The sequence below is a fragment of the Reyranella sp. genome (assembly GCF_030651995.1).
GTDB lineage: Bacteria > Pseudomonadota > Alphaproteobacteria > Reyranellales > Reyranellaceae > Reyranella.
In genome coordinates this window covers 57,672-113,188 of sequence record NZ_JAUSBN010000038.1, presented here as the reverse complement: position 1 = coordinate 113,188, position 55,517 = coordinate 57,672, and the positions used below count along the sequence as shown (strand labels likewise).

The window sequence follows — 55,517 nt, the reverse complement described above, 5'->3', positions numbered from 1 at the left end:
CAGGGCGCGAAGGCGGCCGTCCCTGACCAGCGGCACGGCGGTGATGGGCGTATCGAAGAACACCATCACTTCCCCACTCATCAGCGCCTGCTGGGCGGCCGGCGCACTGCGATAGGGGACCTGCGTCAGCTCGATGCCGGTCCTTGAACGGAACAGCTCAGCACCGAGATGCGCCAGGCTGCCGGCGCCGACCGAGGCGAAGGTGACGCGGTCCTTCTTCGCCAGCGCGATCAGCTCCTGCACGTTCTTCACGGGCAACGATGGGGGCACCAGCAGCACCAGCGACACGGTTGTGAGCGTCGTGATGCCCGTGAAGTCGCGCAACGTGTCGTACGGAAGCTGCTTCTTCAGCGTCGGGTTCACCGGATGGCTGGGATAGACCATGAGCAGCGTGTATCCGTCCGGCGCCGCGCGGGCCGCCACCTCGGTACCGATAATGCCGCTCGCCCCGGGCCGATTGTCGATCATTACCGGCTGCCCCAACCGCTCGGAGAGGCGGGCGCCCACGATGCGGGCGACGATGTCGGTGATGCCGCCCGCTCCTGTCGGAACGACGATGCGGATCGGTTTGGACGGATAGACCTGTGCCCGTGCCGCCGACGAAACGAAACCGGAAGCGAAAACAGACAGGATCGCCGCGCCTGCGGCGCGTCTCGACATCATCATCCGACGTTCCCTTCCCTCTTCTTTGTCCGGCGAGGCTAGGAAGCGGATCGGAGCACGGCAAGGCGACCCTTCTGCACCGTGGTGCGGCCTTGCCATCAAGCGAGTGGCTCGTCACATTTCCCCTCGCTTCGAGGAACGGGCTTCGTGGGCAGCCATGGACAAGGAACAGCTGGAACGGGTGAACCGGGCGCTTGCCCCATGGATGCCTGCGCGCCGGATGCACCGTCATCTCGTGATGGCCCTCATCGGGCTCGGCATGATCCCGTTCCTTCGCCCGGACATGCACATGGAGTTCCTGCTCCTGGCCTGGTTGGCGCTGCCGTTCACCTCGCCCCGGGTCAGGGCCACTGTTGCCGGCTGGTTCCGCCGGTAGCTACCTCAGGTCCATCTCCCCGTAGCCGTCCGTGGCGACCTCGTCGCAGCGGGCGCGATAGGCGGGCGCGCTGCCGCTGTAGCGCGAGATGCGCCGGGTCTGCTTGCCCTCGACATTCGTATTCACGCCGGTGAACCACGAGTTGACGTCGTTGGACAGGAGGCCGACGGACGCCTCGCGGACTGTCTTCATCCAGTCCTTCACCCCGTCGGGCCGAGCGTCGATGCGGGTCAGGCCGCGATCTCGCATGAAGCGCAGCAGATCGGTCACCCATTCGACATTGTATTCGATGCTGCGCGGGATATTGCCCAGCGCCGTGTGCGGCCCGAGCAGCATCAGCATGTTGGGAAAGCCCTCGACCGACATGCCGACGAAGGTCTCCGCGCCCTCCGCCCACTTGTCCTTCAGCGTCTCACCGTGCACGCCGCGGATGTCGATGCGGTCGAAGGCGCCGGTCAGAGCATCGAACCCCGTGGCATAGATGATCATGTCGAAGTCATGGTCGCCCGCACTGGTGCGGATGCCGGTCGGCGTCACCCTCTCGATCGGCGTCTCGGTGAGATCGACCAGCTCGACGTTGGGCTGGTTGTAGACTTCGTAGTACCGGGTCTCGAGCGGCACCCGGCGGGTGCCGAAGCCGTGATTCTTCGGAATGAGCTTTTCAGCGACCCTGGGGTCCCTCACCCGGCTCCTGATCTTGCGGGCGACGAAATCGGAGATCAGCGCGTTGGCATCCTTGTTGGTCAGGATGTCGTTGAAATTACCGACCCAGATTCCGAACCCCGGCTCGCCATAGAGCTTCTCGAAGAAAGCCTCGCGCTCCTCCGGCGTCACGTCGAAGGTGCCGCGCGGATCGGCGGTGTGCAGGAAGCAGGCGAAGGTCTCCTGACATCGCCGGAAGATCTCGGGATAGTCGGCGCGGATGCGCGCCATCTCGGCGGCATCGATCCTGCCGTTGTGCAGCGGTGCGCACCAGTTGGGCGTGCGCTGGAATACAGTCAGGTGCTTCGCGGTCTTCGCGACTTCCTGGATGGTCTGCACCCCGGTCGCGCCCGTGCCGATCACCGCCACGCGCTTGCCCTCGAAACTCACCGGCTCGTGCGGCCAACGGGCGGTATGGCAGCTCTGGCCCTTGAACGAGTCAACGCCCTCGATCCGCGGCATCGTGAAGGCCGACAGCGGCCCGATCGCGGTGATCAGGAAGCGCGCGGTGTGCTGGCCGCCATCCTCCAGCGTGACGTGCCAATTCCGGCTTTCCTCGTGCCAGTGGGCAGACACAACCTTGCTGCGGAACTGGATGTCGCGGCGCAGATCGAACCTGTCGGCGACATGGTTGAGATAGCGCAGCGTCTCGGGCTGGGGCGAGAAATGCTCGGTCCAGTCCCACTCGTCCAGAAGTTCCTGGGAAAAGGAGTAACCGTAGGAATAGCTCTCCGAGTCGAAGCGCGCCCCCGGATACCGGTTCCAGTACCAGGTGCCGCCGACACCCGTTCCAGACTCGAACACTCGGACTTTCAGGCCGAGCTCGCGAAGCCGGTAGAGCTGGAAGAGGCCGGACATGCCGGCGCCGATGATGATGGCGTCGAAATCGGGGAGCTGATCGGAAGACATGCCCCACCCTAGCGGCGAGTGTGGCCCGACTGCAACGCATCGCCCCCGCACAGCGGCCCAGGTGCCTCGGACGCAACCGTTTCTCACCGCTCCCGTTGCGGGGCATCTACTGCAGGCAAAGGAGCCGCCATGATCAAGTCTATCGTTCTCGCAACGCTTGTCGGCACCGTCGTCGCGGGCTGCTCGGTCCGCACCGAACGTGTCGTGGAGGTTCCCGCCTCGACGACGACCCAGCGCACAACGACCGTCTCGTCCGATCCCTATACCCCGACGACGACAACCACGACCTATACGACGCCCACTCGCTAGCTTTGGCTGGCGACGGCGCGGCTTAACGGATCGCCGCGAGCCGCGCCTTCACTCTTTCCAGGTAGCGTTCGCGCGACCTCTGGCTCGAATGGTCCATGTCGTAGTGGGCCAGCCAGAAGGTCGACACGCGCCTGGCACACATCGGCTGAAGCCCACGCCTGAAGACCTTTCGCCCCGGATCGCCGGCGTAGAGCCGGACGACCCACCATGGCGTACCGAAGGTGGTTACGACCCCCAGCAGCCTGATGTTGTGGAGGTTCGGCTCGAGGTGGCTGCCCGTGGAGTCGTAGACGAAGGCCGTGCCCGGCCCCCAGACACGATCGACATAGCCTTTCAGCATGGCCGGCATCGAAAACCACCAGTGGGGAAAGCAGAAGACGACGCCGTCGACGCTGGTCAGTGTCTCGACGTACCGGGCGACGGCCGAGTCGTCGTAGCCGTTTCCCGTGTAGGTCCGGCGCTCGGCTTCGGTCATCGCGGGCTGGAAGCCCTCGCGATAGAGATCGGTTGCCACCACGTCGTGGCCGTTGTTCCGCAACGTCTCCACGATTATGCGGAAAAGCGCGTGGTTGAAGCTGTCTTCAAGCGGATGGCAGTGAATGACCTGGATACGCATGATGACGTTCTCCCGGCCTACCGCCCCGGACAGGTCCCGGCATAGTAGGCATCGGCGGCGCAAGAGTTGCCATTCGGAAGCGTGCAGGTGCCCAGCTCCGGGATTGCGCCGGGTGCCGACACGACCGAATAGCGACCGCCGGTGATGGCGCAGTAACGCCCCGCCGGGGTAGCGAAGCCGGTCACGCGCAGGCCGGTCTTGGGACACTCTCCTCGAAACAGCGCCCACTCCTCGCACTGGTAATTGTCCGTGAAGGTGCAGACCCCGAACTGGCCGCCATCGGGCCGCCGCTCGAGCGTCAGGGTCCCGCCCTGCTGCGTGCAATTGACCGAGGCCGGGTTCGCGAGTTGCGGCTGCGCCTCCGCGCCCGCCGCCCACAGGAGAACGATTACTGAAACGAAGTTCCGGTACATGCTGACCTCCTGCCGGAACCTATACGAAGCGGTGCATTGCGTCCGCCACCGGTCCGGGGCCAGACTGCGGATGAATTCGACATGAGCGCGCCTTCGCCCCCTCTCCCCGACGACAGAATCAAGCGCCTGCTGCCCTGGCTGGTGGCCGTGGCGTTCTTCATGCAGTCGCTCGACACGACCATCCTGAACACCGCGGTGCCGGCCATCGCCCTGGCGATGGACGTGACGCCCCTCAACGTGAAGTCGGTGCTGGCGAGCTATACGCTGAGCCTCGCGGTCTTCATTCCGGTGAGCGGATGGCTGGCCGACCGCTTCGGTACGCGGCGGGTCTTCGTGGCGGCAATTGCCGTCTTCTGCCTTGGATCGCTGCTGTGCGGCGTCTCGACCAGCATCGAGATGCTGGTGGCCTGCCGCGTCCTCCAGGGCGTGGGCGGCGCCATGATGATGCCGGTGGGCCGCATGACGCTCGCCCGCACCTACGGCAAGGCCGATCTGGTCCGGGCCATGAGTTTCGTCGCCATTCCCAGCCTGATCGGCCCGATGATCGGTCCCGTGGCGGGCGGCGCGATCGTCCACTGGCTGCACTGGAGCGTCGTCTTCTTCGTCAACATTCCGGTGGGACTCGTCGGCCTCTACTTCGTCGGCCGCTACCTGCCCGACTATCGCGAGGAGAAGACCCATCCGCTCGACGTGCTGGGGCTGGTTCTGTTCGGCGGCGGCATTGCCCTGCTGTCCTATGTCCTCGAGGTGTTCGGCGACAACACCCTTTCAGGCGAGGAGATCGTCGTCCTTCTGGCTGTCTCGGCCGTGATGCTCGCGGGCTATGGCGTTCGCGCCATGCTGACGGCCTTCCCCCTGCTCAATCTCGGCCTGTTCCGGATTCGCACCTTCCGGGCGGCCGTGAACGGCGGCTTCTTCACCCGGCTGGGCCTGGGCGGCATCCCGTTCCTGTTTCCCCTGCTCTACCAGATCGGGCTCGGCTTCTCGCCGATCCAGTCGGGCCTACTGGTCCTGCCGCAGGCCGTTGCCTCGATCGGGCTCAAGAGCTTCATGCCGGCGATCCTGGCCCGCTTCGGCTATCGCAACGTGCTGGTCTTCAACACGATCGTCGTCGGCCTGCTCATCATGTCCTTTGCCACGGTGGGCGCGGAGACCCCGATCTGGCGCATCGTGGTGCAGGCCTTCGTGCTCGGCCTGTTCACGTCGATGCAGTACACCAGCATGAACACGCTGGTTTACGCCGACGTTTCCGGACCGCAGACGAGCGGCGCCAGTACGATCGCTTCCACCGGTCAGCAGCTTTCGATCAGTTTCGGCGTGGCCGGCGCTTCCCTGATCGCCGCGATGTTCGTCCCGGCCGAGATGCACTCGCATGCCGGCGCGATGATCTACGGCGTTCAGCAGGCCTTTCTGATCCTGGGCGTCATGACGGTCGCATCATCCATCGTCTTCATGGAGCTGAGGGCCGATGACGGCGGCGACATCAGCAAGCACGAAACGCCGGCCGACCATCCGCACGAGCATTAGTTGAGGCGCCAGATTGAGATGTTCAGGATCGTCGCGAAGGCGATCCAGGCCAGATACGGCACCAGCAGCATCGCCGCGAGACCGTCGATTCGCCGAAACATGAGCGCCGTCGCGAGTACCAGCAGGTCGAGCACGAGGATCACCGCCACGGCGAGACCGGGGTCGCGGAGCCCGAAGAAGGCGACGCTCCAGCCCAGGTTGAGCGCAAGCTGCAAGGCAAAGAACGCCAGGGGGCCACGGGCGGTGTCCCGGTCGGCCGCGCGCCAGACCCGCCAGGCCGCGACGCCCATCATGACGTAGAGAGCGGTCCAGACCGGGCCGAATATCCAGTTGGGTGGATTGAACGATGGCTTGGCGAGCGTCGAATACCAGGTCGTCACGCTGGTGTTGGTCACCGCGCCGCCCAGTCCACCGATGCCGAGGCAGATGCCGACGAAGAGCACGAGCGCAAGGATGTCCTTGCCGGTGCGGAGATCACTACGCTTGCTGCTCATGACAGGAGGCTCGCTCCGACGTTGATTGTGAGGGCGAGGATCGCCGTATTGAATACGAAGGAAACGATACCGTGGACGAGTGTCACGCGCCGCATCGCGGGCGAAACCGTGCCGACGTCCCCGGTCTGTGCCGCGCAGCCGATCACGAACGCGTAGTAGAGGAAGTCGCCATAGTCCGGCGGGCGGTCGCCCGGAAATTCCAGGCCGCCCGGCCCGTCATCGTCCGGCCGATAGTAGATGTTTGCGTAGTGCAGGGTGAACACGAGGTGCGTGAACGTCCAGGAGAGGGCTACGGTTGCGCCGGTGAGCACGAGGGCATGCCACAGTGGACCGTGCGGCGACTTGAGGACGGCAAGTTCCGAGAAGATCGTGGCAAAGCTTGCGCTGGCGCTCACGATCACCACCAGGAGAATTACCCAGTCGCCTTCGTCGTAGTACGCCGCCCTTGCGTAGCAGGTTTCCACTGTCGACCTGGCGATCATGCTCAGCGTCATGACGATGTAGGCCAGGGCCGTCAGGTCCCAGGCAAGCAGGATTTTCGTGGCCATCCGCATGTCCTGCGGCAGCACGAGGAAGAGGACGAGACCGGCCGCCAGCGCGATCAGCAGCCGCGTGCGGGCGTGGACGAAGCGACGAAAGCCGCGGGGTGGGACGGTCGACTCGGTCATGCTGCTTCCATACCGCACTCTGGCATCTCGGCGGCGGACGGCAATCGCTGTAAAGTGCCGACATGTTCTTCGATGCGATGGATCTGGCCGCCACCTTCGTATTCGCCATCAGTGGCGCCACGCGGGGCGTGCGCAAGCAGCTCGATCTGTTCGGGGTGCTGGTTGTCGCCTGGCTGGCAGGGGTCGCCGGCGGTCTGGCGCGCGACCTGCTGATCGGGGCCGTACCGCCGGCGGCCATCGTGGACTGGCGCTATCTCGCGGCGACAGCAGCAGCAGGGTTGCTGGGATTCTTCGCGTCGGACATGATCGACAGGTTGCGCACGCCGGTTCTCCTCTTCGATGCTGCCGGCCTCTGCCTCTTCGCCGTCACCGGCACCGAGAAGGCCCTGCTCTACGGGCTCAGCCCCCTGATGGCGGCTATGCTGGGCACGGTGACCTGCATCGGCGGCGGGGTCGCGCGCGACCTGCTCACCCTGCAGGTCCCGACCGTCCTGCGCTCCGAACTCTACGCCGTGGCAGCCCTCGCGGGTGCGGGCACGATCTCCCTGGGTTTCTGGGCGGGCTGGCCCATGCTCCCGACGGCTCTGGCCGGCGCCGGCATCTGCCTGTTCCTTCGGTTGATGTCTATCTACCGGGGGTGGCGCTTGCCCGTCGCGGTCACACGAAATAAGTTTCATCCGGAAACTGACTAAAATTCCGCCTTCTTCTCGCCAGAATGCCCGCCACGCCCTTGCCGGTCCGGTGCATGGACGCTAAACACACGGCCGTCATTTTGTCGCAAGCGGCGTGGGGGAAAAAGCAGCATGGCGACGAAGAAGAAGGCCAAGTCGACTGAAACTGCGCCCGCAGCCAAGGCCGCCAAGAAGTTGACCGAAAAGGCGAATTCGGACCGCGCCAGCGGCACCCCGGAAGCGCGCGACACCGCCCGTCTCCTTCTGGAGATCGAGGCCATCCATTGCCGCCCGGAGAACCCGTACATCTTCACGTCGGGCCGGGCGAGCCCGGTCTACATCGACTGCCGCAAGATCATCTCGTTCCCCGAAGCCCGGGCCAAGATCATGGCCCACGCCCACAAGATGATCGAGAAGACCATCGGCTGGAACAAGATCGATGTGGTGGCCGGCGGCGAGACCGCGGGCATCCCGTTTGCCGCCTTCCTGGCGGCCCTTTCCAAGAAGCCGATGATCTACGTGCGCAAGCAGCCCAAGGGCTTCGGGCGCATGGCGCAGATCGAGGGCGAGCTGAAGCCCGGCAAGCGTGTCCTGCTGGTCGAGGACCTCGCGACCGACGGCGGCAGCAAGCTGGTGTTCATCGAGGCCCTGAAGAAGGCCGAGGCGAAGGTCACGGACTGTTTCGTGGTCTTCCACTACGGCATCTTCCCGCAGAGCATCGAGATGCTGGCCGCGGCCGGGGTGAAGTTGCATGCGCTGGCGACCTGGTGGGACGCGCTGGAAGCGGCCGAAAAGCACAAGTACTTCGACGAGATGGGCCTGACCGAGACGCGCGCCTTCCTCGAGGCGCCGGAGAAGTGGTCGGCCAGCCACGGCGGTCGGGCGCCCTCGCGCGCGCTGGGCCGCTAGCCGGCTCTTTGCTACGGTGCGGCGGACATGATCCGCCGCTTCCTCTCGACCGTCCTGGCGCTTGGCGCCCTCGCCTCTCCTGCCGCCGTCATGGCGCAGGCCAAGGACGAACTCGTCGTCGCCATGACGCAGATGCCGGGTACCTGGAACCCCATCATCAGTTCCATGCTGGCCAAGTCGCTGATTGCCAACATGACGGCGCGGCCGGTGACGGCCTACGACGCCGACTGGAAGCTGGTCTGCCTGGTCTGCACCGAGCTGCCGACGATCGAGAACGGAAAGGCCCGGGTGATCGATCTTGCCGATGGCAAGAAAGGCATGGAGATCGACGTCGAACTGCGCGACATGCGCTGGGGGGACGGCACGCCGGTCTCAGCGAAAGACGTGGCCTTCACCCTGGAAGTCGGGCAGCACCCGCTCTCGGGAGTTGCTTCGTCAGAGAGTTATAAGCGAATCATCAAGCTCGACGTGAAGGACGACCGTCGTTTCACCATGACGATCGACCGCGTCACCTTCGACTACAACAGCATCGGCCTGCAGTTGCTGCCGGCCCATATCGAAAAGCCGATCTTCGACGCCAATCCGGCCGAGTATCGCAACAAGACCGCCTACGACACCCAGTCGACCAATCCCGGCCTCGCCTTCGGCCCCTTCCGCCTCACCGAGATCGTGCCCGGCAGCCGGGTCGTGCTGGAGCAGAACCCTACCTGGACGGGCCAGAAGCCGCACTTCAAGCGCATCACCGTGCGCATCATCGAGAACACCGCGGCGCTGGAAGCCAACCTTCTGTCGGGCAGTGTCGACTATGTGCTGGGCGAACTCGGCCTGTCGCTCGACCAGGCCATCGCCTTCGAGAAGCGCCACAAGGACAAGTACAACGTCGTCTACAAGCCGGCGCTGATCTGGGAACATATCGACGTCAATCTCGACAACAAGCTGCTGGCAGACCGGCGCGTCCGGCAGGCCATGTTGCTGGCCATCGACCGCAAGGCGATCTCGGAGAAACTCTTCGACGGCAAGCAGCCGATCGCCCATGGCGGCATCAGCGACCTCGATCCGATGTTCAGCCCCTCCGCCCGCCAGTACGGCTACGATCCCGCGGCCGCCCGCAAGCTGCTCGACGAGGCGGGCTTTGCGACCCTGCGTAACAACGTCCGCCACAATGCAGCCGGCGAGAAGCTGTCGATCGAGCTGGGCACCACCGCCGGCAATCGCGTGCGCGAGCTGGTGGCCCAGGTGATCCAGAGCCAGCTCCGGCAAGTCGGCATCGAGGTGCGTCTAAAGGCCGAACCGCCGCGCATCTTCTTTGATGCGATGGGCAAGCGCACCTATAGCGGCCTCGGCATGTATGCCTGGGTGCAGCGGCCGGAAGGCGTGCCGCGCTCGTCGCTTCATTCCAAGGAGATCCCTTCGGCCGCCAACGGCTGGAGCGGGCAGAACTATCCGGGCTACGCCAATCCCGAGATGGACAAGGCGCTGGATGCCGCCGAGCGCGAACTTGACGTCGTCAAGCGACGTGCCCTGTTCGCCGAGATCCAGAAGCTGGCCGCCGACGACCTGCCCTCCCTGCCGCTGTTCTTCCGCGTCGATCCCTTCGTGATCCCCAAGCCGCTCAAGGGCGTGACGCCGACCGGCACGCTCAACAGCTCGACCTTGTGGGTCGAACAGTGGCGCTGGGAAAACTAGATGACGGCAAGATCTCCGGGATGAGGGCATGAGCCGCTATTTCGTGGCGCGCGGCGTCCAGACCGCGGTCACCCTCCTGCTGATGAGCCTCGTCGTCTATCTGCTGATCGGCCTGATGCCGGGCGATCCGATCGACATGATGATCTCGGGCGATCCGACCATGACCAGCCAGGACGCCGCCCGCCTGCGTGCCGCCTACGGTCTCGACAAGCCCCTGCTCGAGCGATACCTCGCCTGGCTGCTTCAGGCCCTGCAGGGCAATTTCGGCTACTCGCGCTCCTTCGGCCAGCCGGTGCTGACGGTGCTGTGGCCGCGCCTTCTCAATACCCTGCTGCTGGCCGGTCTCGCCTTCGTCATCTCGGTAGCGATCGCCCTGCCGCTCGGCATGTGGGCGGCCGCCCATCCGCGCAGCCGGGCCGACTACCTGATCAACCTCCTGTGCTTCGGCGGGATCTCCGCACCGCCCTTCTGGCTGGCGCTGCTGCTGATCACCCTGTTCGCGGTGAAGCTGGGCTGGCTGCCGGCCGGCGGCATGGCCGACATACGGGCCGGCACGCCGTGGACGACCGCCCTGGTCGAGCAGGTGCGCCATCTCGCCCTGCCGGTCCTGACGCTGACCCTCGTCCAGCTCGGGGGGTACACCCGGTTCATGCGCGGTGCGATGATCGAGGCGCTGCGCCAGGACTATGTGCGGACGGCCCGCGCCAAGGGGGCCCCCGAGCGCACCGTCCTGTGGCGGCACGCGTTCGCCAATGCGCTGTCCCCGGTCCTCACGATCCTTGCCTTGTCGTTCGGCGGCCTCGTCTCGGGGGCGCTGATCACCGAGACGATGTTCGCCTGGCCCGGCATGGGCAAGGCGATCTACCAGGCGATTCTCGAGAACGACTACAATTTGGCGCTCGTCGGCCTGCTGGTGGCCACCGCCGCCACCATCGGCGGCAACCTGCTGGCCGACCTCGCCTATGCCTGGGTCGACCCGCGCGTCTCCCTGGCGGAGGCCAGGTCATGACGGCGGCGACCCTCCAGCCGACCGCCTGGCGTCGCATGTTGCGCCACAGGCTCGCCTGGCTCTCCCTGGCCTTCCTCTCGATCCTGCTGGTGCTGGCCGTAGCCGCGCCCCTGATCGCCGAACTGCGCGGCATCGATCCCACGGAGACCGATCTCTTCCGCCGCTTCGAAGGCCCCTCCGCCAGGCACTGGCTGGGCACCGACGACCTCGGGCGCGATCTCTTCCAGCGCCTGCTCGATGGCGGCCGCGTCTCGCTGCTGGTGGGAATCTCGGGTGCGGTCCTGTCGGCGATCCTCGGCGCCTTCATCGGCGTCCTCGCCGGCTATCTCGGCGGGCGCCTCGACGCCTTCCTGATGCGCCTCACCGACGGCGTGATCTCGCTGCCGCTGCTACCGCTCCTGATCGTGCTGGCCGCCGTCGATCCCCGGAAGCTGGGCGTTCCGGCGGAGATCGCGCAATCAGAGATGTTCTCGCTCTATCGAATCGTGGTGATCGTGGCGCTGACCGGCTGGACGACCGTGGCCCGTCTGGTGCGCGCCGAGACCCTGTCGCTCAAGGCGCGGGATTTCACCCGCGCGGCCGTGGCGTTGGGCGCCCGCCCGCAGCGAATCATGTTCCGCCACATCCTGCCCAACACGGCCGGCACGCTGGTCGTCGCCACCACCATGTCGGTCGGCACGCTGATCCTGTTCGAATCGACCTTGTCCTTCCTCGGCCTCGGCATCCAGCCGCCGGCCGCGAGTTGGGGCAACATGCTGACCGGCGCCCAGGAACTGCTGCAGGAGGCCCCCGTGCTGGCCCTGTGGCCGGGCCTGCTGATCTTCCTGACCGTGATCGCCTTCAACTTCCTGGGCGATGGACTGCAGGATGCCCTCGATCCCAGAAGCGAGAGACGATGATGACCGACGCAACGTTGAAGTCCACCGAGTTCACCGCGATGAGCCGTCTCACGCCGGACATCGACCTCAACGCCGACGGCAAGGCCACGGGCTTCGTGCGCGTGCCCCACTCGGTGCACCGCTCGGCCTATGGCTGGATCCCCATCCCCATCGTGCGCATCAAGAACGGCGACGGACCGAACGTGCTGATGCAAGCCGGCAACCATGGCGACGAATGGGAGGGCCAGATCGGGCTGGGCAACCTGATCCGCGCGATCGAGCCGAAGGACATCAAGGGCCGGCTGGTCATCCTCCCCTCGGCCAACTTTCCGGCCGCGATGGAAGGCCGCCGCACCTCACCGATCGACGAGGGTAACCTGAACCGCTCCTTCCCCGGCGACGCCGAGGGCACGATCACGCAGCAGATCGCCTACTGGATCGAGCATGCGCTGCTGCCGGGCTTCGACTACGCCTTCGACTTCCATTCCGGCGGCAGCTCGCTGACCTACATCCCGAGCGCCCTCGCGCCACGCCATCAAGATGCCGCCCGGATGGAGAAGGTCATGGGCCTGCTCAAGGCCTTTGGCGCCCCGGTCAGCTACATCTCGGCCGCGCCGCAGGGCGGTGGTCGCACCTTTACTTCGGCGTCGTACCGCCAGGGCGTGGTCGGCATGGGCACCGAGCTGGGCGGCGGCGGTCTCGTCACCCCCGGCTCGCTCAAGGTGGCCGAGGACGGCATGCGCCGCGTGCTGGCCCATGTCGGCCTGCTGCAAGGTCCGGTGCCGGCGCCGACAAAGACCCGCTTCACCGAGATCGGCGGCGACGACTATTACGTCTACGCTTCCGACGGCGGCCTGTTCGAGCCGCTGGTCGAGCTCGGCGACGAGGTGACGGCCGACCAGCCGGCCGGCCGCATCCACTTCCACCATACGCCGTGGCTAGAGCCCGAGGTGGTGAAGTTCAAGCGCGCCGGCCTCGTCCTCTGCAAGCGCGTCCCGGCCCGCTGCGAACGCGGCGACTGCCTGTTCCATCTGGCGACGGATCTGTCGGTGTAGTGCCGGGCGATTAAGAAATACGGTCGTCTCGACCAAAGCCGAGCGCAGCGAGGCGAAGCGGAGAGACCTTCGTTCCACCAAAAGCCGTCAAATAGTGGAGAGGAGGTTTCTCCACTCCGCACCTTCGGTGCTCTGGTCGGGACGACGGGATATTGGTAGTCCCGCTCTACGTCCCACGACAGCTATTGCACGACAGCTTCGGCGCTGTCCGCCGTCCGTCCTTGCGCGGGCGGGCCTCGGCGTGGCCGCAGACGTTGCAGCCGTCGATCTCGAAGTCGATCCAGTGGGTGGGATCGCCGCAGGTCTCGCAGGGCAGGCCGCGGCGCGACTGGATGCGACCGAATCCCGGCGCGTGGCATTTCGGGCAGAGACATTGGAGCCGTTTGGCGAGCTGCCAGCCTGCCGCGCGCAACACCTTCATGCGGGTCGGATTGCGATGCGCCCGCATGTCCGAATAGAGGACCGCCAGCCCCTCCGTGGAACGCTCGGCCTCGCGGTCCATGGTCGCGATCACCTCTTCCTCGGTGGCGAGGCCCTTCACCGGGTGGTCCATGTCGCTGCTGCAGGCGACGAAAATGCCATAGCGCGGGAAGCCCATGGCCCGCAGCACGGCGAGGCGCGCGGGATCGCCGGCGCGGAACCGCGACAGCCTCCAGCTCGTATGGTGCGTCGGAAAGGTGTCGATCAGCCGGATACCGCGTTTCCGGTCGATGAAGGCCAGGATCTCGACGCCGCTCGAGATCAGCGGCACCCGGTCGATCGGCCCGTAGCTGCCCTCGCTCGCCACCGCACAGTCGACGTCCAAAGTCCGGAAGGCAAGCTCGGCCTTGAGCAGCGAGGTCTCGACCAGCGCATCGGGCCGCGGCACCTCGCCGGAGAAGGTGCCGAGCGTGTCGGTGTCGAGTTCCGGCACGGCAACTATTTCCGCCCCGAGCACGCGCCGGAAGGCGGGCCCCAACGCCCGCTCCTTCTCGTGCATCGTCGCCAGCCCGATGCGTGCGCTGGCGTAGGGGTGCGTGCCTGACACGACCGTGCCGCGGATTGGAGCCTCGCGTTACTCCGCTGCCTGGGACAGGGCCTCGCGGGCGAGCTGCTGCTCGACCAGGGTCGCCCAGTAGGAGGCGCCGAGCGGCAAGATCTCGTCGTTGAAGTCGTAGCCGGGGTTGTGGACCATGCAGCTGCCGACGCCGTCGCCATTGCCGACCCAGATGTAGCAGCCCGGCTTCTTCAGCAGCATCCAGGCGAAGTCCTCGGAGCCCATGGCCGGCGTCGGATTGCGGTTCACGTTCTCCAGTCCGACCAGCGAGGCCGCGGCCTGGGCCGCATATTCGGTCTCCTGCTCGCTGTTCACGGTCGCGGGATAGCGCTTCTCGTAGCGCCACTTCACGACTTCGGCACCGAATCCGGCCGCGACATTACGCGAGATCTTCTCGATGTTCTTCTCGATCAGGTCCTGCACCGGCTTCTTGAAGGTGCGGACGGTGCCGCGCAGCACGCATTCCTGCGGGATCACGTTCCAGGCGTCGCCGGCATGGATCTGCGTCGTCGAGACAACGGCAGTGTCCATCGGATCGACGTTGCGCGCGACGATCGACTGCAGCGCCGTCACGATGTGGGCCCCGACCACCACCGGGTCGATCGTGTATTGCGGCATGGCGCCGTGTCCGCCGACGCCCTTCAGCACGACCTCGAAGATGTCGTAGGCGGCCATCATCGGGCCGGGCCGGACGGCGAACTTGCCGACCGGGATGCCCGGAATGTTGTGCATGCCGTAGACGCCCTCGACCGGGAACTTCTCGAACAGCCCCTCCTCCACCATCACGCGCCCGCCGCCCTCGTTCTCCTCGGCCGGCTGGAAGATGAAGTAGACGGTGCCGTCGAAGTTCTTGGTCTCGGCGAGATACTTGGCGGCGCCCAGCAGCATCACCGTATGACCGTCATGGCCGCAGGCGTGCATCTTGCCGGGAATCGTCGACTTGTGATCGAACTGGTTGGTCTCGTGGACGTCGAGCGCATCCATGTCGGCGCGCAGGCCGATCGCCCGATTGGACGTGCCCGCGCGCAGCACGCCCACGACGCCGGTCTTGGCCAGGCCGCGATGGACCTCGATCCCGAAGCTTTCCAGCTTCTCGGCGACCACATCGGCCGTCCGCACCTCCTCGAACGCCGTCTCCGGATGGCTGTGAATGTCATGGCGCCACGCGGTCATGTCCTTGTGGAACGAGGCAATGCGGTTGATGACCGGCATCCTGAAATCTCCATTGAAATTGTTGCGCCGGATCGTAAGCGAGCCCCGCCATAGATCAAGCACGCTCGGCGTCTGCCGACGCACATCAGGTCTGATGGCGGAACAGCGACCCGCAGGCGCCTTCAGGTATTGAGCGCGTAGGTCCGGTCCTCGACCGGCAACCGCCCCTCCTCGATCGCGTGGCACGCCACGGTGCCGCCCTCGATCGGCAGCGCCTTGGGCCGCTCGGCCTTGCAGCGGTCGTTGGCGAAGGGGCAGCGCGGATGGAACGAGCAGCCCGAGGGTGGATTGATCGGGCTTGGTACCTCGCCGCCGACCGGGCTCCGCTGGCGGCCCGTCATCTCGAGGTCGGGGATCGTGTCGAGCAGCATCCGCGTATAGGGGTGCTTGGGCCGCCGGAACAGCGTGTCAGTCGGTGCCACCTCGACCAGGCGCCCGAGGTACATCACGCCCACCCGCGTGGAGATGTGATAGACGACCGCGAGATTGTGGCTGATGAAAAGGTAGGTGAGCTGCAAGCGCCGCTGCAGGTCGACCATCAGGTTCAGGATCTGCGCCTGCACCGAGACGTCGAGCGCCGAGGTCGGCTCGTCGCACACCAGGAACTCCGGCTCGCTGGCGAGCGCGCGGGCGATCGAGATGCGCTGGCGCTGGCCGCCCGAGAACTCATGAGGATACTTGCGGCCGTCCGCCGGGTTCAGCTTCACCTGCCGCAGCAGGGCGGCGACGCGGGCCTCGAGGTCAGCCTTGCCGGTCGAGAGGCCGAACGCACGGATCGGCTCGGCGATGATGTCGAACACGCGCCAGCGCGGATTGAGGCTGGCGAACGGGTCCTGGAAAATCATCTGCATGCGCCGCCGCAGCGCCGCCATGTCGGACCGGCTGTGGCGGCCCGCCATGTCGTTGCCGTCGAACTCGATGCGGCCGGCCGTCGGCGGATAGAGCCCGACCACGAGACGGGCGACCGTCGACTTGCCGCAACCCGACTCGCCCACCAGGGAGAAGGTCTCGCCCTTGGCGATCTCGATATCGATCCCGTCGACTGCCTGCACGACCTGGCGCGGCCGCCCTTCGAGCTTGCGCACCAACCAGGGCGCGGAGACATCGAAGTAACGCTTCAGCCCTTCGATGCGGACAAAATCGGCGCCGCCATCAGGCATCGATCGTCTCCTTGAGGATGGGCGCACCGACGCCGCCGCTGTCGTGCAGCCAGCAGGCAGCGCGTGTGGCGCCGGCCGGCATAAGGTTCGGGCGCTCGACCAGACAGCGCTGCCCCTTGGAGGTGCAGCGTGGGTTGAAGGCGCAGCCCGGCGGAATTTCCGTGAGACGCGGCATGGCGCCGTCGATCTGCGTCAGCCGCTCGGTGCGCACGCCGAGGCTCGGGATCGAACCCATGAGGCCTTTGGTATAGGGATGCTTGGCGTGCTTCACGACCTCGCGCACCGGGCCGATCTCAGCGACGCGGCCGGCATACATCACGGCGACGCGGTCCGCGGTTTCGGCGATCACGCCCATGTCGTGCGTCACCAGCATCACCGCCGTGCCGTGTTCGCGGCACAGCCGCTTCAGGAGCGCGATGATCTGGGCCTGGATCGAGACGTCGAGCGCGGTCGTCGGCTCGTCGGCCACGATCAGCCGCGGCCCTGCGCAGAGAGCGAGCGCGATCACGACCCTCTGACGCATGCCGCCGGAGAACTGGTGCGGATAGTGATCGATGCGCATTTCGGCGCCGGGGATACCCACCTCCTGCAGGAGTTCGATCGCCCGCGCCTTGGCCTGGCTGGCCGACAGCGGCAGATGGGTCTGGATCGTCTCGACCAGCTGGCGGCCCACCGAATAGAGCGGATTGAGGCTGGTCAGCGGATCCTGAAAAATCGCGCCGATCTGCGCGCCGCGGATCTTGCGCATCTCCTCGTAGGGCAGGTTGTCGATGCGCCTTCCCTCGAGTCGAATCTCGCCGGCAGCGATGCGGCCCGGCGGCTCCAGCAGCCCGATGATGGCGTTTCCGGTCAGCGACTTGCCGGCGCCGGACTCTCCCACCACGCCCAGGACTTCGCCAGGGGCGATGTCGAAGGAGACGTCGTCGACGGCGAGCAGCGTGCCCCGGCGCGTCGGAAACTCGATCCGCAGATTGCGGACTTCGAGGAGCGGCTGGTTGTTCGATGCGGCGGCCATCTGTCGTGACTATCGCAGTTTCGGATTGAGGGCGTCGCGCAGCCAGTCACCGAGCAGGTTGACGGCCAGGACCAGCGCCGCGAGCGTGACCCCCGGAAAGACCGTGATCCACCAGTCGCCTGACTGCAGCACCTCGTTGCCGAGGCGGATGAGCGTGCCGAGCGAAGGTTCGGTCGACGGCAAGCCGACGCCGAGAAACGACAAGGTTGCCTCTGTGATGATGGCGAGACCCAGGTTGAGGGTGGCGATCACCAGCACCGGCCCGGTGACGTTGGGCAGAACGTGGCGCACCATGATCAGCAGCGGCGGCAGGCCGATCACCCGCGCCGCCTGGACATATTCCTTGTTCTTCTCGACCATCACCGAGCCGCGCACGGTGCGGGCGTAGCTCACCCAGAAGGAAAGGCCGATCGCGCCGACGACGACGAAGATGGCGATCTCGTCATGACGCTTCACCGAGATGAGGCCACGCACCACGCCGTCGATCAGAAGCGCCACGAGGATCGCCGGAAAGGTGAGTTGGACGTCGGCCACGCGCATGATCACGGCGTCGATTGCGCCGCCGAAGTAGCCGCTGATCAGACCGAGCGATATGCCCAGCACCATCGCCACCGCCACGGCGGCGAGGCTCACGATCAGGGACAGTCGCGTGCCGTACATGATCGAAGACAGCACGTCGCGGCCCTGGTCGTCGGTACCGAGCGGGAAGGCCCAGTCTCCATCGGGAGACACCAGGACGGGCGGCTTCAGTCCGTCGCTGAGGCTGAGCGTAGCCGGATCGAACGGTGTGTGCGGCGCCAGGACCGGCGACAGGAAGGCCACGGCGATGATCAGGAAGGTGGCAACCGCCGCCGCCACCGTCATCGGCGAGGACTTGAAGCTCCACCAGATGTCGCTGTCGGACACACGGTACAGCCAGCCCGAAAGGCCCGATCTCGATGCCGCCGCCATGTCAGTGCCCCCCCACGCGCGCGCCGCCACCCTGGCTGCGCAAGCGAGGATCGACGGCGAAATAGAGGAGATCGACGATGAGATTGACCAGGACGAAGAACAGGCCGATCAGCAGCAGATAGGCCGCCATCACCGGGATGTCGGAGAACTGCACCGACTGGATGAAGAGCTGGCCGACTCCCGGCCACGCGAACACCGTCTCGGTTACGACGGCGAAGGCGATCAGACTGCCGAGTTGCAGGCCGGCTACGGTGATCACCGGGACCAGCGTGTTCTTGAGCGCGTGGCCGAAGTTGATCGCCCGGTTGGTCAGGCCGCGGGCCCGCGCGAACTTGATGTATTCGGTGCGCATCACTTCCAGCATCTCCGAACGCACCAGGCGCATGATGAGAGTGAGCTGGAACAGGCCGAGCGTGATGGCCGGCAGGATCAGTGCCTTGAGTCCCGACACGGTCAGGAAATTGGTGACCCACCAGCCGACCTTGACGGTGTCGCCGCGACCGAACGACGGTAGCCAGTGCAGCGTGACGGCGAACACCAGGATCAGGAGAATGCCGATCAGGAAGGTGGGCAGCGAGATGCCGATCAGGGACACAGCCTGCAGCAGCCGGCTCGACCAGTGCCTGGGGTAGAGACCGGTATAAACGCCCATCGGCACGCCGACGAACAGCACGAACACGGCGGCGCAGAAGGAAAGCTCGAGGGTCGCCGGCACCCGCTCCAGGATCAGGCGGCCAACCGGCTCAGACGTGCGGTAGGACAGTCCGAAATTGCCGCGCGCCGCATTGGCGATGAAATGGAAGAACTGCACCGGCGCCGGGTCGTTGAGGCCGAGCTTCTCGCGCAGCGCGTCGCGCTCCTCCATCGTGGTGTCCTGGCCGACCATCGCGTTGACCGGATCGCCGACGTAGCGGAACAGCGAAAACGCAACCAGACCGACCGCAAGAAGTACGGCGCTCGATTGCAGGATACGTCGGAGGATGAAGGCGAGCATCTGTGTTGGCGTGATCCAGTGGCGGGCCTAGCAGGAAAGGCACCAGAACGGAACCGGCCCCGGGTGCAGGTCCTGCAACCGGGGCCGATTTGCGTTTGTTGTGGCGCCGCTACTTCACGGTGACGAAGCGCAGCGGGAAGCTGTTGTCGGCGGGCTGCACCAGGTCGACGTTCTTGCGCGCCGCCCACACCACCGCCTGCTGATGCAGCGGAACGTAGGCGAAATCGTCGACGTAGAGCTTGGTCGCTTCCTTGATCATGGCGTCGCGCTTCGCCTTGTCGGTTTCCTGCTCCATGGCGTCGGCCAGCTTGTCGAGCGCCGGGTTCGAATAGCCGCCGGCATTGAACTGGCCCTTCTTGGTCGTCTTGTTCGGCGTCTGGATCAGCGCCTCGAAGACATTGTGGACGTCATAGGTCTGCGCCGGCGACCAGCCCAGCATGTAGAAGCTGGTGTCGCCGGGAGACAGGTCGGCTTTGCGCAGGATCTTGGCAAAGTAGAGGTTACGGGTCTGGGCCCGCAGGTTCACCTTGATGCCGATCTTGGCCAGCATCGCCACCACGGCCTGGCAGATCTTCTCGTCGTTGACGTAGCGGTCGTTGGGGCAGTCCATCCCGGTCTCGAAGCCGTTGGGATAGCCCGCGTCGGCCAGCATCTTCTTGGCCTCTTCGGGCTTGAGCAGCGCCGGCCGCTTGTCGAGGTCCTTCATGTAGCCGTTGATGCCCGGTGCCACCATCAGGTTGGTCGGGAACGACTGGCCGCGCATCACGGTGCGCTTGATCGCGTCGACGTCGATCGAGCGATGGATGGCCTCGCGCACCTTCTTGTCCTTGAACGGGTTCTTGCCCTTGACGTTCGACTCGAGCAGCTCCGGGCGCTCCTGGTCGAAACCGAGGAAGACGACGCGGGTCTCGGGGCCTTCCAGCACCTTGATGTTGGCGTCCCGCTTGAGGCTCTCGGTGTCGGCCGGCGGTACCTCGTAGGTCATGTCGATGTCGCCCGCCTTGAGCGCGGCGACGCGGGTAGCGGGGTTGGCCACCGGCGTGAAGATCACCTCGGTGAGGTTGTGGACCGGCTTGTCCCACCAATTCGGATTGGCAACGAGAATGGTCTTCTCGCCGGCGCGCCGCTCCTTGAGCATGAACGGGCCGGTTCCCATGGCATTGCGGGTGGCGAAATTCTCCTCGTTCTTGGTCATGTCGGCCGAATTGAGCGCGTTGTTCTTCTCGGCCCACGCCTTCGACATCATGCCGAGCGCCGCCCACTTGTCGGCGAGCAGCGGATCGGGATACTTGGTCGTCACCTCGACGCGCAGGTCGCCGACCTTCTTGATCTCCTTCACGGAGACGAAGTTGCTGCCCATGTTCGAGCCGGGACCGTTGGCACGATTGAGCGAGAAGACGACGTCGTCGGCCGTGAGCGGCGTGCCGTCGTGGAACTTCACGCCCGGACGGATGTCGAAGAACCATGTCGTGGGGTCGGTCTGGCCCCACTTGGTCGCCAGCGCCGGCTCAAGCTTGAGGTCCTTGTCGCGACGGATCAGCGGATCGTAGATGTTCGAATTGAAGGTCAGGAGGAACGTTTCCTGCCGGGCGTAGGGATCCATTGAGCTGACGTCGCCCGAGTTGGCCCACTTGAACGTCTTGGCGTCGGCCGACGAAATGAAACCGAAACCGGCGCAGGCGAGCGCCGCCAGCGCCACTGAATGCCGCAGTGAGAAGTGCATGAAAGTACCCCTTCGATGATCCCCGTTCGTCTGCACGTGGGGGCCTCCCCGGCCGCCGTCCCCGTGTCAGCGATATTTCACACAAATTGCACCCCGGCCCGAAGGCCGTCAATTGCACAAAAAATTTGCATGGACAGGCACAGTGTACTTCGGGCTCGGGCGGGCTATCGTGCGCGCTTCCACTGTCCAGGGGTACCGGCATGAACGACGTCTCTCGCAGCTTCCGCGGCAATTCCAACGCCTCGCGGGACATTGCCCACCATCTCCACCCCTACACCAACTTCAAGAAGCACGAGGCGACCGGCCCCCTGACGATCGTGCGCGGCCGCGGCGTCTACGTGATGGACGACGACGGTAAGGAATACATCGAAGGCATGGCCGGTCTCTGGTCGGCGGCCCTGGGCTTCAGCAACGAGCGGCTGGCGACGGTCGCCTACGAGCAGATGAAGCAGCTGCCCTTCTATCACGCCTTCAACCAGCGCAGCCACGAGCCCGCGATCAACCTCGCGGAGAAGCTGAAGTCGATGGCGCCCGTAGATATGTCGAAGGTGTTCTTCGCCAACTCCGGCTCCGAGGCCAACGACACCGTCGTGAAGATGGTGTGGTACATGAACAATGCGCTGGGCCGTCCGCAGAAGAAGAAGATCGTCTCGCGCATCAAGGGCTATCACGGCGTCACCGTCGCCTCCGCCAGCCTGACCGGCCTGCCGACCAACCACCGTTCGTTCGACCTGCCGATCCAGGGCGTGCTGCACACGACCTGTCCGCACTTCTACCGCTTCGGCGTCGAAGGAGAGACCGAGGAGCAGTTCGCCACGCGCTGCGCCGAGGAACTCGAGGCACTCATCATCAAGGAAGGCGGCGCCGAGCAGGTGGCCGCGATGATCTGCGAGCCCGTGATGGGCGCCGGCGGCGTCATCGTGCCGCCCAAGGGCTACTACGAGAAGATCCAGGCCGTCTGCACCAAGTACGACATGCTGTTCGTCGCCGACGAGGTGATCTGCGGCTTCGGTCGTACCGGCAACGTCTGGGGCAGCCAGACGATGAACATCAAGCCCGACATCCTGACCTGCGCCAAGGCGCTGTCGGCGTCGTTCCTGCCGATTTCGGCGGTGATGGTGAGCGAGAAGGTCTACCAGGCGCTGATGAGCGAGAGCGACAAGATCGGCACCTGGGGCCACGGCTTCACCTACTCCGGCCATCCGGTTGCCGCCGCGGTCGCGCTCGAGGCGCAGAAGATCTACGACGAGACCGACCTGTTCGGTCACGCCAAGCGCATGAGCCCGGTCTTCTCCAAGCACGTGCAGTCGTTCGCCGATCACCCGCTGGTCGGCGAGGCGATGAGCATCGGCATGATGGGCGCGCTCGAAATCGTGGCCGACAAGAAGACCAAGACGCCGTTCGACCTCGTCGCGGTCGGCGCCGGCCTGCGCGTCTACAACCACGCCGTGGCGCGCGGCCTGTTCATCCGCAACATGGGCGACCGCGTCGCCATCTGCCCGCCGCTGGTCATCAACGAAACCGAGCTCGGCGACCTGTTCGGCCGTCTGCGGCAGGCTTTCGACGCCACGCTGGCCGACCTCGTGTCGGAAGGCCTGTTCAAGGGCTGACCGTGGACGCTGGTTCCGAAGGCGGCGGCGGCGCGACGACCGTTCGCACGCCGCCCTTCGGGACGGGCCGGCGCATCCGCACCCGCGCGATCTGGGCGGTGTCGCTGTTCACCGCCGCGATCCCGCCGGCCGTCGTGGGCCTCGGCATCGCGACCGCCACCGATGACCAGGTGAACGTCGCGATGCCCCTCGCCCTGCTGTTCTGGGTCCTGGGGTTTTTGTTTGCTCTGTGGGCTGCCGTACCGACGCTGCGGTACTGGGACGGTCTGCCGGCACAGACGCGCTGGCTGGGCTCCCTCCCCCTCCTTTCGGTCTCGCTTTTCCTCAGCATCGCGCTCCTCGTTCCGCTGCTCCGCTGACGCCTTTCTGCGAGTCGTTCTTAGTTGACGCCGCATCACCGCGACCAATTGTGGCTGCGGGCAAAAGCGCCTTGCGCCTGGACTGACCGCGCGGGAGACACCAGCCCATGGACTACGAAGCCTTCTTCAACGGCCATCTTTGCCGCCTTCGCGACGAGGGCCGCTACCGCGTCTTCGCCGAACTGGAGCGCATCGTCGGTGCTTTCCCGCGCGCCCGCCTCCATCGCGAGGGCGAGGCGCCGCGCGATGTCACGGTGTGGTGCAGCAACGACTATCTCGCCATGGGTCAGCATCCCGCGGTTGTCGAGGCCATGCAGGCCGCAATTAGCGCGCAGGGCTCGGGCGCCGGCGGCACGCGCAACATCTCGGGCACCAACACGCTGCATGCCGCGCTGGAGCGCGAGCTGGCCGCCCTTCACGGCAAGGAAGCCGCCCTCGTCTTCACCTCGGGCTATGTCGCCAACGAGACGACCTTGCAGACGCTGGGCGCGCTGCTGCCGGGCTGCGAACTCTATTCCGACGCCTTCAATCACGCCTCGATGATCGCCGGAATCCGTCACTCGGGGGCGACGCGCCGCATCTTCCGGCACAACGATCCGCGCCATCTCGAGGAGCTTCTCAGCGCCGCCGATCCCGCGACGCCGAAGATCGTGGCCTTCGAGTCGGTCTATTCGATGGACGGCGACGTCTCGCCGATCGGCGAGATCTGCGACGTCGCGCATCGCCACGGCGCCCTCACCTATCTCGACGAGGTCCATGCCGTCGGCATGTATGGCCCGCGCGGAGCCGGCGTGGCCGAGCGCGACGGCGTGCTCGACAAGGTCGACATCGTCCAGGCGACGCTCGCCAAGGCGTTCGGCGTGGTCGGCGGCTACATCGCCTCGACCGTGGCCACCGTCGATTTCGTGCGCTCCTGCGGCTCGGGCTTCATCTTCACCACCTCGCTGCCGCCCGCGATTGCCGCCGCTGCGCTGGCCAGCGTCCGCCTGGTCAGCGGCCAGCCCGAGCTGCGCGTCCGCCACCAGGAACGCGCCGCCACCCTGAAGCGCCGCCTCGCCGCCGCCGGCCTGCCGGTGATGCCCTCGACCACGCACATCGTGCCGGTCTTCGTGGGCGATGCCGCCCTGTGCAAGCAGGCGAGCGACCTGCTGCTCGACCGTCACGCGATCTACGTCCAGCCGATCAACTACCCTACCGTGCCGCGCGGCACCGAGCGCCTGCGCCTCACGCCGACGCCCCTGCACGGCGACGACGACATGACCCGCCTCGTCGCGGCCCTGCAGGATGTGTGGCACACGCTGGGTCTTGGCTCCCGGGCGGCGGCCGAATAGGTCGCTACTCCACCGTCCGCATCGACCACAGGCGCGAGCGCAGCAGGACGATCGCGATCATCAGCAGCATCGCCAGTGCCGGGATCAGCAGTGCGGCCTTGAGGCCCCAGATCGAGCAGATCGTGCCGGTGAGGAAGGCGCCGATCGGGCCGCCGCCGCTCAAGCCCAGCTGAAACAGCGACATCAGCCGCGCGCGGTGGGTGGCGGGTGCCACGATCTGCACCACTGTCCGGCTCTGCGTCATGGTGATGCCGGCGCCCAGTCCCCAGACGAAGATCAGGGCGAGGAACACCGGGAACGGCGGCAGCGTCGCGAGCAACAGCAGGACCACCGCGCCCGTCAGCACCGCGCCCCCGATCAGACGGCCGCGTAGCGTCAGCCGTCGCGCGAGGCCGACCAGCGCCATGCTGGCCACGATGGTCGCGGCCCAGAAGGCCAGGTTCATGTAGGAGAGCTCGGCCGCACCGCCGGCATAGTGGTCGCGGATCGCCAGCGGCAGCACCGCCATGAACGGGCCGACATAGAAGATGCCGACTCCGAAGTTGAGCAGCAGCACGGGCCAGATCTGGTCCGACTTCGCGGCGGCTGACACGCCCTCGCCGATGCTGCGCCAGAAGCCGGGGTGTTCGGTCTTCGGATGCGGCGGCGGGTCGGGCAGCCGGCGCACGAAGATGCAGCCCGCCAGCACCATGCCGGAATGCAGCAGCAGGAGCGGCAGGGCGCCGAACCGATCGGCGGTCGAGGCGCAGGCGATGCCCAGCAGCTGGCCGCCGAACTGCAGCGCCGTCGCCAGCGCCACTGCCTTGGGCAGGCCGCCCTTGGGCGCCACGACGGGCAGGAGGGCATCGCGCGTCGGGATGGCGAAGGCGCCGATGGCGCCGGCGGCGATGCCGTAGGCGATCAGCAGCGGGTAGCTCAGCCCGTCGGACCACAGGACCAACGCCAGGGCGAGCGGCGGCAGGGCGTACATCAGATGGTAGCGCAGCAGCAGCCGGCGGGCATTGCCCCGGTCGGCGACCAGGCCGCCGAGCGGCAGGAAGAGCAGCGACGGCGCCATGACGGCCGCCTGCGCGACGCCCACGGCGAAGGCATCCATGTGCAGGACCACGGCGACCAGCCACGGGAACAGCACCATCTGGATGCCGAGCGGCACGAACCAGGTGGCGAGACCCGCAAGGTAAACCGGGAAAGCGTTGGCGGGGGGCTTGCCTTGATCCAAGGCACTTCCATCTATATGTTGTAGGCACTTAGTGCCCGTTGCTCACGCGATAGTCAAAGGCGCCGAACGCAAGTGTCCACCTTCAATCGCAACACTCTGGTCAAGGTCCTCGAGATCCTCGACAGCAGCCACGCCCAGGAGGCGCTGGCAGCTGCCAAGCTCGCCTCGGCCATGGTGCGGGAAGCAGGCCTCACCTGGGACCAGGTGATCGACGACGCCATCCTGCCGCGCGCCGCCGTTCCCTCCTCCCCCGCACAGGAGCCGGCCCACGGCCGCACACCCGGCGCTGGACCTTTCGGCTACCGCCGCGAACGCGAACTCTCGCCGCACGAGCAGTTCTTCATGGTTTTGCTGAGCCCGCGTACGCCGGTCGACATCAAGCGCAAGCTGCGCGCCTGGGAAGGCCGCGTCCTCGACGGCGAGATCACGCCGCAGGAAAGCGCCGACCTCCAGTTCATGTACCAGAGTTTCGTCGTCGGCTGATCCTCACCTCTTGAGGAGGAACTGGATGGGCACGACGATCTCGAGGCTTTCGCCCGGCTGGTCCTGGGGCAGCGGCGGCAGCGGCTGCGCCCGCTGCAGCAGGTCGAGTCCCTCCTGGTCGAGCGCGGCATGCCCCGACGGCCGCTCGATGCGCGCGGCGAGGATGCGGCCGTCGCGGCTCATCGTGAACCGCACATAGGTCACGCCCTCGTGCCGCGACCGTTGCGCGTCCGATGGGTAGCGCTTGTGGCGCTCCAGGTGCCGCAGCAGCAGACCCTTCCAGGTCGGCAGCGTGTTGGACGGCGGCTCGACCGAGGCGCCCGGCATCGGCGCAGCGGCCGTCCGCGCCGGCTCCGGTGCCGCCTGCGGTGCCGAGACCCTGGGCTGTGGCGGCTTCTTCTCCACCTTCTTCTCGATCGGCTTCGGCTTGGGCGGCGGCGGCTTGAGGTCGAGCGGCGGCGGCGGCTCGGGATCAGGCAAGGTCACCTCCGCCAGCACCGGCGGCGGCATCTCCACCGGCGGCGGCTCCTCGGGCTCGGGGATCACCTCGCTCAGTTCCGGCCCCGGCGGCGCCTCGTTGGGCAGGGCTTCCGGCGCCGCCGGCAACGGCGCCAGCTCCAGCATGATCGCCGCCGGCGGTGGCGAATACGGCACCTCGCCGTGCACCCAGCCCAGCGCCAGCCGGATCGCGCCCGCGTGCAGGGCCAGCACGAAGATGAACGCCCCGATCCAGCGCAGCCCCTCCCTCATTGCTCCAGCCCGACCAGCGCCACCTTCAGGTAGCCCGCCGTCCGCAGCACGTTCATCGCCTGCATCAGCTCGCCATAGGGCACCGCCTTGTCGGCCCGCAGGAAGATCCGCTCGTCCTTCCTGGCCCCCGTCGCCTCGTCCAGCGCCTTCGCCAGAGCCTCACGGCTCACCGGCGTGTCCTTCAGCGTGAACGACAGGTCCTCCTTCAGGGTCAGGTACAGCGGCGTGTCCGGCTTCGGCTGCCGCTCCGCCGTCGACACCGGCAGGTCGACCGGCACGTCGACCGTCGCCAGAGGTGCGGCCACCATGAAGATGATCAGCAGCACCAACATCACGTCGATGAACGGCGTGACGTTGATCTCGTGGTTCTCCGCCAGCTCGTCGTCGCCATGGTCCAGCTTCACCGACATCGGCTACCTCCGTCCCAGGTCGCGCGAGACCAGCCGCAGCACCGCCGCCGAGGTGTCGCCGACCAGCGCCCGGTAGGCCGTCACGCGGCGCGAGAAGTGGTTGTAGATCACCACCGCCGGAATGGCCGCCGCCAGCCCCAGCGCCGTCGCCAGCAGCGCCTCGGCGATGCCGGGCGCCACCACCGCGAGGTTGGTGGTCTGCGAGCGCGAGATGCCGATGAAGGAGTTCATGATCCCCCACACCGTGCCGAACAGGCCCACGAACGGCGCCGTCGAGCCGATCGTCGCCAGCACGCCCGTCCCCTTCAGCATCCGCCGGCCCGTCGCCGCCTCCAGCCGCTCCAGCCGCGACGCCACGCGTTCCTTCAGCCCGTCGCGATCGTCGACCGTGTCGGCGCTCAGCCTCTGCTCGGCCTGCGCCGCCGCCACCAGGTCGCTGGCCGGCGCCTTGTCGAGCGAGGCCGCCGAATCAAGCCCCGCCAGCAGGCGCCGCTGCCGCCGCACTGCCATCGCCAGTTCCAGGCTCTTGGCCACGAACACCGTCCAGGTCAGCACCGAGGCCAGCACCAGGCCCACCATCACCGCCTGAACCACCCAGTCCGCCGCCATGAACATGCCCCAGACCGACAGGTCCTTCGGCAGAACCGCCTGCGCCGGCGCCGCAACCGGCGGCTCGGTGGGTGAAGCGACAGATGCCGCCGCGGGCGCCGCGGCATCGGTGGGCGCGGCCGCGGGCGCTGGAACAGCCGGCGGTGCCGAGTCCGTCGTGGCCGGGACTTGCGCGAACCCCAGCGACGGCAGCAGCAGAAGAACGACCAGCAGACGACCAACGAACTTCATGATTCCACGGCTCTTCGGGCAAGACGTTGACAGACCAGGGCGAGCGGCCGGAGCCAGTACGGCCGCCATGTCAGCGTGCAGACGACGGCAAACGAACCGACCGTCAGCGTCGTACCCCACACCAGCGAACCAAAGCCCGCCCCATCTCGGAAGAGCGCCAGCCCTAGCCCCACGATCAACAACGCATAGCCCGCAATGCGCAGGCTGCGGGCGATCCGCGGCGGGCAATGGCGCTCGCCGCTGAAATGAAGCCAGTGCCGATCCTGGCTGAGCGCGAGAAACGCAAAGCCCAAGTACGAGACGGCCAGCACGGCAGCGATCAGGACCGCCTGCATCAGTGCGGCTTCGCCGGCGCAGGCGCCGGCAACGACTCGATCCCCTGAGGCTGCACGACCGTCAGGGTGGTCACGTAGTTCGCGAAATCGTAGGCCTGTTCGCTACGCTTGCCGGCGGTATTGTCATCGTGGTGCACCTCGAAGACATACGGGCCGCGCCACGGCAGCTTGACCTCGAACTCCCCATCGGTCCCGGTGCGCTCCTCACGTCCCCAGCCCGACGGCGTGACGATTGCGACCTTGGCCTTGGCCAGCGGCTTGCCTTTGAAGACGACCTGGAACTTGTCGTCACCCCTGGGAACGATATCGAGCGTCAGCACCGCAGCCCGCGGCGCGCGGTCCGGCACGAAGCGTGCCGCGGGCATGTAGATGCCGGTCTTGTTGTCGCGTTTGCGCTCGAACGAGGGCCAGCGGATGTCCTCGGCCACGATGCTGTCGCCGTCGTCGATCTTGCCGGTGGCAACGTAGGCGTTGGCCGACTTCTGGACGGTCAACGGTCGCTCGCCGCCCCATGAGACCACCTTGGCCTGCGGCTGCAGCTTGTCGAGCGCCCCCGGCGAGGCTTCGCGCAGGTTTTCGCCGAACTCGCCGAAGTAGATCTTCCCGCCCTGACCGTCGACTTCGAGCCAGATGTGGTGCGCCGAAGCCGGCACGGCGAACGACAGAGAGAGTGCCGCCAGGGCGGCGATGCCGAAGATGGGTTTCATGACGATTGGCCCTCCAGATGATGATGTCGGAATTGCTTGGGTGCCGTTCCCTGCCGGCGGCGCTGCAGGCGCCACGCCGTGACGGCCGCAGCAAACCCGCCGGCCAGCAGCACGAGGTCCATGCCGGCGACTGCCAGTTTGCCGTCGGTCCAGGCCCGCAGGACGTGATCGCCGGTCGTGGCACCGTTCAAAGCCACGGCAAGGATGCAGAGCCCGGCCACCAGCCGGCACTGGTCGATCCAGGCAGCCCCGCATCGCATCCAACCGTGCGCGAAGCTCAGCACCCAGACGGCAAGAAAGACCCAGATCTCGAGTTCGTAGCGGGCCACGCCCCTGAAAGTCGCACCCGAGGGCAACACACGATTGGCGACGAAGAAGGCGAGCGTCGCCAGGACCATGCCGCCGGTGCCGCCGATCGTCAGACCTTCGACGAAGCCGACGCCCTTCCAATCGGCCGCCGCATGCGCCTTGCGCCGCGATTCGATCCAGAACAGCAAGCCGGTCACGATGAGGACGCAGCCCAGCAGGCCCAGCGCGAAATAGAGCCAGCGTAAAGTCCAGTGCCGGAACTGCGCGAAATGCAGGCCGGTCAGGAACTGCTGCACTTGCGTCGTCTCCCGGATGGAGGTGCGGTAAAGCACGGCGCCCGTCGCGGCGTCGAAGAAGAAGGGGTCGGTGCGCATCGCCACCTCGGCCTCGATCGACGGTCTCACCTCGACATAGGAATTCCGGTCACCGTGATGGAACACACGCACCAGGCCGGGATTGAGACCTCCCCAGGCTTCGCGGGCCGTCGCGGCCATCGCATCGAGCGAGCCGAGAGGCGGCCCCGGCTGATTGAGGTGCGGGCGGCTGAAGACGTCGTAGGTGTCGCGCACATAGCCCGAGCGGCCGCCCTCGAACGCCACCCATACGCCCGACGGATAGTAGACCGACGCCAGGATGGTCACGCCCGAGAACGACATGACGAAGTAGAAAATTAAGCCCAGTGTTCCGGTTGTGTTGTGCAGGTCGAGCAGCAGGCGTTGAGGCTGGCGCGAGCGCCGCAATGTGAAGAAGTCGACGAAGATCTTGCGATGGATGATCACACCCGAGATACAGAGGGCCATCATCGCCACGCCAGCCAGGCCGGTGAGCCAGGTGCCGAGATGCCAGATCCTGAGATGCAGCGTGTGATGGAACGGGAAGAAGAACCGCGTCCCCGCCCAGCTCTCGGCCGGCGCGACGGTCTTGAACGTCAGCGGATCGAAGAGCGTGCGTTCGAAGCCCCCTCTTCCGCGATAGCCGATCGAGAGCACCGGCTCGCGCGGTGTCGGCAAGACGATCGCCCACGGCGCGGTGCGCGGCGAAAGCCGGCCCGCCTCTTCCCGCAAACCGTCGATCGCGATCGGCTCTCCTGAATAGACCAGCCGGGTCGAGGGATTCATCCAGCGGTCGATCTCGCGGTCGAAGACGCAGAGCGTGCCGGTCCAGAAGACTGCGAACAGCAGCAGGCCGATCACCAGACCGGCCCAGGTATGCAGCCACCCCATCGATTCCCGGAAGCTGGCGCCCATCTCAGGCCCCGCCGATCAGGGTGGGAAGCAAGCCGATCCCGGTTCCCGCCGCCGTGACCAGCAGGAGGGTGCCCACCATCGGCACCAGGCGGCGCGCGGCGGCCGCCCAGAGCGCCAGCCCCACATAAAGGAGGAAGCCCAGGATGCTGCAGACGGTGAAGGCGTCGCTCTTGTTCACGCCGGCCAGGATCAGCCCGGCGACGCCCGCCGCCACCGCCCCAGCACTGGCCGCATAGGCGCCCAAGACGATGGCGAGGACGCGCACCACCACCTTGCCGGCGCCGACGGGTGCGGAAGAGGAAGCAGAGGCAGGCTTCGCCATGGAGGCGCTAGAAATCAGCGGTCAGCGACAACAGGAAGGTGCGCGGCTGGTTCTGGAAGAAGAACGAGGTCGTCGCGATCCAGTAATTGGCATCGAACACGTTGATGACGTTCGCGCGCAGGGTGACCGGCTTGCCGTCGGTCCGATCGAACGTGTAGCGCAGGCCGGCATCGAACCGGGTCCACGGCGGCGCGGCCTGGGTGTTGGCGGCATTGAGATAGACCTGTCCGTTGTAGACGGCGCGTCCCATCACGCCGAGGCCTTTGACGTAAGGCGTGTCCCAGTCGAGCCCCAGCGACGCCTGGAAAGGTGTCGTTCCGACCGCCTGCTTGCCGTTGGTCAGGCCGCCCTGGGTATTGGCCTGGATCGCGTTGAGAAGCGTGAGACCTCCGAGCAGCCGGAGACCCGGCGCCGGCTCGCCGAACGCAATGAACTCGATGCCCTGGTTGCGTTGTTGTCCGTTGGTGACGAGCGTGTTGGTCGCGAGATCGGTGTAGGAACTCGGCATGGTGATCTGGAAGGCGCTTACCGTGGCGCCGACGTTACCGAAGTCGACCTTCACGCCGACTTCGAACTGATTGGTGACGAAGGGCGGGAACTGCATGCCGGCATTGGTGAGACCTGCGCCCGCCACCGGCCCCTGCTGCAGCGCCTGGATGTAGTTGCCGTACACCATGACTTCCTTCGCCGGCTTGAAGACGAAGGAGCCCGAGGGTGACACGACGCTCTGATTGTTGCCGTTGGTCGGCAGGCCGGTCACCGTGCTGTAGTTTGCCGTCTGCAGGCGCTGCAGGCGCGCACCACCGATGATCTGGAACATGTCGCCGTTGAACGACAGCGCGTCGACGATGCCGATGCTGCCGTAGACGGAGTCCGAGGTGAGCGGCGGCCCCTGGGTGCGGAACCCAAAAAAGTTCGGTTGCGCAATGAACGTCGGACTGTAGATGTTGGAATTGACCTTGGTAGCGATCGGATTGTTGAACGTGAAGTTCTGGGTCTTCAGGTAGTCGCCGACCAGCGCTGCCTCGTGCTTGACCGGACCCGTATGGAAAGTGGCGCGCAGCCCCGCCTCGAGCGACAGCGCCTCGACCGTGGACATGTACTGGCCGCCCGACGAGGTTGTCGTGTTGCCGTTGTAGTTCACGATGTTCTGATTGAAGTAGACCGACGTATAATTGCTGCGCCGCGCACCGGCCTTGATGAAGCCGGTCAGGCCTTCGACGATGTCGTGTTCGAAGCGCAGCGCGCCATAGACGTCGTTGCCCTGCAACCGCTCCCACGGCTGATAGGAACTCTGGCGGGCATAGGGGGCTGGCGGAAGCTGGACGCCGGCCGCCAGGAAGATGCCGCCCTGGAAGGCACCCACATCGCGCTTGAGGTAACCGAGATCCGCGTCGATGCGCGTGCGATCGCTGCGGTAGTCGAAGCCGAGAGTGAGTGCCAGCCGTTCGGCGTTCTGGTTGTTAACGGCGGTGTCGCCCGAATAATAGGTGCCCCCGGCCCGCAGACCGAGCTCGTTGTCGGGGCCGAAGCGGCGTCCGACGTCCAGCGAGCCACCCAGTTGAGAGTCGGAATTGTAAAGAAGGGTGCCTTGCGTGATCGGCGCGTCGGTCGCGCGTTTGGGCACGAGGTTGATCGTGCCGCCGACGGCGCTGGGCAGCGCGCCGTTCAGGAAGGCGGTCGGACCGCGGAAGACCTCGACCCTTTCGATGCCCGTCATATCCGCCTGATTGGGCACGATGCCGTAGAGGCCACCCAGGCCGAAATTGGGATTGAGCACAGTGATGCCGCGAATCATGACGCGGTCGTCGAACACGTTGCCATTGGGGATGCCCGAGCGCAGCGTCGGATCGCCCGCGAGGACGTCGGTCAGCGTGCGCGCCTGCTGGTTCTGGATGTACTGGTTGGTGTAGGTCGTCTCGCTGAATGGCGTGTCCATGTAGTCGCGGTTGCCGAGCAGGCCGACCTTGCCGCCACGCGCCACCTGTCCGCCGGCATAGGCCGGCGACTGGTTGCCGATCTCGCCCTGCGGCGGAGTCGTGGGAACGGCCTGCACGCGAACCGGATCGAGCACCAGCGCGCTTGAGCCCGGCAAGCCCGCCGGAGCCGGCACTGCTGCACTCGATACGGTCACGGCGTTGGCCGAGGTGAACTGGTAGGTGAGCCCCGATCCCGACAGCAGCCGGCGCAGGGCTTGATCAGCCGTCATCGAGCCCGTGACCGGGGCGCTGGTCTTGCCCGACACGGCCGCGGAATCGACGGCAATCTGCATGCCCGACTGGCGGCCGAAGGCCATCAAGGCCTGCGAGAGCGGCTGCGCCGAAATGTCGAACGTCGTCGTCCTGCCGGCCTGCGCCTCCAGCGGTGACTGGCCGTCGCCACCCCCCGTCTGCGCGATGGCGGTGGGAGCGCCGATCGCCAAGGCGACTGTGGCGATGACTACTGCATGCGCGACACTACCGGACCGGTCTGGCAACACGACGAACTCCCCCGCTGCTCCAGGCAGACGAACCATAGAGACGCTGATATGACGCGAACGATTTGCGTTCGCAATCAGAGGACGGGCGGAGGCGTGCGGATTTAAGGGTCGACGGAAGAAATATTCAGGGCTTCGAGGACGAGACGATCGTGAGGTACGGCGAAATCTCCAGGACCGAACCGTGCTGGGTCCGGGCCACCGTGTGCAGCGCCTCGAGCGGCCGGCGGAGATCGAACACGCCGGTGATGCGGCGGTCCGCCAGACTGCGGTCGCTCACCATGATGACACCGCGATGATGGCGGCCCAGCTCGTCCACGACCTCGCCCAGGGTGGCGCCGTCGACGACGAGCCGGTGTTCGCGCCACGAGGCGACGTCCCCGGGGGCGACCTGGGAGCGGGCGAAGGCGCCTTGCCTGCCCACCACCATGCGCTCGCCTCGCGTCAGGGTGGACAGTACGTTTCGCTCGCTGCCGGAGATCAGGACCTCGACGGTGCCCGACTGGACGGCAACGGACACCCCCTCCCGGGACGACCCGACATCGAAGGCAGTGCCCTTGACGGTGACCGCCACCTTGCCGGCGGTGACGACGAACGGCCGGTCGCGGGCAGATATGACCTTGAAGAACGCCTGGCCCGCCAACAGCTCGACTTCGCGACGCCCCTTATCGTAGCGCACCGCTATGGCGCTGGCCGCGTCCAAGTGAACGATGCTGCCATCCTCGAGCGTCAATTCGCGCAGCTCGGCGACGCCCGTCAGATGATCGGCCTGGAAGTGCAGCTTCAGGCTCGGGAAGAACCAGAGCGCGACACAGGCCGCGAGGACCGCAGCCGCGAGGCCCCAAGCGTGCCGTGTTCGCCGAACGCGTGACAGGTCGACGAGCTCTCCGGAAGAGGAAGACGTAACCAACGGCAACTCGCCCGTCAGCTTCCAGACCCTCTCGACGCTGCGATAGGCGCGACGATGCGCTTCGCTGGTCGCCAGCCACGAGTCCAGCCCCCCGCGGGCAGCGGCATCCGCCGGGGCGGCCTGGATCCGCACCAGCCAATCCACCGCTTCGCTGCGCAGGGAATCGCTATCGTCCACGTCGGAAGTCACCCGTCTGCACTCTACCTCGCCCCCTCTGGACGACCACAACCAACAGACGGCGAGCGACATCGACTTTTAAGGGCACCACCGGGAAACTTCCACGGGATCAGCCGTTGAAGCTGTCCAGACGGCGCGCCGCATGGAGGATCGCGTCTTTCACGAGTTGGTGAGCACGCACGATGGAGACGCCGAGCCGGTCACCCACTTGCTGGAGCGTGCAGCCCTCGAGGCGATACATCGTGAAGGCGATACGCGTCCGCTCCGGCAGTTCGGCCAGCGCATCGGCCAGTACCCGAAGCTCGTCGCGATAGTGCAGCACGTCCTCGGCCGTGGGTCCCTCCTGGGCGACCTGCTCGAGCGCCGATACCTGCCCTGTCGAAGCCGTTTCGGACGTCCGGTTCACCCAGTCGAGCGCGAGATTGCGAACGATGCGGTAGAGGTAGCTGACAGGATTGGAGATCAGCCGCTCGTCGCTGCTGGCGGAACTGAACCGCAGATAGGCCTCCTGCACGACGTCCTCCGCGCCGGCCCTGTCCCTGACGATGCCGTTGGCATAGTTCACCAGCGAGCCCCGATGTTTCAGATACAGAGCTAGGGTCGGGTCTGCCGAACTCACGCCTTCCATCACCTCTATATGCGAATTATTATCAATTCACTTATAGGGAGCGCTTGGGATGGCGGCAAGCATCACGACCCGCGATGCTCAATCTGATGCCCGCCTCAGGCAGCGAGCAAAATGCTCTGTTCCCGCTCGAGGACGCGCTTCACGGCCGGCCGCGCAAGCATGCGGTCTTTCCAGGCCGTGTAGTTCGCAAGCTCGGCCACCGGCAGGCCGATGCGCTTGCCCCAGCCGTAGAAGACCAGAGCGTAGCCGTCGACCACCGAAAAATCATCGCCCAGCATCCACGTCTTGCCGGCCAGGAGACCGTCGATCTCCTTGAGATTGGCGTGGAAATTCTCCCGACCCACTGCCTTGAGATGATCGAACACCGCGGCGTCCGTCGCGAAGCGCTCGGGCCGGCCGATGTGGGTGAAGTTGGGATGCACCGCGTTCGAGAACCAAGCCATCAGCGCAAGGGCACGGGCGCGCTGGACCGGGTCCTTGGGCATCAGATGCGGCGCGTACTTCGTGGCGATGTAGTCGAGGATCGCCGTGTTCTCGACGATCGTCCCCTCATCCACGACCAGCGCCGGCACGCGGCCGCGCGGGTTGACCTTGAGGTATTCCGGGGTTCGCTGCTCGCTCTTGGCAAAGGAAAGCGCCTGCGAGTCGTACGCCGCCCCGCTCTCCTCGAGCCCGATATGCGAAGCCGTCGAGCAGGCGCCGGGCGCGAAATAGAGCTTGAGCATGTTGATCCTCGGATTGCCGGAACGGGAAAACTAGAGCGGCCGGGGCGCGTCGGCCGGCCGGTTACGGTGCAGGAACTCGCGCCCAATCTTCACGCGCTTCTCGCCGTCATACTCGACGATGTCCGCGGTGGCGTAGGTCTCCGACCAGTTGGACGGCAGGAACGAGCCCGAGCCCACGACGTCGATCGGCGCCTTGGCCTCGGCCATGATGCGGCACTTGGCAGGGCCGAAGCCGGAAGACGCCACGATCTTCACCTTGTCGAAGCCGTTGCGATCGAGTTCGGCCCGCAGGTGGAAGATCGCCGCAGCCGAAACGCCGGTGCCGACGAGGTAGCGCAGTTCCTCCTCGCTCCGGTAGCCGCGGATCGATTCCGGGGAGAAGCGCTCCAGCACGGCGTACGAGGACGCGGGATCGAGGCCCTCGAGGTAACGGCCGCCGGTCGTGTCGAGGCGCAGCGACAGTTTTCCCTGGGCCGCCAGTTCGGGGAAGCGCCGACAGACTTCGAGAGAGTCCGAAATTTCGCGCGCGAAATAGTCGACCAGCACCGTCATCCCTTCGTCGGGAAAGGTCTCGTGGAACATCTCGGCGGCGCGCAAGGTCGAACCGGCATAGCCGATCAGGGCATGCGGCATGGTGCCCAGACCGTATTCGCGACCGAAGTAGTGGGCCGTGGCGTGGGTGGCGTTGCCGATGAATCCGACCGCGCCGACCTTGCGCTTGGCCCGCGCCGAGCCGACCGAAGCGGCATAGGCCATCATCTCCGCCATCTCCCGGCCCGCGCAATGGCGGGCATCCATGGCGAGGAAGGCCGACTTGGGCATGTCCGCGCACATTGTCCAGGCGTTGTAGGCGGCCACGCAGGCGGGCCCCAGCTTCTGCAGGAAGATCGTCTCAAGGTCGACCAGATGGAAGAAGGAGCCGGTGATGTACATCATCGGCTCGCCCGCCCCGACCCACTTGCCTTCGCGATATCGCATGTCGAGCTCGACCGCGGTGTTGCGCGCGCGGCCGGTCTCCTCCAGCCATTCGAGCGCAAGCCGCGGCGCGAAGACCACCGGGCGCCGCATGAAGATCGCATAGGTGACCTTGCAGTCTCCGAACTTGCCGATCACCTGCTTCGAGCGATTGAAGTAGTGATCGGTGTAGCGCGCGATCTCGCCATTCTCAGGATGCGTCATCGGCCCTCCCCGGGCTCTCGCTCGTCAGGCCTCGGACCTCGGTCAGATGGCCGGGCGCGCCCTTGCGACGGACAGCCGCTCCGCCTTGAGTTGCTCGGCGAGCAGGAAGGCGAGTTCCAGCACCTGGCTGGCATTGAGCCGCGGGTCGCACTGCGTCTCGTAGCGATCGTTGAGATTGTCGACGGTGATCTCGGTCGAGCCGCCGATGCACTCCGTGACTTCCTGGCCGGTCATCTCGAAATGCACGCCACCGGGATGAGTGCCCTCGGCGCGGTGCACGGCAAAGAACTCCTTCACCTCGTGCAGGATCGCGTCGAAGTGGCGGGTCTTGCGGCCATTCGAGGCGGTGACGGTGTTGCCGTGCATCGGGTCGCACGACCACACGACCGTGCGGCCTTCACGCTTGAGGGTGCGGACCAGCGCCGGCAACTTGTCGCCCACCTTGTCTGCGCCCATGCGGGCGATGATCACGATACGGCCCGCCTCGTTCGACGGGTTCAGCGTGTCGATCAGGCGCAGCAGGTCGTCGGTCGGCAGGGTCGGGCCAGCCTTGAAGCCGATCGGGTTGCGGACGCCCCGCAGGAACTCGACATGGGCGCCATCGGGCTGGCGCGTGCGGTCGCCGATCCACAGCATGTGCGCCGAGCAGTCGTACCACTCGCCCGAGGTCGAATCGACGCGGGTCAGCGCCTCCTCGTAGGGCAGCAGCAACGCCTCGTGACTGGTGAAGAAGTCGGTCTCGGCGATCTGCGGCGTCGTCGCCGAACTCAGCCCGCAGGCCGCCATGAAATTCAGCGTTTCGTCGAGCCGTGCCGCCAGGTCTTCATAGCGCGCCGAGGCGGGCGAACTGCGCACGAAGTCGAGGTTCCAGCGGTTGACCTCGTGCAGGTCGGCATAACCGCCCTGGGCGAAGGCGCGCAGCAGGTTGAGCGTCGCTGCCGACTGGTTGTAGGCCTGTACCATGCGCTCCGGATCGGGCAGGCGCGCGGCGGCGGTGAACTCGAAGCCGTTGACGTTGTCGCCGCGGTAGGACGGCAGCTCGACATCGCCGACCTTCTCGACGTTGGACGAGCGCGGCTTGGCGAACTGGCCGGCCATGCGGCCGACCTTCACGACCGGGACACCGGCACCGTAGGTCAGCACGACGGCCATCTGCAGCAGCACGCGGAACGTGTCGCGGATATTGTTGGCGGTGAAATCGACGAAGCTCTCGGCGCAGTCGCCGCCCTGCAGCAGGAAGGCCTCGCCGTTGGCGATCTTGGCCAGCGCCTTCTTGAGCTTGCGCGCCTCGCCGGCGAAGACCAACGGCGGATAGCGGCGCAGGCGCGCCTCGGCATTCGCCAGTGCGCCAGTATCCGGATAGACCGGCATCTGCAGCGCCGGCCGGCTGCGCCAGCTGGTCGGCGACCAGTCGGCGGCGCTCGAAGTACGGGACTGCCCTTTAGCGGCGGTCCGCGAATCGGCCCTGGATTGGCCCTGGATCGCGGTCATCGACTCCTCCTCGGCCCGCGGGTCGAAGGGACCGGCGGGGTGGGTGAACCTATACGTGCTGTGGATAAAAAACCAGCCGGCAGGCCGGTCCCGTTCTACTCCGCGGCTGCCCGGGTCGGGGTCGTGTCCGCCCGTGCCGTGCGCATGGTGACGAACTCCTCGCCGGCGGTGGGATGGATGCCCACCGTGGCGTCGAAGTGGGCCTTGGTGGCCCCCGCCTTCATGGCCACCGCGAGGCCCTGGATCAGTTCGGCCGCGTCGTCCCCCACCATGTGGATGCCGACCACCCGGTCGGTCGAGGCCTCGACGATCATCTTCATGAACGTGCGCTGATGGCGCCCGGAGACCGTGTATTTCATTGGACGGAATGCGGCCGTGTAGATGCGCAATTCGCCGAGCTGCAGCTTCGCCTGCTCTTCGCTCAGCCCGACATTAGCCATCTCGGGCTGGCAGAAGACCGCCGACGGCACCTCGTGGTGGTCTGCCTTGCGCGGCTTCTTGCCGAACTCGGTGTCGGCGAAGCAGTGGCCTTCCATGAGGGCGACCGGCGTGAGGTTGATGCGGTCGGTGACATCGCCTACCGCCCAGATATTGTCGGCGGTCGTCTTGGACCATTCGTCGACCGCGATGGCGCCCGCCTTGTTGAGCTGTACGCCGGCCTTCTCCAGTCCGATGCCGGACGTGTTGGGTGCGCGGCCGGTCGCGTACATCACGCAATCGGTCTCGAACATGCCGCCCATGGGCGTATGGACCTCGAAAGGACCGCTCTTGCCGTCGGCCCCCTTGGCGACGATGCGGGCGATTTCCATCTCGGTGCGCATTCGAATGCCGCTGTCCTTCAACGCCTCGTGCACGAAGGTGCGGCACTCCTCGTCGAAGCCGCGCAGGACACGGTCGCGTCGCAGCACGATGTCGACCTTGGCGCCGAGTCCGTGGAAGATGCCGGCGAATTCGACGGCAATGTAGCCCGCACCGACGATGGTGATGTGCCTGGGCAGCTCGGGAAGATGAAAGGCATCGCTCGACGTGATCGCCAGTTCGCTGCCGGGGATCGCGGGGACCACCGGGTGGCCGCCGGTCGCGATCAGAATCTTCTCGGCGGTGATCGTCTCCTCGCCCACCTGGATCGTGTGGCGGTCCATCAGGCGGCCACGGCCCATGTGGAGCTTCACGCCGGCCCCGTCGAGCAGGCGCAGGTACACCGCGTTCAGCCGGTCGACTTCCCCGTTCACGTTGTCGCGCAGCGTCGCCCAGGAATGCGTCGGCGGAGCGACGGTCCAGCCGTAGGCGGCCGCGTCCTCGAACTCGTGCGCGAACTTCGAGCCGTACATCAGGAGCTTCTTCGGCACGCAGCCGCGAATCACGCAGGTACCGCCGACACGGTAGTCCTCGCAGATGCCGACGCGCGCCCCGTGGGTGGCCGCGATGCGCGAGGCGCGCACGCCGCCCGAGCCGGCGCCGATGACAAACAGATCGTAATCATAGGCCATGGGTTATCCCCAGAGAGAACAAAACCTCAACGCGGCCACAATTCGGTCGCCCGGCAGACTATATCGGGGCCTAGACGGGCCGGTAAGGGAAATGGCGCGTGTAATGCCGTCTCCTGATACAACCTTGAGGATAGACAATGTCGAGACTTTCCCTGCTCGCGACCGCCGTCCTGATGCTGGCCGCCCCAGCCCTCGCCGCGCCCGGCGACACAGCCGCCCCCCAGCCGGCCCCTACGGCTCCCTCGGCCCGACCGGCGCGGATCGACGGTGGCGTCATGCGCTATGACGCCAACAAGGATGGCGCGGTCACGATCGAGGAATGGAAGACCGGTCAGCAGACGCGATTCAAGCGGCTCGATACCAATGGCGACGGCAAGCTCAGCAAGGACGAGCTGTTTGCCCGCACGCCCGCCATCGGCAACAGCGTTCTCCCGACGGACCGACAGGCCAGCCAGCAATCGAGCTACTTCCTGCTTCTCGACACCGACAAGGACGGGTTCGTCACCCTGACAGAGTTCATGGCCGGCGCCGACCGCAACTTCACGCGCTGCGACCTCGACAAGAACGGCCGCATCGACACGGCCGAGTGCCGCCAGGCGCTGCAGCGCAGGCCCGCCGAACGCTAGCTTCTTGTGGCTTCCGGACAAAAAAAGGCCGCCGGGAGATGCCGGCGGCCTTTCGTTAAGTCGTCGATCGGATATTCAGGAACCTTCGGCCGACATGACGTCGCCGAACAGATCCCAGGTCTCGCCCTTGAAGCGCGCGAGCTGCACCGACTGGATCGGGTAATAGTCGGTTGGGCTGGTGCTGATCGTGATGCCCGGCAGCAGCAGCGGCAGCTTGTACTTCTGGTAGTTGGCGGCCTGCTTCATGACGTTTTCGCGGGTCAGCGTGTCGCCGCACTTCTTGAGCGTCTCGAGCATCAGGTTGGAGACCGCGTAGCCGAACACGTGGTTGGCGTCCGCCTTGTTGGCGCCCGGCATCCACTTGTCCATCCAGGCGACCCAGGCCTTGAAGTCGTCGGTGCTCTCCCACTGCTTGTCCGTGGGGTCCTTGAGGTACTGCGCCGTGATGATGCCCTGGCTGTTCTCGAGACCGGCCGGCCTCATCACCGAGCCCACCGAGGCGGACACGTTGTTGAGGTACTGCGCCGGCTTCCAGCCGATATCGGCGGCCTTGCGGATCGCCTGGGCGGCGGCCTTGGGCGTCGCGATGTTGAAGAACACGTTGGCGCCGGAATCCTTGAGCTGGATCACCTGACTGTCGACCGTCGGATCGGTGACCTCGAAGGTCACGTGCTTGACGATCTTGCCGGTCTCCTTGCCGAGGCCGTCGCGGAAGCCTTCGTAGTAGTCCTTGCCGTAGTCGTCGTTCTGCATCAGCACGCCGATCTTGGCATCCTTGACGTTGGCCAGGATGTGCTTGGCGTAGACGACGCCTTCGGTGTGGTAGTCGGGCTGGAAGCCCATCGTCCACGGGAACTCCTTGGGCTTGCCCCACTTCGACGCGCCGGTGGCGACGTAGAGCTGCGGCACCTTCTTCTGGTTCATGTAGCGATGGATCGCCGTGTTGGTCGGCGTGCCGAGCGTGTTGAACAGGCAGAGGACCTTGTCCTGCTCGACGAGCTGGCGCACCAGCTCAACCATCTTCGGCGGCGAATAGCCGTCGTCGCGCGTGATGAAGTTGATCTTGCGGCCGTTGACGCCGCCTGCCTCGTTCACCGACTTGAAGAACGCCTCGATCGTCTTGCCGATCTGGCCGTAGGACGACGCCGGGCCGCTGTAGGGGCCGGTATGGCCGATCTTGATTTCCTTGTCGGTCGCGCCGTCGTCGTACTTCTTCTGCGCGAAGGCCGACTTCGTGCCCAGAACCGCGAAGGCCGAGGCACCCGCTACGAAACCACGCCTGCTTGTACGCATTTCTTTTCCTCCCAGGTAGTTAACGCCTGCCGGAGCTTCGTCGCGATTCCGGCCAGAAAGAAGGCCGCCTTCCGGCGACTTTCGGACAAAGGGCCCGGGTTACGCCCGTGCACCCCGCAGTTTGCGGTAGGCCATGTAGAGCCCGCCGGCGATGCCCATCGGCATCAGGTAGATGATGGCGATCAGCAGCACGCCGAAGACCGTGTAGGCCGACAGGTCGAACGGCAGGCCGAGGTCGTTGCGGATGAACTGGGTCAGTGACTGCGCGGAGTTGTCGACCAGCACGTAGAAGATGCCGCCGAGTACCGAGCCGAGAAGCGAGCCGATGCCGCCAACGACGAGGCCGATCAGGAACTTGATCGACAGGAAGATGCCGAAGCTGTCGGGCGCCACGAAGGCGATGGCCGAGGCCGACAGCGCGCCGGCGATGCCGGTGTAGGCCGCGCTGATGCCGAAGGTCACGGTCTTGTAGAGCGCCGTGTCGATGCCCATCGTGTCGGCGGCCATATACTGGTCGCGGATCGCCATCATGGCCCGGCCGCTGCGGCTGTTCAGCATGTTCGCCGCGCCCCAGAACAGCACGATCATGACCAGGAGACAGAAATAATAGAGCCACTGATCCTCGTTCAGCGGCAGCCCGAACGGCACTTCCGGCTTCATCAGCACGATGCCCTGAACGCCGCCGGTTAGGCCCTCGAGCCACTTGTATTTCAGGATCTGGGGCACCGCGAGCGCCAGCGCGAAGGTCGCGAGTGCGAGATAGTGCCCCTCGAGCTTGAGCGCCGGCAGGCCGAACAGGTAGCCGACGATGAAGCACACGATGGCCGCCGCCGGAATCGTCGCCCAATAGGGCACGTTCAGCTTGTCCATCAGGATGGCGGCGGTGTAGGCGCCGACCGCGTAGAAGGCGCCGTGGCCCAGCGAGAACTGGCCGTTGAACCCGGTGAGCAGGTTCAGCCCGAGCACTGCGATCGCAGCGATGATCATCGTACTGACCAGGAACAGCCGGTAGTTCGAGACGACATCCGGAAAGACCGGCTGCAGCAGCGGCAGCAGCACCGCGATCGCGATGACGCCCAGAACCCACTTCTTCGACGAGGCGGCCATGGTCACACCCTCTTCACGACGACGCGGCCGAACAGGCCGGCGGGTCTGACCGTCAGGACGAAGATGACGATGATAAGCGCCACCGTGAGCTTCTCGCCGTTGCCGATGATGTAGACGCCGGTCGCCTTCTCGATCTGGTTGCCGGCATAGGCCACCATGTTCTCGAGGATTCCGACAATGAAGCCACCGGCCACCGCGCCCGCTGGATTGGAGATGCCCCCGACCAGCGCGCTCGCGAAGGCGTAGAGCAGGATGCCGCCCATCATGTTGGGCTCGAGATAGACGATGTGGGCCACCATGATGCCCGCCACTGCCCCCACCGACGCCGCCAGCCCCCAGCCCAGCGCCAGCATCCAGTCGACACGGACGCCGACCAGCCGCGCCATCTGCGGGTTCTGCGCTGCCGCCCGCATGGCGAGGCCGAGCGGCGTGTAGCGGAAGAACACGAACAGGAGCCCCAGAACGATCAGCGTTACCAGGACCACGCCCAGCTGATGGGGGCCGATCACGCCGGCAATGCCGAAGTCGGCCTTGGGGAACGGCGAAGGAAATTCCTTGATCAGGTAGCTCCAGAAGGCGCCGGCCATCGAATTGAAGATCGCCAGAAGACCGATGAACACCACGATGATCGACAGGACCGGCGCGTTGTGCAGCGGTCTCAGGATGAGCCGTTCGATCAGCACGCCCATGGCGAAGGAGATCAGCACGGTGAGGACGAAGGCGATCCAGAAGCTCATCCCCCAGTCCATGAGCTGCCAGGAAATGTAGGCGCTGAACATCGCCATCTCGCCTTGGGCGAAATTGATGTGGTCGGTCGACACGTAGATCATGACCAGCGCGAGGGCCACACAGGCATAGATGGCGCCGTTGGCGAGGCCCGAGGCGAATTGCTGAAGTAACTGTTCCATGGGGATCGCCTCAGTAGCCGAGGTAGGATTTGCGGACGTTCTCGTCGTTCTTCACGACGTCCGAGGGACCCGACATCACGACCTTGCCGGTTTCGAGCACATAGGCGTGCGTGGCCAGGTCGAGCGCCAGGGCGGCGTTCTGCTCGACCAGCAGGATGCTCACCTTCTCCTCCTCGTTGATGCGCCGCAGGATGCGGAAGATCTCCAGCACGATCAGTGGCGCCAGGCCGAACGAAGGCTCGTCGAGCAGCATCAGCCGCGGCTTCAGCATCAGCGCCCGGGCAATCGCCAGCATCTGCTGCTCGCCGCCCGACAGGGTGCCGGCCTGCTGCTGGATGCGTTCCTTGAGCCGCGGGAAGTAGACGAAGACCCGCTCCAGCTCGTCCCTCACCCCCTGCTTGTCCTTGCGGGTATAGGCCGCGATGCGAAGGTTCTCGTCGACGGTGAGCGTGGTGAAGGTGCCGCGCCCCTCGGGAACGTGGGCGATGCGCTGGCGGACGATCTCTTCCGTCGCCATGCCGCGGATGTTCTTGCCGTCGAAGCGGATCGTGCCGTCGGTTCGGACCATGTTGCAGATCGCCCGCAGCGTCGTCGTCTTGCCGGCGCCGTTGGCACCCAGCAGTGTCGTGATTCCGCCCAGGGGGATTTCAAAGCCGACGTCGTAAAGCGACTGGGTCTGGCCATAGAAAGCCTTCAAGCCGCTGACCTCCAGAAGTGCGGCCATTACGCAGTCCCCAGGTAGGCGCGGATCACTTCCGGATCGCGCTGTACTTCAGCCGGCGTGCCGTCGGCGATCTTCCTGCCGAAATCGATCGCGACCACCTTGTCCGACACCGACATGACGAGGCTCATATGATGCTCGACGAGCAGCACGGTGACGCGCTGCAGGTCGCGGACGCGCTTGATCTGGCCCTTCAGCACTTCGATCTCATCGTGGTTCAGCCCGGCCGCCGGCTCGTCGAGCAGCAGCAGCTTGGGGCTCGAGGCCAGGGCGCGGGCAAGCTCGACCCTCTTGCGGATCGGGAACGGCAGCGGGCCGGCCTGGGCGTGGGTAAAGGGCGCCAGGTCCATGAAGGCGATCAGCTCCTCGGCGCGCCGGGTGATCGCCTCCTCCTCGCCCTTCACCTTGGGCAACCGCAGGGCGTTCTCGAAGAAACTGGTCGAGCTGACGCTGTGGCAGCCGACCTTGACGTTGTCGAGGACCGACATGTTGTCGAACAGGGCCACGTTCTGGAACGTGCGGCCGATCCCGATCTTGGGAATGGCATGCCGCGGCCGGTCGAGGATGGTCCGCCCCTCGAACTGAACGTCGCCGCTGTTGGGCGTGTAGAGACGGCTGAGGCAATTGAACAGGGTCGTCTTGCCGGCGCCGTTGGGGCCGATCAACCCGGCGATCTGGCCGGAAAAGACGTCGAAGGTTACGCCATCGAGGGCGACGATACCGCCGAACCGGACGGACACGTCGCGCACGCTGAGCAGCGGCGAGCCGCGGGATGAAGTTGGTTCTGCCATGTGAATGCCGGTTTCGCCCGCCGGCGCATTACACACGCCGACATAGCGAAATTACCCTGTCCTCCCAAGTACTTGCGACCCTTCTTCGGAGTCTGCGTTCCAATTACGATGGCCCATCCCGCGCGAGCGTGCAACTCAAATGGAAGAATGCCATGCTTTCGGCGCGATTGCGCCGCAGGCTGGCTTTGGTTGGCGGACATTGACATGCCGCTCTTTGCAACCGATACGAAATCTCCCCTTCCAAAAGCGGGCTCACCGCAATGAATCGCATGTTCCGCCCGACCCTCTTCCTGACTGCTGCAGCCTGCCTCGCCCTTCCGGCGGCGGCCCAGACTCCTCCGACCCAGGCTTGGCCCCAGAACAAGCCGCCGGCCCAGGCCGCCCCGCCGGCACCGGCGACCCCCGCAACGCCGCCCGCCACGGCCGCGGTCCCCGCTCCCGGTGCCGCGATTCCGTTGCCGCAGTGGTTCATCGACATCGACGTCGACAAGAAGGGCGAGGTCACCCGCGCGGATTTCCTGAAATACCGCATGAAGTCCTTCGAGTCCCTCGACACCAACAAGGACAACAAGCTGTCGGTCGAGGAATTCATCAAGGTCGTCGAACCGCCGGTGACGCCGGCCGATGCGCCCGGCCTGCCGCCGCTCGAGGAGCGCCGCAGTCGCGCCCGCGCCGAGTTCCAGAACCTCGACACCAATCGCGACGGCTTCGTCGAGCGCGCCGAGGCCGAGGCGCTGGTCCATGCGGAGTTCAACAACTACGACACCGACCGCGACAACAAGGTCACGGAGCCCGAGGTTCGCCTGATCATCCAGCGCGCGATGCAGCGCGAGGCGGCCGAGCGGCAGCAGGCCGAGGCCCGTCGCCGGCAGGGCATGATGGCCCTGAACGAGTTCATGGACATGCAGCTGCGCCAGGGCGACGAACTCGACAAGAACAAGGACACGAAGATCAGCGGCGCGGAGTACGTCGTCCTCGCTGGCCCCGCGGATGGGCCGCAGGCCAAGAACCTTTTGCCGTTCGACATGCGCAAGCAGATTGCCATGCGCAAGTTCGCGGAGATCGACACCAACAAGGACGGCCAGATCGACCGCGTCGAACTGACGGCCTATGCGCTGAAGCTGTTCGGCGAGATGGATCTCAACAAGGATCGCTTCATCAGCGAGGAAGAGTTCAAGAAGGCGCAGGAGGTGGAAGCCGCCAAGATCCGCGCCATCGTGCAGACGATGATGCCGGCCCAGCAGCCGGCGCAGCCGCGGCCGGCCCAGCCCCAGCCGCGTGGTGGCCAGCCCGCCCCAGCGCCGCAGCCCTCGGGACCGCCGCCGGGTTTGCCGCAGGGCACGCGCTAGGCTTCCTCGAGATCAAAAGCCGCGGGACCGCAAGGCCCGCGGCTTTTTCGTGCCTGCTCGTCAGCACTATTCGACGGTGACGCTCTTGGCCAGATTGCGCGGCTGATCGACGTCGGTGCCCTTGGCGACAGCCGTGTAATAGGCCAGCAGCTGCACCGGGATCGTGTAGAGGATCGGCGCCACGACGGGATCGACCGCCGGCAGGGTGAGCGTCGCTACCGCGTGCGGCCCCAGGCGCGCGACGCCGATGGCGTCGCTCAGCAGCACCAGCTTGCCGCCGCGCGCCTTGACCTGCTCGAAGTTCGACGCCGTCTTGTCGAACAGCGAATCGTTGGGCGCTACGACCACGACCGGCACCAGCTCGTCGATCAGTGCGATCGGGCCGTGCTTCATCTCGCCGGCCGCATAGCCCTCGGCGTGGATGTAGGAGATCTCCTTCAGCTTCAGCGCACCCTCGAGCGCGACCGGAAAGGACGTGCCGCGGCCGAGATACAGCACGTCGCGCGCCTCGGCGAGCACGGTGTCGGCAATCAGCCGGTACTGCGCCTCCATGTTCAGCGCCTCGTTGATCAGTGCCGGCAGCTCGATGAGCGCACCCACGTAGCGCGCCTCGTCGGCCGCCGACAGCGTGCCGCGGGCGCGGCCGGCGGCGATCGCCGTGGCCAGCAGGACGGTCTGCTGCGTGGTCGTGGCCTTGGTCGAGCAGACGCTGATCTCGGGGCCGGCCAAGGTGTGCAGCACGACATGCGATTCGCGGGCGATCGCGCTCTCCGGCACGTTCACGACCGAGAGCACGATCTGCTTCTCCGCCTTGGCGTAGCGCACCGCCGCCAGCGTGTCGGCCGTCTCACCCGACTGGGACACCGCGATGCACACGCCGCCTTCGGGCAGCGGCGGCGCGCGGTAGCGGAACTCGGAGCCCAGCTCGACCTCGACGGGCAGGCGCGCGATCTGCTCGAACCAGTACTTGGCGACCATGCAGACGTAGAAGGCGCCGCCACAGCCGGTCAGCGTAATCCGGCTCACCTTGTTCCAGTCGAACGGCAGTGCCGGCAGGGCGACCGTCCGGGTCGCGGGATCGAGGTAGCTCTGCAGCGTGTCGCCGATCACCGCCGGCTGCTCGTGGATTTCCTTGAGCATGAAGTGGCGGTGATTGCCCTTGCCCATCATGGCGCCGCTCAGTCCGGTCTGGCGGATCTCGCGCTTCACCTCGGTGGTGCCCTGGTAGACGGTGCAGCCGTCGCCGCGCACGACGACCCAGTCCTCATCCTCGAGGTAGCTGACGCGCTTGGTGAACGGGGACAGCGCCAGCGCGTCGGTGCCGATATACATCTCGCCGTCGCCGTAGCCGACCGCCAGCGAGCTGCCGCGACGCGCGCCCATCAGCAGGTCGTGACGGCCGCTGAACAGCACGGCGAGCGCAAAGGCGCCACGCAGGCGCTCCATCGCCGTTCCCATCGCCTGCTCGGGCGACATCTGCCGCTCGAGATAGGAGGTGATGAGCTGGGCCACCACCTCGGTGTCCGTGTCGCTGTCGAAGCGGCGGCCCTCGGCCTCCATCTCCTCCTTCAGCTCCTGGAAGTTCTCGATGATGCCGTTGTGAACGACCGCGACCCGGTCGGTCGCGATCGGATGGGCATTGCGCTCCGAGGGCTTGCCGTGCGTGGCCCAGCGCGTGTGGCCGATGCCGATCGTGCCGACGAGCGGCTCGGCGGCCAGCCGCGCCTCGAGGTTCACCAGCTTGCCCTCGGCCCGGCGCCGGTCGATATGGCCGTTCACCAGGGTGGCGATGCCCGCCGAATCGTAGCCGCGATACTCGAGTCGCTTCAGCGCGTCGACCAGCAGAGGCGTGACAGGCGCTTTACCGATGATGCCGATGATGCCGCACATGGTGTTCTGTCTCGATCGGAGGGGGTTACTTCTTGCCGGACCGTTCCGCGGCAGCCTTCTTGAGGGCTGCGGCGCGGTCCTTCAGTTTCGCACGAAGCGCCGCCGCGCGCCCCTTCTTCGTGACCTGACGGGCGCGGCCGAAGGCCAGCGCGTTGGCGGGAACGTCCTCCGTCACCACGCTCCCCGCGGTCACGTTGGCGCCCCTGCCGACCGTGAGCGGCGCCACCAGCGAGCTGTTGGAGCCGATGAACACATCGGCACCGATGACCGTCCGGTGCTTGCCGTAGCCGTCGTAATTCACGGCGATCGTGCCGGCGCCGATGTTGCTGCCCGCCCCGATATCCGAATCGCCCAGATAGGCCAGGTGGTTGGCCTTGGCGCCCTTCGCCATCCGCGTGGCCTTGAGCTCCACGAAATTGCCGATATGGACGCCGTCGGCGACCTCCGAACCCGGACGAATCCGGGCGAACGGCCCGACCAGCACGCCCCTGCCGATACGCACGCCCTCAATGTCGCAGAAGGCGTTGATGACGGTGTCCGACCCGACGGTCACCCCCGGCCCGAAGCGCACGTTGGGGCCGATCGTGACGTCGGTTCCGAATTTCGTGTCGGCCGACAGCCAGACCGTGCCGGGATCGGTCATGGTAACGCCACCCGCCATCGCGGCGGTGCGCAACCGCTGCTGCAGGGCCTGTTCGGCCGCCGCCAGCTCGGCCCGCGAATTGATGCCCTGGAACTCCGCCTCCTCGCCCGCCACCGCGATCGCCCTGTGACCGGCTTCACGCGCCAGACGCACGGCATCGGTGAGGTAGAACTCGCGCTTCGCATTGTCGTTGCGGATGGCGCCGAGCAGCGACGCGATCAGCCGCCCGTCGATGCACATCACGCCGGAGTTGGAGAAGGCGACCGTCCGCTCGGCCGCGTCGGCGTCCCTGCTCTCGACGATCTTCACCAGTTCGCCGTCCTGTACGATGAGCCGCCCGTACGGCGCGGGATCGCGGGCAACGAAGCCCAGCACGCCAACGGCGGCCCCGGCCCTGCGGCAGGCGGCAACCAGCCTGCGAAGGCTGGCCGTCGTTACCAGCGGCGCATCGCCGAACACGACCAGGACCGGCCCGTCGTGCCCCGAAAGAGCCGGCAGGGCCGCCCTGGCGGCATGCCCCGTTCCCAGCGGGTTCTTTTGGACCACCGTCGGATGCGGCGCGAAAGCCTGAGCCACCTCGGTGGCGCCGGGCGCGATCACCCCCACGATGCGGCTCGGCTTCAGCGCCTCGGCATGGGCCAGCACATGGGCCAGCATGGGGCGATTGGCCAGGCGATGCAGCACCTTCGGCAGGGCCGACTTCATGCGCGTTCCGGCACCGGCTGCCAGGACGACCACGGCAATGGGCGACTTCATGCGGGCGCGATCTTCCGTGCAACGAAGCCGAAGCTCATGCCGCAGGACGACGGGTCGGCCGCCTCGATCGCGACGGTGGCCAGCGACGCCAGGCAGCGGATCGGATAGGTGATCGACAAGGGGCGCCTGAACACCCGGGTCCTGCCGTCGAGCGTCACGTACTTCTCCACGACGAGCCCGACGTCGCGCAGCATCTTTTCCAGGATGTGCGGCCACGGCGTGAAGACGTGGTGGTTGTCGTCGAGATCCGATTGCGTGAAGCAGGACGGAACGCCTTTCAGCAGCACGTCGATACGGCTGCGGCTCCAGCCGGGATTGGGCACCGTCACCACGATCCGGGCGCCGGCGGGCAGCACTGCTGCGATGTTTCGCAGCGCCACCCCCGGATTGAGGCAATGCTCGATGACATCGAGCAGCATCACGGCGCCGGGGGTGAGATTGCTGGGACAGGGATCGTTGAGGTCCCAGGGCGTCGCTTCCTTGCGCGGCTTGAGATCGAAGCCGTGCCACTCGAAGCCCAGTTCCTCGACGCGGCGCATGCGCTCGTCGCCGGCACCGATGTCGAACACGACCTTCGACGGAAGCTCTGCCGCAAGAGCGCGAAGGCTGTCGTACGCGAATTCGTAACTGCTCGAGTCCAGGTTCGCAGAAGGTCGTATCATCGCCCTATTCCGTCAGATCAGTGCCGAACCGGCCCGCCTGACCTCTTGAGTGAAAACCAGATAGGCGCCCCGCGGCTGGGCTGGCAAGGCCCCTCACCCTGCCGGACGGCGCTGATGAGCCAGGCGCCGCCGCATGCTAGAGAAAGCGGCATGCAGACAGATGCCGAGAAACTCATCACCGCCCGTTTCGAGACCGTCCTGTACGATCTCGACGGCACCCTGATCGACAGCGCCAAGGACATGCAGCTGGCCGTCAGCAACGTCCTGGCCGACCATGGCCTGCCGCCCGTCACCGAGGACGATGTCCGGATCTTCATGGGCCAGGGCAGCAAGGTCACCATGGGCAAGGCCTTCGCCAAGCATGGCCGATCGCTCGACGACGAGACCCTGACCTCGGTGACGCGCGAGTTCGTGCGCTACTACGAGGCCGACCCGATCAGCCATACCACCGCCTTCGCCGGCGTCGCCGACGTGGTCAACACCTTCGCAGGCCTCGGCCTGAAACAGGGCGTCTGCACCAACAAGTTCGAGAAACCCTCGCGCATGATCCTCGAGCACCTGAAGCTGATGCCGCCGATCAGCGACGTGGCCGGTGCCGACAGCTTCCCGGTGCGCAAGCCCGATCCGCGCCACATCCTGATGCTGCTGGAGCGCATGGGCGGCGACCCCAAGCGCGCCGTGATGATCGGCGATTCCACGCATGACGCCGAGGCCGCCCGCGGCGCCGGTATCCCCGCCGTGCTGGTGAGCTGGGGCTACACCGCCAGGCCCGCGAGTGAGCTCGGCGCCGATGCCGTGATCGACCGATTCGACGCCCTGCCCGAGGCGCTGGCCCGCCTCGCATCGGCCCGTTGACGACTCAGTCCGCCTGTCTTATACGCGCCCCTTCCGGGCGCTTAGCTCAGCGGGAGAGCACACCCTTCACACGGGTGGGGTCGTAGGTTCAATCCCTACAGCGCCCACCACGGATCAATAAGGCTCCGAGGCACTTTTGCTTCGGAGCCTTTTTCTTCGCTTCGGCACCCTGAACGAGATGGCGCTCACCGCTCTTGCCCCGCTCTCGACAAGCGGCGGGCGGACCCCGCGATACTCGCCAAGCCTGAAGAGTTTCCCGACGTTGACACTGACGAACTCAACCTGCCGGTCGAAGGTCTGACCAAGGCCGGCATGCACTTGCAAAACAGCGGCAACCGGAAATCCAAATCGGCCTGCAGCTTCCCGATTCTCACCTTTGGTCGTTCAATGGGACGGAGGCAAGGTAGGCGCACAATCGTCGAGACGGTCGACAATGACAGGCGCCCTAGGCGCGCGTGCTCCTTCTGCCGTGCTGTCTGCCACCATCGTTGTTCCCCCGATTTCCAACGGTCAACGTCAGTTCATTGAAGGAGCCCAAAACCAAGAGCACCGGCGGCGCGTAAGGCTTTTTCGAGAGCGATTTAAGAACGCCATCGTCCTCATCGCCATTGTGCTGCGCATCCATGAATCGGCCCCTTCTGCCCGCAACGAAAGAACGAAAACGGGCCGCCACATCCCCATCCCACTGCAAAAACTAGCATGACGTTCTGGCAGCGACAAGACATTGCAGCATTAATGCGGTATTATTCGTTAGTGGCACTCGCACAAGATGGCCTTCCAAAATGGTCAACCAACGACGTCGATAAGGCCGACTTCCTGCAAGCTCTTGGTAAACAGACCACGTGATGCCGCCCTGGGTGCCGAAAGAGCGCCCTGTCGAGGCGCAGCGCCGCCACTTCACCTATGAATTCGGACGCTTGGTGGCGAAAGGCCGGAGGGCGGACGGTTGACCTCTCGGTGAAGGCCGTCACGAAGAATGGGCACCGCCAAGGCGCATTCTCTTCAGCCAGTGATCGAGAATGTGAACGGCGAGAGCATTGCTCCGCAGGCGCCCGGACCAGTTCCCGGCCGATACGATCGAAACGTCGACGTAGCGATCCAGATACCCGTCGCGCGGCAGGGCCGGAAGTCCGTGGCCAAACGGCAGCGTGGACTCGTGGGGCGTTTTTCTGCGCGCGAGCACCTCTGCCGGAAGGTGCCCTCGCATGGCTTCGCGCAACAGCAGCTTCTCCCTCGCCCACGGCAGCGTCGGTACCGACAGCATGAATTCGAGGACACGCAAGTCGAGAAACGGATGACGCAGGGCGAGAGGTCCCAGGGATTCCTCGAATTCGTAGTCGGAAAGTACGGCCGGCCATATGGGATCGTTGAACCCGGCGACGGCTCCCGGGCGCCAGGGATGCCGAGGGACAAAACCCGCTCCGTCACCGCCCAGGCGCGTCGAGCCGGCAAGCCGCTGTTGCAAGTCCAGACGACGGGCAAGGGCCGGGTCTATCCAGGGTGGCACGCCTATGGAATCGTCGGCGGGCTGGCGACGTCTGGTATAGCGCCTGAGGGTTTCCCACCAACCTGCCAAACCTTTGACCCGCAGGTAGAATACGCCGACCTCCGCCAGCCGCCGCCAGTCCCGCCGGCCGGCCAGCCATGACAGATAGTCGTTGCGCTCGAAGGAGAGAGCGTTATCCGGCCCCTCCCCGTAGAACCAGACGGATGCCCTTTCCGCCCGTTCGCACACGACCTCGCGGTCGAATTGGGCAGTGGTGATCACGGCCGACGGCTCGGGCGTTGTAATCGACCTTGCCCACCACTCGGTGTCATAGACAAGATCGTCGCCCCGCCGGTGCCGGAGTTCGACGCCGAGCCGGTCGGCCGCCAGTGAACTGAAATGCCTTTCTCTCGCAGATGCAAACTGCTCGAAATCAAGGCATTCGGCCACGACGCGCGAGGCGTCTCCCGTCACATGCACCGCACAGGCTGCAAGCGTGGTTGAATCGAGGCCCCCGCCCATGGAAATGCCGACCCTGCCGGCAGGCAAGCGGTCGGCAATCGATTTCGACAGAAGATCGAGGAAGCCCTCGGTGTATTGGCGACGGTCCCGAAAGTAGAGAGGATCCCCAATATCCAGTCGCCAGTATCGTCGCATCACGGCGCGGGTTCCGGAGATCGTCAGCACATGCGCCGGGGCCACCCGCCGAATATGCCGATAGACCGTTCGCTCCGACTCGAGAGAGTGACCAACGGTCAGAAAATCGGCGATCCAGGTATCGTCGAGGTCGCGCGCAACAACTGTCTGTGCGGCAATCCAGTCCAGCGAGTCGCTGACAAACCACGCTCCCCCGACCTCGGCATGAAAAAGCGACCGTATGCCGAGCTGGTCGCGTGCACAGATCAGCCGCTTGCGCGCGTCGTCCCACAACACAAAGCAGAAGTCGCCAGTGAGGCGATCCAGGAACGCGTCGCCCCAGGCGGCGTAGGCGCGCAGGCACAGTTCGGCGTCCGACACTTCTCCCATAAAGGCCTGGGGAGGAGACGAAAGCAGCGACCGAAGCTCGTCGCGCGCATCGAGCCGGACCCGACCGACGATCCGGTATTGCCCGCCGAGGCCCCGGATACCGATCGCCTCGCCGGTGGCGAGTTGGGGCCCGGCTTTCGAGCAAATGAAGGCAACATGGCCAGCCGGGTCAAGACTCTCGAAGTCGTGCCCAGCAACTCCAAACCGCCGGTGATCGACGGGTCTGCCGTCGACGTTGAAGATGGCGGCGAACACTTTTCAGTCGGTATGGGGCACAGAGTGCGAGGCTTTTCCGGCTTCCCCTACGCACAGCCGATGAATGCCGAACCGAGACTGCGCCGACCGAACCGCCGCGAGCGTCGAAATGGCACTAGGCCGAAACATCCGGTCGACCAAGCGGTGGGCTGCGATGCGCTTCATGAACATGCTCCTTCACGAGCCTCCCGAACCTCCTGCTCGAGCTGAAACTTCCCAATTCGCGCTCTCAATGTGACTATCCAGACTGCCCAAACACCGGGAACTCGACGGCTGCCGGAACAAGAATGACTTCTGCATCATCCTTCCGACAGAGCCGCAGCCTGACCCGAAGCGATATGAACCGCGCGGTTGAACTCCGCAACAAGGACCTCCGAATTCCCGCCATCGAGCATAGTGACATGATTGCCTGGGACCGGAACGATGCTCAACTTCTCGGTGCGAGCATGCCAACCCAGGTCAACACCGCCCTCCTCCGAACGGAACAGCACCACCGGGACGCTCAACCGGGTGGGCGGCACCTGCCGGATCCAGGATTCACGATGAAACTGGACGAGCATCGATCGCAAGTGCCACCTCAAACGGAAGATGAAGTGACTGCTGGCCCGAAAACGGAACAACAAAAGGAACCTAAGCACATGACGACCCGCCGGCCCGGTAACCAAAGACGGGGTCAGTATTGCTTCCGCGATCGTCCCCCAGTCGCGATTGCCTGCCAGCCTACACAGTGTTGAAAGTCGTTGTGCAAGACTGCGCCGTTCCGGAGGCGGACCCGAGCTGTAGTTCTCGGCATCTGTATCCAGCACCAGGAGCGCTGAAACCCTCCGGCCACGCTTCGACAGCCGGTCGGCGACGGCATAAGCAAAATCTCCTCCCAGCGAATATCCGGCGAGAAGAACGGGCCCTTCAGGCGCGAACAGTTCGATCTGGGCCAACAGATGCGCGACGATGTCTTCAAAATCCCCCCGCGCGAGACAACCGAGATCAGGATAGCTCGTCGGGACGACCCTGATGCCGCTGGCGCACGCCATTCGGAACCGGGCCAGAAGAGGCGTATCGCCCCACTTTCCCGGCACCAGGAACACCATTGGCAAAGTGCCGTGGAGCAGTGGCGACCGCCCTTCGTTCAGGCGATCCAGAACCACGGCGAACTCCGCGGCTTTGAGCCCACCGTG

Annotated in this window: 55 protein-coding genes and 1 tRNA gene (2 of these 56 cut by a window edge); 17 read left to right on the top strand and 39 right to left on the bottom strand. The window is 65.9% G+C overall.

Annotation, left to right across the window (positions count from 1 at the left end):
• Window positions 1–666: the 5' portion of a tripartite tricarboxylate transporter substrate binding protein gene (locus tag Q7V45_RS11405; protein ID WP_304851782.1), read on the bottom strand. The gene continues 309 nt to the left of window position 1, outside the view; only the first 666 of its 975 coding nucleotides appear in the window; the start codon lies at window positions 664–666; its stop codon lies off the left edge, out of view.
• Window positions 667–820: 154 nt separating this feature from the next.
• On the opposite strand from Q7V45_RS11405, the gene Q7V45_RS11400 reads away from it, so the two are divergent.
• Window positions 821–1,039 (top strand): hypothetical protein, encoded by a 219-nt coding sequence (locus Q7V45_RS11400; protein WP_304851779.1) that lies wholly within the window; start codon window positions 821–823, stop codon window positions 1,037–1,039.
• Here Q7V45_RS11400 and Q7V45_RS11395 read toward each other — a convergent pair whose 3' ends face one another.
• Window positions 1,040–2,650, bottom strand: coding sequence for an NAD(P)/FAD-dependent oxidoreductase (locus Q7V45_RS11395; protein ID WP_304851777.1), 1,611 nt, complete (start codon window positions 2,648–2,650; stop codon window positions 1,040–1,042).
• 129 nt (window positions 2,651–2,779) lie between these two features.
• On the opposite strand from Q7V45_RS11395, the gene Q7V45_RS11390 reads away from it, so the two are divergent.
• Window positions 2,780–2,959, top strand: coding sequence for a hypothetical protein (locus tag Q7V45_RS11390; protein ID WP_304851773.1), 180 nt, complete (start codon window positions 2,780–2,782; stop codon window positions 2,957–2,959).
• Window positions 2,960–2,981: 22 nt separating this feature from the next.
• Here Q7V45_RS11390 and Q7V45_RS11385 read toward each other — a convergent pair whose 3' ends face one another.
• Both Q7V45_RS11385 and Q7V45_RS11380 read right to left on the bottom strand, forming a co-directional pair.
• Window positions 2,982–3,575, bottom strand: coding sequence for an NAD(P)H-dependent oxidoreductase (locus tag Q7V45_RS11385; RefSeq protein ID WP_304851770.1), 594 nt, complete (start codon window positions 3,573–3,575; stop codon window positions 2,982–2,984).
• A 17-nt stretch (window positions 3,576–3,592) separates the two neighbouring features.
• Entirely contained in the window at window positions 3,593–3,988 is a 396-nt protein-coding gene (locus Q7V45_RS11380; protein ID WP_304851767.1) for a DUF333 domain-containing protein, read from the bottom strand.
• A gap of 81 nt (window positions 3,989–4,069) precedes the next feature.
• Between Q7V45_RS11380 and Q7V45_RS11375 the strand changes: the two genes are divergently transcribed.
• Window positions 4,070–5,515 carry a DHA2 family efflux MFS transporter permease subunit gene (locus Q7V45_RS11375; RefSeq protein WP_304851764.1) on the top strand — a complete coding sequence of 482 codons (1,446 nt, stop codon included), beginning with the start codon at window positions 4,070–4,072 and terminating at the stop codon, window positions 5,513–5,515.
• Here the strand turns inward: Q7V45_RS11375 and Q7V45_RS11370 are convergent.
• Together Q7V45_RS11370 and Q7V45_RS11365 are read right to left on the bottom strand one after the other, a co-directional pair.
• Window positions 5,512–6,009: a TspO/MBR family protein gene (locus Q7V45_RS11370; RefSeq protein ID WP_304851761.1), complete on the bottom strand. Its 498-nt coding sequence runs from the start codon at window positions 6,007–6,009 to the stop codon at window positions 5,512–5,514. The genes Q7V45_RS11375 and Q7V45_RS11370 overlap by 4 nt on opposite strands.
• Entirely contained in the window at window positions 6,006–6,677 is a 672-nt protein-coding gene (locus Q7V45_RS11365; protein ID WP_304851758.1) for a DUF1345 domain-containing protein, read from the bottom strand. Before Q7V45_RS11365 ends, Q7V45_RS11370 begins: the two co-directional genes overlap by 4 nt.
• Before the next feature lie 62 nt (window positions 6,678–6,739).
• Here Q7V45_RS11365 and Q7V45_RS11360 point away from each other — a divergent pair, with 62 nt between their 5' ends.
• From Q7V45_RS11360 to Q7V45_RS11335, 6 genes are all read left to right on the top strand, one after another.
• The gene (locus Q7V45_RS11360) at window positions 6,740–7,369 is read left to right on the top strand and encodes a trimeric intracellular cation channel family protein (RefSeq protein WP_304851755.1); all 630 of its coding nucleotides are present in this window, start codon (window positions 6,740–6,742) and stop codon (window positions 7,367–7,369) included.
• 111 nt (window positions 7,370–7,480) lie between these two features.
• The gene (locus Q7V45_RS11355; protein ID WP_304851752.1) at window positions 7,481–8,257 is read left to right on the top strand and encodes an orotate phosphoribosyltransferase; all 777 of its coding nucleotides are present in this window, start codon (window positions 7,481–7,483) and stop codon (window positions 8,255–8,257) included.
• Between the two features lie 27 nt (window positions 8,258–8,284).
• Window positions 8,285–9,943, top strand: a complete 1,659-nt coding sequence (locus Q7V45_RS11350; RefSeq protein WP_304851748.1) for a peptide ABC transporter substrate-binding protein — start codon at window positions 8,285–8,287, stop codon at window positions 9,941–9,943.
• A 28-nt stretch (window positions 9,944–9,971) separates the two neighbouring features.
• Window positions 9,972–10,952 carry an ABC transporter permease gene (locus tag Q7V45_RS11345; RefSeq protein ID WP_304851745.1) on the top strand — a complete coding sequence of 327 codons (981 nt, stop codon included), beginning with the start codon at window positions 9,972–9,974 and terminating at the stop codon, window positions 10,950–10,952.
• The gene (locus tag Q7V45_RS11340) at window positions 10,949–11,851 is read left to right on the top strand and encodes an ABC transporter permease (protein ID WP_304851742.1); all 903 of its coding nucleotides are present in this window, start codon (window positions 10,949–10,951) and stop codon (window positions 11,849–11,851) included. The genes Q7V45_RS11345 and Q7V45_RS11340 overlap by 4 nt, the downstream gene beginning before the upstream one ends.
• The gene (locus Q7V45_RS11335; RefSeq protein ID WP_304851740.1) at window positions 11,848–12,885 is read left to right on the top strand and encodes a succinylglutamate desuccinylase/aspartoacylase family protein; all 1,038 of its coding nucleotides are present in this window, start codon (window positions 11,848–11,850) and stop codon (window positions 12,883–12,885) included. Before Q7V45_RS11340 ends, Q7V45_RS11335 begins: the two co-directional genes overlap by 4 nt.
• Window positions 12,886–13,051: 166 nt before the next feature.
• On the opposite strand, the gene Q7V45_RS11330 is transcribed toward Q7V45_RS11335, so the two are convergent.
• From Q7V45_RS11330 to Q7V45_RS11300, 7 genes are all read right to left on the bottom strand, one after another.
• Window positions 13,052–13,912, bottom strand: coding sequence for a DUF6671 family protein (locus Q7V45_RS11330; RefSeq protein ID WP_304851737.1), 861 nt, complete (start codon window positions 13,910–13,912; stop codon window positions 13,052–13,054).
• A gap of 27 nt (window positions 13,913–13,939) precedes the next feature.
• Window positions 13,940–15,133, bottom strand: a complete 1,194-nt coding sequence (locus Q7V45_RS11325; protein WP_304851734.1) for a M20 aminoacylase family protein — start codon at window positions 15,131–15,133, stop codon at window positions 13,940–13,942.
• Between the two features lie 122 nt (window positions 15,134–15,255).
• A complete protein-coding gene (locus tag Q7V45_RS11320; RefSeq protein ID WP_304851732.1) occupies window positions 15,256–16,293 on the bottom strand; it encodes an ABC transporter ATP-binding protein in 1,038 nt (345 codons plus the stop codon).
• Window positions 16,286–17,308: an ABC transporter ATP-binding protein gene (locus Q7V45_RS11315; protein ID WP_304851729.1), complete on the bottom strand. Its 1,023-nt coding sequence runs from the start codon at window positions 17,306–17,308 to the stop codon at window positions 16,286–16,288. Before Q7V45_RS11315 ends, Q7V45_RS11320 begins: the two co-directional genes overlap by 8 nt.
• Before the next feature lie 9 nt (window positions 17,309–17,317).
• The gene (locus Q7V45_RS11310) at window positions 17,318–18,259 is read right to left on the bottom strand and encodes an ABC transporter permease (RefSeq protein WP_304851726.1); all 942 of its coding nucleotides are present in this window, start codon (window positions 18,257–18,259) and stop codon (window positions 17,318–17,320) included.
• A 1-nt stretch (window position 18,260) separates the two neighbouring features.
• On the bottom strand, window positions 18,261–19,253 hold the full coding sequence (locus Q7V45_RS11305) for an ABC transporter permease (protein ID WP_304851723.1): 993 nt from the start codon (window positions 19,251–19,253) through the stop codon (window positions 18,261–18,263).
• Window positions 19,254–19,362: 109 nt separating this feature from the next.
• Window positions 19,363–20,976: an ABC transporter substrate-binding protein gene (locus tag Q7V45_RS11300; RefSeq protein WP_304851720.1), complete on the bottom strand. Its 1,614-nt coding sequence runs from the start codon at window positions 20,974–20,976 to the stop codon at window positions 19,363–19,365.
• Between the two features lie 200 nt (window positions 20,977–21,176).
• Between Q7V45_RS11300 and Q7V45_RS11295 the strand changes: the two genes are divergently transcribed.
• From Q7V45_RS11295 to hemA, 3 genes are all read left to right on the top strand, one after another.
• Window positions 21,177–22,586, top strand: coding sequence for an aspartate aminotransferase family protein (locus tag Q7V45_RS11295; RefSeq protein WP_304851716.1), 1,410 nt, complete (start codon window positions 21,177–21,179; stop codon window positions 22,584–22,586).
• 2 nt (window positions 22,587–22,588) lie between these two features.
• Window positions 22,589–22,945 carry a hypothetical protein gene (locus tag Q7V45_RS11290; RefSeq protein ID WP_304851713.1) on the top strand — a complete coding sequence of 119 codons (357 nt, stop codon included), beginning with the start codon at window positions 22,589–22,591 and terminating at the stop codon, window positions 22,943–22,945.
• 107 nt (window positions 22,946–23,052) lie between these two features.
• On the top strand, window positions 23,053–24,276 hold the full coding sequence (hemA, locus tag Q7V45_RS11285) for a 5-aminolevulinate synthase (protein ID WP_304851709.1): 1,224 nt from the start codon (window positions 23,053–23,055) through the stop codon (window positions 24,274–24,276).
• 4 nt (window positions 24,277–24,280) lie between these two features.
• On the opposite strand, the gene Q7V45_RS11280 is transcribed toward hemA, so the two are convergent.
• Window positions 24,281–25,495: an MFS transporter gene (locus Q7V45_RS11280; protein ID WP_304851706.1), complete on the bottom strand. Its 1,215-nt coding sequence runs from the start codon at window positions 25,493–25,495 to the stop codon at window positions 24,281–24,283.
• Between the two features lie 72 nt (window positions 25,496–25,567).
• On the opposite strand from Q7V45_RS11280, the gene Q7V45_RS11275 reads away from it, so the two are divergent.
• Window positions 25,568–25,978: a hypothetical protein gene (locus Q7V45_RS11275; protein ID WP_304851703.1), complete on the top strand. Its 411-nt coding sequence runs from the start codon at window positions 25,568–25,570 to the stop codon at window positions 25,976–25,978.
• Between the two features lie 3 nt (window positions 25,979–25,981).
• Here the strand turns inward: Q7V45_RS11275 and Q7V45_RS11270 are convergent, their stop codons facing one another.
• The 14 genes from Q7V45_RS11270 to gor form a co-directional block, all read right to left on the bottom strand.
• Window positions 25,982–26,728, bottom strand: a complete 747-nt coding sequence (locus Q7V45_RS11270) for a TonB family protein (protein ID WP_304851699.1) — start codon at window positions 26,726–26,728, stop codon at window positions 25,982–25,984.
• Window positions 26,725–27,138, bottom strand: coding sequence for a TonB system transport protein ExbD (exbD, locus tag Q7V45_RS11265; protein WP_304851696.1), 414 nt, complete (start codon window positions 27,136–27,138; stop codon window positions 26,725–26,727). Before exbD ends, Q7V45_RS11270 begins: the two co-directional genes overlap by 4 nt.
• 3 nt (window positions 27,139–27,141) lie before the next feature.
• The gene (gene exbB, locus Q7V45_RS11260; protein ID WP_304851694.1) at window positions 27,142–27,978 is read right to left on the bottom strand and encodes a tonB-system energizer ExbB; all 837 of its coding nucleotides are present in this window, start codon (window positions 27,976–27,978) and stop codon (window positions 27,142–27,144) included.
• Window positions 27,975–28,313, bottom strand: a complete 339-nt coding sequence (locus Q7V45_RS11255; RefSeq protein ID WP_304851690.1) for a DUF3325 domain-containing protein — start codon at window positions 28,311–28,313, stop codon at window positions 27,975–27,977. Before Q7V45_RS11255 ends, exbB begins: the two co-directional genes overlap by 4 nt.
• Complete coding sequence (locus tag Q7V45_RS11250; RefSeq protein ID WP_304851687.1) at window positions 28,313–29,020, bottom strand: DUF4198 domain-containing protein; 708 nt, start codon at window positions 29,018–29,020, stop codon at window positions 28,313–28,315. Before Q7V45_RS11250 ends, Q7V45_RS11255 begins: the two co-directional genes overlap by 1 nt.
• Window positions 29,017–30,576, bottom strand: a complete 1,560-nt coding sequence (locus Q7V45_RS11245; protein WP_304851684.1) for a PepSY domain-containing protein — start codon at window positions 30,574–30,576, stop codon at window positions 29,017–29,019. The genes Q7V45_RS11250 and Q7V45_RS11245 overlap by 4 nt, the downstream gene beginning before the upstream one ends.
• Window position 30,577: 1 nt before the next feature.
• On the bottom strand, window positions 30,578–30,898 hold the full coding sequence (locus tag Q7V45_RS11240; protein ID WP_304851681.1) for a hypothetical protein: 321 nt from the start codon (window positions 30,896–30,898) through the stop codon (window positions 30,578–30,580).
• Between the two features lie 7 nt (window positions 30,899–30,905).
• Window positions 30,906–33,377, bottom strand: coding sequence for a TonB-dependent receptor (locus tag Q7V45_RS11235; RefSeq protein ID WP_304851678.1), 2,472 nt, complete (start codon window positions 33,375–33,377; stop codon window positions 30,906–30,908).
• 124 nt (window positions 33,378–33,501) lie between these two features.
• Window positions 33,502–34,473, bottom strand: coding sequence for a FecR domain-containing protein (locus Q7V45_RS11230; RefSeq protein ID WP_304851675.1), 972 nt, complete (start codon window positions 34,471–34,473; stop codon window positions 33,502–33,504).
• Window positions 34,474–34,570: 97 nt separating this feature from the next.
• Window positions 34,571–35,089, bottom strand: coding sequence for a sigma-70 family RNA polymerase sigma factor (locus tag Q7V45_RS11225; RefSeq protein WP_304851672.1), 519 nt, complete (start codon window positions 35,087–35,089; stop codon window positions 34,571–34,573).
• A 95-nt stretch (window positions 35,090–35,184) separates the two neighbouring features.
• Window positions 35,185–35,814, bottom strand: a complete 630-nt coding sequence (locus Q7V45_RS11220; protein ID WP_304851670.1) for a glutathione S-transferase family protein — start codon at window positions 35,812–35,814, stop codon at window positions 35,185–35,187.
• A gap of 30 nt (window positions 35,815–35,844) precedes the next feature.
• The gene (locus tag Q7V45_RS11215; RefSeq protein ID WP_304851668.1) at window positions 35,845–36,993 is read right to left on the bottom strand and encodes a hypothetical protein; all 1,149 of its coding nucleotides are present in this window, start codon (window positions 36,991–36,993) and stop codon (window positions 35,845–35,847) included.
• A 42-nt stretch (window positions 36,994–37,035) separates the two neighbouring features.
• The gene (locus Q7V45_RS11210; protein WP_304851666.1) at window positions 37,036–38,484 is read right to left on the bottom strand and encodes a class II 3-deoxy-7-phosphoheptulonate synthase; all 1,449 of its coding nucleotides are present in this window, start codon (window positions 38,482–38,484) and stop codon (window positions 37,036–37,038) included.
• Window positions 38,485–38,579: 95 nt separating this feature from the next.
• Entirely contained in the window at window positions 38,580–39,974 is a 1,395-nt protein-coding gene (gor, locus tag Q7V45_RS11205) for a glutathione-disulfide reductase (RefSeq protein WP_304851663.1), read from the bottom strand.
• A 137-nt stretch (window positions 39,975–40,111) separates the two neighbouring features.
• On the opposite strand from gor, the gene Q7V45_RS11200 reads away from it, so the two are divergent.
• Window positions 40,112–40,600, top strand: a complete 489-nt coding sequence (locus tag Q7V45_RS11200) for an EF-hand domain-containing protein (protein ID WP_304851660.1) — start codon at window positions 40,112–40,114, stop codon at window positions 40,598–40,600.
• Window positions 40,601–40,675: 75 nt separating this feature from the next.
• Here Q7V45_RS11200 and Q7V45_RS11195 read toward each other — a convergent pair whose 3' ends face one another.
• From Q7V45_RS11195 to Q7V45_RS11175, 5 genes are all read right to left on the bottom strand, one after another.
• Window positions 40,676–41,893: an ABC transporter substrate-binding protein gene (locus Q7V45_RS11195; protein WP_304851657.1), complete on the bottom strand. Its 1,218-nt coding sequence runs from the start codon at window positions 41,891–41,893 to the stop codon at window positions 40,676–40,678.
• A 99-nt stretch (window positions 41,894–41,992) separates the two neighbouring features.
• A complete protein-coding gene (locus Q7V45_RS11190) occupies window positions 41,993–43,000 on the bottom strand; it encodes a branched-chain amino acid ABC transporter permease (RefSeq protein ID WP_304851653.1) in 1,008 nt (335 codons plus the stop codon).
• A gap of 2 nt (window positions 43,001–43,002) precedes the next feature.
• Window positions 43,003–43,908, bottom strand: coding sequence for a branched-chain amino acid ABC transporter permease (locus Q7V45_RS11185; RefSeq protein ID WP_304851650.1), 906 nt, complete (start codon window positions 43,906–43,908; stop codon window positions 43,003–43,005).
• Between the two features lie 10 nt (window positions 43,909–43,918).
• On the bottom strand, window positions 43,919–44,632 hold the full coding sequence (locus Q7V45_RS11180) for an ABC transporter ATP-binding protein (protein ID WP_304851648.1): 714 nt from the start codon (window positions 44,630–44,632) through the stop codon (window positions 43,919–43,921).
• Window positions 44,632–45,420: an ABC transporter ATP-binding protein gene (locus Q7V45_RS11175; protein WP_304851645.1), complete on the bottom strand. Its 789-nt coding sequence runs from the start codon at window positions 45,418–45,420 to the stop codon at window positions 44,632–44,634. The genes Q7V45_RS11180 and Q7V45_RS11175 overlap by 1 nt, the downstream gene beginning before the upstream one ends.
• A gap of 260 nt (window positions 45,421–45,680) precedes the next feature.
• On the opposite strand from Q7V45_RS11175, the gene Q7V45_RS11170 reads away from it, so the two are divergent.
• Entirely contained in the window at window positions 45,681–46,769 is a 1,089-nt protein-coding gene (locus tag Q7V45_RS11170) for a hypothetical protein (RefSeq protein ID WP_304851643.1), read from the top strand.
• A 66-nt stretch (window positions 46,770–46,835) separates the two neighbouring features.
• Here the strand turns inward: Q7V45_RS11170 and glmS are convergent, their stop codons facing one another.
• Genes glmS through Q7V45_RS11155 form a run of 3 tightly spaced genes read right to left on the bottom strand, consistent with a single transcriptional unit; the run spans window position 46,836 to window position 50,720 of the window.
• Window positions 46,836–48,659 (bottom strand): glutamine--fructose-6-phosphate transaminase (isomerizing), encoded by a 1,824-nt coding sequence (glmS, locus tag Q7V45_RS11165; RefSeq protein ID WP_304851639.1) that lies wholly within the window; start codon window positions 48,657–48,659, stop codon window positions 46,836–46,838.
• 25 nt (window positions 48,660–48,684) lie between these two features.
• Complete coding sequence (glmU, locus tag Q7V45_RS11160; RefSeq protein ID WP_304851636.1) at window positions 48,685–50,058, bottom strand: bifunctional UDP-N-acetylglucosamine diphosphorylase/glucosamine-1-phosphate N-acetyltransferase GlmU; 1,374 nt, start codon at window positions 50,056–50,058, stop codon at window positions 48,685–48,687.
• On the bottom strand, window positions 50,055–50,720 hold the full coding sequence (locus tag Q7V45_RS11155; protein WP_304851633.1) for a methyltransferase domain-containing protein: 666 nt from the start codon (window positions 50,718–50,720) through the stop codon (window positions 50,055–50,057). Before Q7V45_RS11155 ends, glmU begins: the two co-directional genes overlap by 4 nt.
• A 150-nt stretch (window positions 50,721–50,870) precedes the next feature.
• On the opposite strand from Q7V45_RS11155, the gene Q7V45_RS11150 reads away from it, so the two are divergent.
• Window positions 50,871–51,575 (top strand): HAD-IA family hydrolase, encoded by a 705-nt coding sequence (locus tag Q7V45_RS11150; RefSeq protein WP_304851630.1) that lies wholly within the window; start codon window positions 50,871–50,873, stop codon window positions 51,573–51,575.
• Window positions 51,576–51,610: 35 nt separating this feature from the next.
• Window positions 51,611–51,685 (top strand) — tRNA-Val (locus tag Q7V45_RS11145).
• A gap of 335 nt (window positions 51,686–52,020) precedes the next feature.
• On the opposite strand, the gene Q7V45_RS27045 is transcribed toward Q7V45_RS11145, so the two are convergent.
• The 3 genes from Q7V45_RS27045 to Q7V45_RS11130 form a co-directional block, all read right to left on the bottom strand.
• Window positions 52,021–52,200: a lasso RiPP family leader peptide-containing protein gene (locus tag Q7V45_RS27045; protein ID WP_370692591.1), complete on the bottom strand. Its 180-nt coding sequence runs from the start codon at window positions 52,198–52,200 to the stop codon at window positions 52,021–52,023.
• Window positions 52,201–52,542: 342 nt separating this feature from the next.
• The gene (locus Q7V45_RS11135) at window positions 52,543–54,342 is read right to left on the bottom strand and encodes an asparagine synthase-related protein (protein ID WP_304851624.1); all 1,800 of its coding nucleotides are present in this window, start codon (window positions 54,340–54,342) and stop codon (window positions 52,543–52,545) included.
• Between the two features lie 299 nt (window positions 54,343–54,641).
• Window positions 54,642–55,517 carry the 3' end of an AMP-binding protein gene (locus tag Q7V45_RS11130; RefSeq protein ID WP_304851621.1) on the bottom strand. The gene runs 1,839 nt beyond the window's last position, so 876 of the gene's 2,715 nt are visible here — the last part of the coding sequence; its start codon lies beyond the right edge, outside the window; the stop codon is at window positions 54,642–54,644.

Coding starts and splice junctions, on each gene's coding strand:
- Q7V45_RS11195 (WP_304851657.1), bottom strand. CDS start 41,893: ATGCGTACAAGCAGGCGTGGTTTCGTAGCGGGTGCCTCGGCCTTCGCG.
- Q7V45_RS11200 (WP_304851660.1), top strand. CDS start 40,112: ATGTCGAGACTTTCCCTGCTCGCGACCGCCGTCCTGATGCTGGCCGCC.
- exbD (WP_304851696.1), bottom strand. CDS start 27,138: ATGTCGGTGAAGCTGGACCATGGCGACGACGAGCTGGCGGAGAACCAC.
- Q7V45_RS11320 (WP_304851732.1), bottom strand. CDS start 16,293: ATGCCTGATGGCGGCGCCGATTTTGTCCGCATCGAAGGGCTGAAGCGT.
- Q7V45_RS11360 (WP_304851755.1), top strand. CDS start 6,740: ATGTTCTTCGATGCGATGGATCTGGCCGCCACCTTCGTATTCGCCATC.
- Q7V45_RS11340 (WP_304851742.1), top strand. CDS start 10,949: ATGACGGCGGCGACCCTCCAGCCGACCGCCTGGCGTCGCATGTTGCGC.
- Q7V45_RS11400 (WP_304851779.1), top strand. CDS start 821: ATGGACAAGGAACAGCTGGAACGGGTGAACCGGGCGCTTGCCCCATGG.
- Q7V45_RS11310 (WP_304851726.1), bottom strand. CDS start 18,259: ATGGCGGCGGCATCGAGATCGGGCCTTTCGGGCTGGCTGTACCGTGTG.
- Q7V45_RS11365 (WP_304851758.1), bottom strand. CDS start 6,677: ATGACCGAGTCGACCGTCCCACCCCGCGGCTTTCGTCGCTTCGTCCAC.
- Q7V45_RS11300 (WP_304851720.1), bottom strand. CDS start 20,976: ATGCACTTCTCACTGCGGCATTCAGTGGCGCTGGCGGCGCTCGCCTGC.
- Q7V45_RS11185 (WP_304851650.1), bottom strand. CDS start 43,908: ATGGAACAGTTACTTCAGCAATTCGCCTCGGGCCTCGCCAACGGCGCC.
- Q7V45_RS11175 (WP_304851645.1), bottom strand. CDS start 45,420: ATGGCAGAACCAACTTCATCCCGCGGCTCGCCGCTGCTCAGCGTGCGC.
- Q7V45_RS11190 (WP_304851653.1), bottom strand. CDS start 43,000: ATGGCCGCCTCGTCGAAGAAGTGGGTTCTGGGCGTCATCGCGATCGCG.
- Q7V45_RS11210 (WP_304851666.1), bottom strand. CDS start 38,484: ATGACCGCGATCCAGGGCCAATCCAGGGCCGATTCGCGGACCGCCGCT.
- Q7V45_RS11295 (WP_304851716.1), top strand. CDS start 21,177: ATGAACGACGTCTCTCGCAGCTTCCGCGGCAATTCCAACGCCTCGCGG.
- Q7V45_RS11315 (WP_304851729.1), bottom strand. CDS start 17,308: ATGGCCGCCGCATCGAACAACCAGCCGCTCCTCGAAGTCCGCAATCTG.
- Q7V45_RS11150 (WP_304851630.1), top strand. CDS start 50,871: ATGCAGACAGATGCCGAGAAACTCATCACCGCCCGTTTCGAGACCGTC.
- Q7V45_RS11375 (WP_304851764.1), top strand. CDS start 4,070: ATGAGCGCGCCTTCGCCCCCTCTCCCCGACGACAGAATCAAGCGCCTG.
- exbB (WP_304851694.1), bottom strand. CDS start 27,978: ATGAAGTTCGTTGGTCGTCTGCTGGTCGTTCTTCTGCTGCTGCCGTCG.
- Q7V45_RS11215 (WP_304851668.1), bottom strand. CDS start 36,993: ATGACGCATCCTGAGAATGGCGAGATCGCGCGCTACACCGATCACTAC.
- Q7V45_RS11350 (WP_304851748.1), top strand. CDS start 8,285: ATGATCCGCCGCTTCCTCTCGACCGTCCTGGCGCTTGGCGCCCTCGCC.
- hemA (WP_304851709.1), top strand. CDS start 23,053: ATGGACTACGAAGCCTTCTTCAACGGCCATCTTTGCCGCCTTCGCGAC.
- Q7V45_RS11305 (WP_304851723.1), bottom strand. CDS start 19,253: ATGCTCGCCTTCATCCTCCGACGTATCCTGCAATCGAGCGCCGTACTT.
- Q7V45_RS11245 (WP_304851684.1), bottom strand. CDS start 30,576: ATGGGCGCCAGCTTCCGGGAATCGATGGGGTGGCTGCATACCTGGGCC.
- Q7V45_RS11180 (WP_304851648.1), bottom strand. CDS start 44,632: ATGGCCGCACTTCTGGAGGTCAGCGGCTTGAAGGCTTTCTATGGCCAG.
- Q7V45_RS11325 (WP_304851734.1), bottom strand. CDS start 15,133: ATGCCGGTCATCAACCGCATTGCCTCGTTCCACAAGGACATGACCGCG.
- glmU (WP_304851636.1), bottom strand. CDS start 50,058: ATGAAGTCGCCCATTGCCGTGGTCGTCCTGGCAGCCGGTGCCGGAACG.
- Q7V45_RS11380 (WP_304851767.1), bottom strand. CDS start 3,988: ATGTACCGGAACTTCGTTTCAGTAATCGTTCTCCTGTGGGCGGCGGGC.
- Q7V45_RS11255 (WP_304851690.1), bottom strand. CDS start 28,313: ATGCAGGCGGTCCTGATCGCTGCCGTGCTGGCCGTCTCGTACTTGGGC.
- Q7V45_RS11345 (WP_304851745.1), top strand. CDS start 9,972: ATGAGCCGCTATTTCGTGGCGCGCGGCGTCCAGACCGCGGTCACCCTC.
- Q7V45_RS11155 (WP_304851633.1), bottom strand. CDS start 50,720: ATGATACGACCTTCTGCGAACCTGGACTCGAGCAGTTACGAATTCGCG.
- glmS (WP_304851639.1), bottom strand. CDS start 48,659: ATGTGCGGCATCATCGGCATCATCGGTAAAGCGCCTGTCACGCCTCTG.
- Q7V45_RS11225 (WP_304851672.1), bottom strand. CDS start 35,089: ATGGAAGGCGTGAGTTCGGCAGACCCGACCCTAGCTCTGTATCTGAAA.
- Q7V45_RS11355 (WP_304851752.1), top strand. CDS start 7,481: ATGGCGACGAAGAAGAAGGCCAAGTCGACTGAAACTGCGCCCGCAGCC.
- Q7V45_RS11385 (WP_304851770.1), bottom strand. CDS start 3,575: ATGCGTATCCAGGTCATTCACTGCCATCCGCTTGAAGACAGCTTCAAC.
- Q7V45_RS11250 (WP_304851687.1), bottom strand. CDS start 29,020: ATGAAACCCATCTTCGGCATCGCCGCCCTGGCGGCACTCTCTCTGTCG.
- Q7V45_RS11240 (WP_304851681.1), bottom strand. CDS start 30,898: ATGGCGAAGCCTGCCTCTGCTTCCTCTTCCGCACCCGTCGGCGCCGGC.
- Q7V45_RS11270 (WP_304851699.1), bottom strand. CDS start 26,728: ATGAGGGAGGGGCTGCGCTGGATCGGGGCGTTCATCTTCGTGCTGGCC.
- Q7V45_RS11220 (WP_304851670.1), bottom strand. CDS start 35,814: ATGCTCAAGCTCTATTTCGCGCCCGGCGCCTGCTCGACGGCTTCGCAT.
- gor (WP_304851663.1), bottom strand. CDS start 39,974: ATGGCCTATGATTACGATCTGTTTGTCATCGGCGCCGGCTCGGGCGGC.
- Q7V45_RS11395 (WP_304851777.1), bottom strand. CDS start 2,650: ATGTCTTCCGATCAGCTCCCCGATTTCGACGCCATCATCATCGGCGCC.
- Q7V45_RS11370 (WP_304851761.1), bottom strand. CDS start 6,009: ATGAGCAGCAAGCGTAGTGATCTCCGCACCGGCAAGGACATCCTTGCG.
- Q7V45_RS27045 (WP_370692591.1), bottom strand. CDS start 52,200: ATGGATGCGCAGCACAATGGCGATGAGGACGATGGCGTTCTTAAATCG.
- Q7V45_RS11335 (WP_304851740.1), top strand. CDS start 11,848: ATGATGACCGACGCAACGTTGAAGTCCACCGAGTTCACCGCGATGAGC.
- Q7V45_RS11390 (WP_304851773.1), top strand. CDS start 2,780: ATGATCAAGTCTATCGTTCTCGCAACGCTTGTCGGCACCGTCGTCGCG.
- Q7V45_RS11170 (WP_304851643.1), top strand. CDS start 45,681: ATGAATCGCATGTTCCGCCCGACCCTCTTCCTGACTGCTGCAGCCTGC.